This window comes from Streptococcus sp. sy004 (genome assembly GCF_007859205.1).
Taxonomy (GTDB): Bacteria; Bacillota; Bacilli; order Lactobacillales; family Streptococcaceae; genus Streptococcus.
Genome location: NZ_VOHP01000002.1, coordinates 1 through 57671, shown reverse-complemented (window position 1 = coordinate 57671; position 57671 = coordinate 1). Strand labels below are relative to the sequence as shown.

Below are 57671 nucleotides of genomic sequence, written 5' to 3'. Positions count from 1 at the left end.
ACTCAAAATTTGCTTGGTGGTTTTTGGATCCAAGGCACTGGTTGATTCATCTGAAATCAAAATCTTAGGATCATTAGCAAGGGCACGAGCGATGGCGACACGTTGTTTTTGCCCACCAGACAGTTGTGAGGGGTAATTGTCAGCACGATCTGCCAAGCCAACCAGACCCAAGAGTTCTGTCACTTTTTTATCTTTTTCTTCCTTACTCAAGTCAGAATGTTTCAGAGCAAAAGCGACATTTTCTCGAGCAGTTTTTTGTGACATTAGGTTAAAGTGTTGGAAAATCATGCCAATATCACGACGTTTCTCTCGCAACTGAGTCGCCGTCAAAACAGGTTTGTCATTATCAAAAATCACATCACTATCAATGACCACACGACCCTTGGTCGGTTTTTGCAACAGGTTGATGACACGAACCAAGGTTGATTTCCCAGCACCAGAATAACCAACAATACCATAAATATCCCCTTGATTAATTGTGATACTGACATCTTTAACGGCTTCAATCACTCGTTTCTTCTGATGAAAGGTAATATCAATATGTTCTAAGTTAATAATTTCATTTGCCATAACTTCTGATTAACTCCTCTATTAGTTTTACATGACGGTAGTAATCCGCTACCGTTACATTTTCATCTCCAGCATGGTCTCGACTATTGGGATTCCCCATTCCAAAAGCAGCAATCGGCACGCCTAGGGCATCAAAAACCGTGTGCATAGGACCTGTACCTGCTGAAGTTGGCAAGATAGCCACACCCTCTTCATAGTGAGCCTTAGCCAGTTCTATCACTCGGATAATGGCATCATGACTCATATCACTGCGATAGCTCTTTTCGCCCAAAGTATAGGTCAATTCCACTTGAGAAAAGCCATTTTTGACCAATTGTTTTTTGACCTTGTCAAAGACATCCTGCGGACTGAGATTAGGAACTAGACGAATCTCCAATTTTGCATGGGCTTGACCTGGCAAAATTGTCTTGACACCACTTCCTTGATAGCCCGACCATAAGCCTTCAATAGCAATCGACGGTTCAAAATAAAAACGTTTCAAGAATACTTCACGCTCTTCAACCAAAATAGGTAACTCCAAGCCGTAGATAGCCTGTAATTTTTCTGGACTTAGTTGGGCATGTTTCTGAATAAGAGCCATTTCTCGCTCATTTGGTTCAAGTAACTCATCTGTCAAGCCCTCAATTAACAAGGAACCATCTGCTTCTCGTAAACTATTAAGTGCCCGAATCAAGTACCAAATACTTGATTCCACGACACCACCATAGCTAGAATGAATATCCAAATCTGCACTCTTAACATACGCATCAAAGGTCAAAATCCCTTTGTTGCCACCGTAGATTTCAAGCTGTCCTAGATTGTTGCGATTTCCCTGTTCCCAAATCAATAAATCTGCCTTAGACAACTTGGCACTATATTTAGCTAGATACTTATCCAAGTCAACAGAAGCTGATTCTTCAGCCCCTTCCATGATAAAAATGACATTAACTGGCAAGCCTTGGCCTTCTTGTAGAACCTTCATCATAGCTGTCAAGCGAGCTGTGATATGCCCCTTGTCATCATCAACACCCCGTCCGTAGATAATATCATCTCGTATGGTCATGGTAAACGGATCGCTCGTCCAGATTTGGTCAGCGTCAGCTGGAACAGTGTCATAATGGTTGTAGAAAATGACGGTCTTGGCATCTGCTTGCTCACTCTTAAACTCTGCCATCACAAAAGGGGCAGCATAGCTATCATCAAGGGTCACTTGAGCACCTGCTTTACGAAAAGTTTCTGCTAAAAAGTGGGCCACTTCTAAAAGGCCAATACCTTGAGCATAGATTGATTTTTTGGCAATCAAATCGCGTAAAACCATCAAATAATCTTGAACAATTGAATCTGACCAAAAGGCCTGAATATCAGCTTTTTCACTTGTCATATTTATCTTTTCCTTATATTCGTAAAGAAAGGAGCAGGAAAACTAGCAACAACCTAGCTTTTCCTCACTCCTTAATCTCATATCATTCTACCAAACTGGAACATCAACACCATCTGAAGTTTCATCGATAACTTTTTTCACGTCATCTGTATGATAAGCTTCAATGATTTTCTTGATGGCATCAGCCTTAGCTGAAGATTCCCAGTCTTTTTGACCAGCCAAGATGTTAATCCATTGTTTAGAGTTATCGTTTACTTCTTCTTTAAGCAATGATGTTGAGTAGTCAATACCTGCTGGGACAGCGTAGCTATTGTTTACAAAGGCTGCATCAACTGATGTCAATGAACGAGCCGTTTGTGACGCGTCAACTTCCTTGATTTGTAAGTTCTTTTTGTTTTCAGTAATATTAGCTACTGTCGCAAATTCTTTACCTGAAACGTTCAATTTAATCAAACCTGCTGATTCAAGAACGTATAGGACACGACTTTCGTTAGTGGCATCGTTTGGTACAGCAATCGTTGCATTGTCTGGTAGTTGACTAAGTTCAGTGTACTTAGCCTTACCTGAACTGTCAGTTCCTGAGAAGAGATGAATTGGACTGATATAAGTTTCCGCAATCGCAACCAAATCTCCCTTGTTTTCTTCATTCCAATTATCCAAGAAGTTGTAATGTTGGAAAGCATTGATATCAACCTCACCGTTAGCTAAAGCCTTGTTAGGTTGTGAGTAGTCTGTAAATTCCTTATACTCCAAAGTGATACCATCTGCTTTAAGAAGTTCTTGAATTTTACTCCAACGTGCATCATCAGATTCTGTTTTTGTCATCACACCAACGGTTACTGTTTTAGCGTCATCTGAGCTAGTTGATTTTTGACCACAAGCAGCCAAGACAAAACCTGATACAAGTGCCAAACTGGCAATACCTAAAATCTTTTTCAATTTCATCAATAAATACCTCTTTTGTTTTGATGAATTTATTATCCCATAGCCTGTTATAAAAATCAAACTGTTAAAAACTTGTCTAATATATAGTTTTTAACTATATGTTAAACGATAAAAAACGACCTCTAATGAGATCGTTTATTGCTATATGAATTATTTCACATCCGCACTTGCTGGTAGGTAGCTACCTTCTAGGTATTCTTGTGAGATTTTTTCAAGTGTGCCGTTGTCATAAAGTTCTTTAATACGTTTATTGACAAAGGTTTGCAGGTCTGTTTGATCTTGACCAAAAATCATATACACATACGGTTGTTGATCGCTTGGCAATTCAATCACTTCAACATTGTCCAAACCTTGGCTCTTGACAATTGAGTTCACTGCGATTTTATCAAAAATCTTGAAATCAAATTTACCTTCATTCACATTACGAAGAATGGTTGTGATGTTTTCGTTTGTATAACTCAATTCAACTGGCTTGTCTTTGTTTTCTTCGTTGTAGGTTTCTAGCTGAGCAGCCGATGTAGTTCCTTGAACGACTTGGGTTGTACGACCTGCGATATCGTCATAACTTTTAATATCACTACCTTTTTGTACCACTAAAACACTTGGATTTGAGGCAATTGGATTTGAGTACAGGTACTTATTAGCACGCTCGGCAGTGTAGCTGATGTTGTTTGCTCCGATCTGGAACTTATCGCTATCTAAACCTGTAAAGATCGATGACCACTCTGTTTTTTGATAGGTCACTTCATACTTATCGCTGCCTTCAAAAACAGCTTTTGCAACTTCAATATCATAACCTGTCAAATTTCCCTTGTCATCTTCATAAGAGAACGGACGAGTTGTACCAACCGTTGCAAGAGTAATTTTTTCTTTACCTGATGTTTCTGATGCACTATCACTTGTTTTAGAACCACATGCTGCCAAGGTAAGAGCAGAGGCTGCTAAAAGACCTAGTGTTAATAATTTTTTCATGCTTTTATTCTCCTTTTATCTGATAAATTTATTCTATCATGATTCAAATGATTTTCCTAATACTTGGTTTTTATCGTCTTGATAGTTTACTTCTATCAAGTCAAATGAATAGAAAAAACAGAGAAAAACTCTCTGTTTACATGTCTGCCACGTTATGATAAACCTTTTGCACGTCATCATCGCTTTCAAGAGCGTCAATAAGTTTTTCAAAGGTTGCCAGATCATCCCCTTCAAGGGTCACTTCTGATTGTGGAATCATTTCTAGCTCAGTGACTTGAAACTCGTTAATGCCTGCTTGACGAAGAGCTTCTAGGCCTTTATGTAGGTCAGTTGGTGCTGTATAAACAGTAACTGTTCCTTCTTCAGCTTCCACATCATCAACTTCTACATCTGCTTCTAAAAGCAATTCAAAAATCTTGTCTGCGTCGTCACCTGCAAAAACAATAACACCTTTTTTATCAAACATGTAAGAAACAGAACCTGCTGCTCCCATGTTACCACCGTTTTTACCATAGGCTGTACGTACATTAGCTGCTGTACGGTTGACATTACTAGTCAAGGTATCTACGATAATCATTGAACCATTTGGCCCAAAGCCTTCATAGCGACCTTCTACAAAGGTTTCATCAGTATTACCCTTAGCCTTGTCAATCGCTTTATCAATAACATGTTTTGGCACTTGAGCTTGTTTTGCTCGATCCAAGACAAATTTTAGGGCTGAGTTAGTTTCTGGATCTGGATCGCCTTGTTTAGCAGCAACATAAATCTCAACACCAAATTTAGCATAAACTTTTGAGTTAGCACCGTCTTTAGCGGTTTTTTTGGCAACGATATTTGCCCATTTGCGTCCCATAAGTGTTCTCCTTTTTATTTATCAATCTTCTATATTATAGCATTTTGTTAGGAATTGGTAAATCTTATTTTTTTAAACTGCATCAGGATAAGCATGATGCAACTGCTACTGGATAATACTAAACTTGGCCATAGCCACCATGGTTCTTGATAGCTGAGCAAGAGTTGATTCGTTCCTTTTTGAGACAAAACGGTCGGCGTCCCAATTACATTAAGTTGGTAATCTTTAGTAGCAAGTTTTTTGCCATTTAGGGTTAATTGCGTATCTCGATAAACAACCACAGGTAAATTAAGTGACTGTTGGTTATTGGTCTGCCAAGTCACTATCAGATTTTTTCCCTCTACTGCCTTATCAAATCTTAAGTTGTCTAATATGATAAATTTCTCATAAAGATCATAGCGACTTTCCTTAATATAACGAAGACCATCTGGTGTCGTTGGTTTCTTAATTTTGGGTAAATAATCTGGCGTTGAGCGATTAACTAATTCTAATAATTTTTTCAAATTCTCATCATGATAGGCTCTACGAATAGCTTCACTCTCTCCAAATAAGGTGGTATGAACCTTGGTTTGAAGAAAAGTATCGCTGCGATAATTCTTGACGACATTATCCCAACTAGCTTTCCAAGTATAAAATAAACCAATAACTAAACAAGCCAGTAAAAACATCCGATACGTTTTGAAGTACTTTTGAGGACTTTGGCTTAATTGTAAACCAACAACCACTAATAATAAGGGAATGGCATAAAAGAAAAAGCGAGTGGGAAATTGAATCAAATCAACAATGGCAATCTGACGTCCTGCTAATAAAAACCAAGGGAACAAACCTGACGACAGGATGAGAAAACTTAGGTAAATCCACATCAAAGCCTTAGTGATACTTGACCAACGCTTATAATAGCAAATAAAGTGAATCACTTGAGCAACCAACAGAACTAAGAGACTCCATGGAGAGACTAGCACTGCACGATCTAAACCAGTAATGGTCTGTTCTACCATTTTTTTATTGATATAAGGTTGAATAAGCTCATTGGCTAAATTGAGTTGAATAAGCGGTAGCCAAACATTAGTGGTCATCACTAAAAAGAGAAAAATAGATCCGATAACCGTTTTGATAAAATGCCATTTATTCTTAGTCACTAGCAGTATGTAAGTTCCAACCCCCATATAAATCACAGACAAGAAAAGAGTTGATAGCACATGAATCTGTAGCATTAACCCCATAGAAGAGGCAATCAAGACTAGGTTGGCCTTACGATGTTTAAAAAGATCCACAACTCCCAAAAGCCCCAAAGGAAAAAAGGCCGCTCCCCAACTTGAAAAACCTTGTAAAATGGTCCAATATTGGATAGCATAGGTGGTCATGAAAAACAAAGATAAAAGCAGCGCATAGGGTTTAGCAACTTGCAAACGTCTCATCAAGAGATAAAGAGAAGAGCCTGCAATAAAACCTAGTAAGGTTCGTGATAAAATGTGATAACCAAACCATGTTCGACCTAGTAAAACCAAGAACCCCTGAAAATAGGCAAAATAAGGGCCATATAAGGCATTAACAATCCGTCCAGACTGCTGATAACCATACAAGCTAATAAAATAGGAAAAATTATGATTTTTAATCTGCATAGCCGCTTCATAAAAGCGATTATAATGAAAAATTGAATCTGCGCCCATCGTCACTTCTCTAGTTAGGGCTTGAGGCAAACAAAGAAGAAAAGAAAAACTTGCCAAAATCACTACAGTCAGTAATCTTTTTTGCCAGCTAGACCAATCTTTTCTTTCTAACATGACAACATCCATCCTCCTAATGATAATAAATCGGGATTTGTCCCCAGTTTTGTTCAACAATCTCAGCGTGACCAAGTTGGTAAATCTGATCCGCTTGTTGACTCAGTGGATCCCACTTGGTTTGACCAATGCGACTAATAAGTTTGATGTCTTTTTTTAATTGAGATAGATGATCTCGACCAGCCTGAGAAAATCCCAAAAGCCGAAGACCATCTGGCAAGTTCGTTTCTCTCGCATTAACTAAAATATAGGTTAAAATGCGTCGTAAGCGAGCTTTGGTGTAACGTTTTGTAGCCAGGTTTTCCAATAACTCTGTAAAATTATTAGCCTTTCGAACCCCCTTTTTCAACCGACTAGCCAATTCTTCATTGACTTGATAAATCTGGGTTAAATCGTCTTGCGTTAAAATCTGATAACGTAAGAGATTAAAATAATTATCCCAACTAACCTTGGCTGACTGGATAAACAAGGCTGGATCTGGCATGGCTTGATTAACAAAGTCCAAATCAGCTTGATGTTGACGAATGGCTGTCGCGGACGCCATAAAATCAGCCTTATGTTCATCATGAAAACCCGCGCCCAATCGTTTTATGGGACACAATCTTATTTTTTTTCCAGCAACTGCCTTGGTATAAGCCAGAGCCAGAATATGATTTGGACTACTACCAGAAAAATCAATCTGAGCAAACGCTGACCACATGGCTTGTGCCTTTTGAGGATAGGATAAAGACTTGGGAAGTTGGCTGATAAACAAGTCCATCTCTGTCTTTTTTTCTTGATAAAGATTGGCTAAATGATTATAGTCTAACACGTCTTCTGTACCAAACGTCAAATGGTCAATCCCAACTTGCTCCAAAATGTCAATCGCTCCTTTGGCAAAATAATCAGCAGACTGGACAGCCACCAAAAATGGTAACTCAAGAACAATATCAGCGCCATGAGCCAAAGCCATTTGCGTTCTTGTCCATTTATCAATAATGGCAGGCTCGCCACGCTGCATAAAATTACCTGACATGACCACAACTTTTAGACCTTGTGCCTGACTAAGCAGGTAGGCATGACCATGATGAAAGGGATTAAATTCTGCAATGATACCTGTAACTGTCATTTTTTAGCCACAAAAAACCAGCGAGCAGAGCTTTCATTAGGAGATTTATCTTCAAAATCAGCATAAACCTTGACATCTGTAAAACCGGCTTGCTCTAAAAGAATATCATAAGTTAAGATTTCATAGGTTCTCTCTTCATGAATTTCGTCAAATCGTGTGAAACGACCATCTTCATCCTGAACAAAAAAAGTCAACTCATGCACCACTGAATACGGTGCTTCGTCCGCATAAGTATCCCAAACAAATGCAAAATCTTCACGATTTTCATGGTAGGTGTAACCTGGAAAAACTTGCTCCATCTGATAGGTTGAATGTACATCAAAAATAAAGACCCCATCATCTGCTAAACAAGCCGAAACTTGTGCAAAAACATCCCCAACTTCAACTTCATCTGCCATATAGCAAATCGAGTCTGAATAACAAGTGACTAGATCAAACTGCCCAACTTGTGATAAATCTAGCATATTACCTTGAATAAAGGTCACTGACTGTTTGGCTGATTTGGCTCGTTTTTTTGCCAAATCAAGCATGTCTTGACTAAGATCTAATCCTGTCACCTCGTAACCTGCTTGAGCAAAACGTACTGACTGAGTTCCTGTTCCACAGGCCAATTCTAACAATTTCTTTTTCCCTTTTGGAAAATGACGCAAACTAAAATCAGTCCACTTGTCATAGAGGCTATCATCCATAATGGCATCATAGACTGATGCAAAGGTTTCATAAGTTGCCATGATTTCTCCTTTATGAAAACCTTGTTCGATGAACAAGGTCTTTTTCTTATGCTAAAAATTCTTCCACATCAAGCAGGGGTGCTTCATGCCAAAGTTTTTCCAAATTATAGTGCAAGCGCTCATCTTCTGAGAAGACGTGTAAAATCACACTGTTTAAGTCTAGTAAGACCCAACCTGCCTTGCTGTCACCTTCAACATGACTAACAATTTCTTCTTCCTTCATTTTGTCACGCACATTGTCACAAATCGCTTCTAATTGACGGCTATTGGTGCTACTGGCAATCACAAAATAATCTGTCATGGTTGTTAGCTGACGCAAGTCCATAATGACTAGGTCTTCTGCCCGTTTTTCATCACAGGCTTTTACAATCAATTTTAATAAATCTTTTTCTGTCATCATCTTTCTCTTTACAAATAATTTACATAGGCATTATAGGTTGCCAAGGTTTGTGGATAAACGGCTAGGCCTTGTCGAATCAAATGGCTAATGGTTGACGCTGTTTCATAGGCTACGGCTCGATTGAGTGATTGATAAGCGAGTTCTCGTGCCTTTTCCACACCTGGAAAATCACGCCCACATTCGATATAATCCGCCACATAGACCACCTTATCCAAATCAGACATATCTGCACTACCTACGGTGTGAATTTCGATAGCTCTCAAAATAGCTGTATCAGTCAAACCTAAATCTTCTTGAATTTTATAAATACCGACTAGGCCGTGCCAAACATTATTGTTCCACTGTTTAAGTTGGGAATCCAACTGATAGCGTTCAATTAAGTCTAGAAATTCCTGATCAGGTAATTCCTTGGTATAATCATGCAACAGACCTGCCAAACCTGCTTGCTCCTTGTCAACACCATATCGCTCTGCCAATTCAATACTGGCCTTTTCTACACCTAGACAATGGGTGAAACGTTTAGAGCTAAGCTGCTCTGCCATTTTTTCCAAAAGAGCAACACGCCCTCCTGAAATGTAACGCTCATAGATCATTGGTAAAGCCCTTCTTTCTCAATATAAGACAGTACCGATTGTGGCAAGAGGAAATTAGGTTGACGCTGTTTCTTGATAAAATCTCTAACCATACTAGACGAAATATCCATCAAGGGCACATCAACCCAGATTACTGGGTAGCTAGTCCCTGCCTTATACTTGGGACGTTGCACACCGACAAACTGAACCAATTGAAGCAATTCATCAATGCGATGCCATTTAGGCAGATACTCTACCATGTCTGCTCCAATGATAAAATAATAATCCACATCTGGATTTTGTTCAGTCAACAGCTTCATGCTGTCATAAGTATAACTGATGCCTTTACGGTCCAATTCCAAGGTTTCAATGGCTAGGCCTTTTATTCCTTCAATGGCTAAATTAAGCATCTTTAAGCGATGCTTCTCATCAATGGTTTCTTTTTTATCAACATGAGGAGGCAAATATTCTGGCATTAACAAAACTTGATCTAGGCCTAACTGTTGTCTAACCTGATCCGCCACTACCAGATGGGCATTGTGTACAGGATTAAAATTCCCACCTAGAATCCCAATCTGGCGACGATTACGATCTTTTTGCTCAACTTCTAATTCTACCTTGGTAAAAGGAGTTAGTAGTTCAATTGCCATAGTTCCTCCTTGAATTTACTCCTAGATAGCTTTAACCTTAGGAGATAATTTACGATTTTCTTTGCGACTCGATTCTTTATATAAGATTAAGATACGACCAATCTTTAGGACTGTATCCACACCAATTTCTTCTTCTAAAATCTCTGCGACCTCATGAATATCCTCATCAGTGTTCTGTAACAGTGTCACCTTAATCAATTCCCTAGCATCTAGTGCATGACGGACACTCGTTTTAATCTGATCATTTAAACCATTTTTACCAATCTGAATAATTGGTTTTAAGCTATGAGCCTGACTTTTCAAAAAAGCACGTTGTTTACTGGTTAACATTTTCTCTTTCCTTTACTTAAATAATGGCTTTACGCGTCACAACTGCCACACCCTTAGGTGCCCAAGCAACTACCTTGGCTGGATGACCCACTCGAATCCATCCTAGACCTGAAAAAACAAGATCCGTTTTTTCAGTGATAGTAAATTCATGAGGCACAAGGTCTGGAAAACTAGCCAATTCCTCTTGGTTTGGTGGATTGAGCAAGCCACCCTTATGCTTGGCATAAAAGTCATCTGCTCCCTCTAACTTGGTACGGTGAATACTTAAATTATTATCAAAAAATCCTGTAAAGCCTTGTTTATCACCTAACACATAGTCAAAACGTGCCAATCCAGATAAAAAGAGAGTCTGACCACTATTTAGCTGATAGGTCTTGGGTTTGATTTCTTTTTTAGGACTGACATATTTGAGATTTTTAGCTGTCAAGTAGTGGGCCATTTGGTGACGATGGATAATTCCTGGGGTGTCAAAAATATAAGACCCGTCGTCCAAGGGAATCTCAATCTTATCCAAGGTTGTTCCCGGAAAGCGTGATGTGGTAATCAGATCTTTATTGCCTGTAATCTCTTGGATAATCGCATTGATCAAGGTTGATTTGCCAACATTTGTCACGCCAACCACATAGACATCTCGTCCTTTACGATAGTACTCAATTTTATCAATCAAGTCTTTAATGGCTTGTTGATTTTGGGCACTGGTCAAGACAACGTCTAAGGGACGTAAGCCTTCTTCATGAGCGCGTTCCACTAACCATTGATTAATCTTATTGTCTTTAACGGACTTAGGTAGAATGTCCTTTTTATTGCCGACCAATAAAATATCATTGCCTGCCACAAAGCGTGACAAACCTGGAATAACCGATCCATTAAAGTCAAAAATATCAACTACATTGACTACCAAGGCTTGACTGTCACCAACACTATGTAAAAGACTCAAAAAATCGTCATCTGAGATATTGACATCTGTGATTTCATTATAGTGTCGCAAGCGAAAGCAACGTTGACAGTAAATCTGACCTGCCGCCATTCCCTTGTCCAAGGCTGCTTGAGGCGTAAAACCTGCTTTATCCTTATCTTGAGTTTGAATCGCAATACCACAACCAATACAATGTAAACTTTCCACTTAAATATCCTTCTGATAATCTAACTTGCCATATTTGGCTTCAATCTTCGCCAACATGCGACGTTCTCTAGCACGGTTAAATTTAGTATTCCAAGCATCAGAATTGACCAAGGGCTTAACCAAAATCGATCGAATACCTGCTCGATGACTGGCTCTGATGTCAGTCATCAACTGATCACCAACCATGACTACTTCTTCACGATGGAAACCATAACGTTCAATCGCTTGGTCAATGCCTTTGGTAAAGGGCTTCATGGCACGACTAACAAAATCTACCCCAAATTTTTCAACCGCTCGCTTGACTCTGGCATGTTTGTTATTGGATACCACCACTACAGGAATATCAGCAGTGGTCATTTCATCTAACCAAGCACGCAATTCTGGCGTGCCATCAGGATTATTCCAAGCAATCAAGGTATTGTCCAAATCAACCAAGACCGCCTTAATCCCATTACGACGCAAACTCTCAGGGGTCAAATCATAAACAGCCTCAACCGCAAAGGTGGGCCTATAATCTTCGATACTCACATCATTCTCCACATCTACATAGTCTTTTTTATTATAGCACAATTTCAAAAAAATGCATGAAAAATAAGCAAAGTTCCCTAGACAGACTAAGGATAAAAAGAACCCCAAGGCAAGTAACTTGCTTTGGGGAATCAAAATCAATCTAACAACTTCTGCAATTCTTGGGCAAGGAGTTGTTGTGCGACCTGTGGATTGGCTTGTCCTTTGGTCGCTTTCATAAGGAAACCTGTAAAGGCCTTGTCAGCATTACGCTTGCCTGACTTGAAATCAAGAACAGCTGCTTCATGATCTGCAAAGACTTGGTGGATAATTGGAATCAAAACGTTTGGATCAGAAATCTGTACCAGCCCTGCTTTTTCCACATAAGCCTTAGCCGAACCACCATTTTTAGCCAGATGAACAAAGACTTTCTTGGCGATTTTAGATGAAATCGTTCCATCAGCAATCAAACCAATCATCTCAACTAAATTCTCTGGACTAAGGGCAATTTGATCCAAGGTTTTGCTTTCCGTATTGAGATACTGAGCTACCTCACCTTGCAACCAGTTAGACACTTGTTTGGCATCGCCACCTAGTGCAATGGCTGCCTCAAAAAAGTCTGACGTCACCTTACTAGCTGTTAATTGCCCTGCATCATAGTCTGTCAAGCCCATGCTAACATATTTGGCACGACGCTCTTTTGGAAATTCTGGCAATTCACTTTTAACAGCTTGAATCCAAGAGTCGTCAATTTCAAAGATTGGCAAATCTGGCTCTGGGAAGTAACGGTAATCACTAGCCCCTTCTTTGACACGCATCAAAATGGTTTCACCAGTTGCCTCATCATAACGACGAGTTTCTTGTTGAATACGACCACCAGAACGTAGGATGTCTGCTTGGCGTTTTTGTTCATAAGCCAAGCCCTTGCGGACATAATTGAACGAGTTAAGGTTTTTCAATTCTGTCTTAGTACCAAATGCTTCTTGACCATAAGGACGCAAAGAGATATTGGCATCGACACGCATCGAACCTTCTTCCATCTTCACGTCAGAAATACCTGTATATTGGATAATTTCTTTCAAGGCAGTGAGGTAAGCATAGGCCTCTTCTGGGCTACGCATGTCTGCTTCTGACACAATCTCAATCAAAGGCACCCCTTGACGATTCAAATCGACATAAGAGTAACCATCCGTGCCATGAGTATTTTTACCAGCATCTTCTTCTAAGTGAGCGCGTTCAATACGGATGGTCTTGGTCGAACCATCTGGCAGTTCAATCTCAATCGAACCATTATAGCCAATCGGTTCATCAAATTGAGAAATCTGATAAGCCTTGGGATTGTCTGGATAAAAATAGTTCTTGCGATCAAAGTGCATGGTTTTATGAATGTCCATATTCAAGGCTAAGGCTGCCTTAATCCCTGCGTCAATCACACCCTTGTTAATCACTGGCAAGACCCCTGGGAAAGACCAGTCAATGACATTGGTGTTAGCATTGGCTTCTTCACCAAAGTGGGCTGGAGATGGCGAGAAAATTTTAGAATTCGTTTTTAATTCGACATGGACTTCCAAGCCGATAATGGTTTCAAAATTCATTACTTAGCACCTCCAAAAATCACCGGTTGTTGTTTATGATAATCTGTTGTCGCCTCAAAAGCTGCTGCCACTTGATAAATGGTCGCTTCGCTATATTTTGGTCCAATCAATTGTAAACCGACTGGCAAACCTTGAACAAAACCTGATGGGATTGAGATAGCTGGCAAACCTGCCAAATTGACTGGAATTGTCAGCAAATCACTCAAATACATGGCAACAGGGTCATGATGTTTAGAATCAAGGTCATAAGCCACCGTTGTCGTTGTTGGCCCCAAAATCAAATCATACTTGGCAAAGACCTTGGCAAAATCATCAATAATCAAGGTTCTAACCTGACCTGCTTTTTTGAAATAAGCATCATAGTAACCAGACGACAGGCTAAAGGTTCCTAGCATGATACGACGCTTAACTTCTTCACCAAAACCTTCACTGCGTGTATTGACATAAACGTCCTCTAGGTTATTGACATTTTCGGTGCGGTAGCCATAACGAATACCGTCAAAACGTTGCAGGTTAGATGAGGCTTCTGATGAGGCGATGATATAGTACACTGCAACACCATACTTGCTATGAGGCAGGCTCACTTCTTCAACGATTGCTCCCAGACTTTCAAGATGTTTAGCTGCCGCTAAAATATTGTCCTTAATCTCTGGATCGATACCTTCACCCAAGTATTCTTTAGGTAAGGCAATTTTCATCCCCTTAATCTCTTGACCAATCTTACTTGTAAAGTCCAAGGGCTGATTGGCTGATGTTGAATCTTTGGCATCATAACCAGAAATTACGTCTAGTAGTTGGGCATTTTCTTTGACGGTTGGGGCAAATGGCCCAATTTGATCCAAGGAACTACCAAAGGCAATCAAGCCATAACGTGAGACACGACCATAGCTTGGTTTTATGCCCACAATGCCATTGAAGGCTGCTGGCTGACGGATTGATCCACCTGTATCAGAACCAAGTGACAGACGCACTTGACCAGCCGCCACAGCTGAGGCAGAACCACCAGATGACCCACCTGGGACTTTGCTCTGATCCCAAGCATTTTTTGTTTTCTTGAAATAAGACGTTTCTGTAGATCCACCCATGGCAAATTCATCCATGTTGGTCTTACCAATCACAATCATGTCCTTGTCATAAGCCTTGCTGACACTGGTCGCATCAAAAATTGGTGTGTAATTGTGAAGCATTTTTGAGGCAGCAGTTGTTAAAATCCCCTTAGTTGAAATGTTATCCTTAACAGCCAAAGGAATACCGCTCATGACATTTTCTGAATCAATCCCACGTTTATCAAGGGCTTCCGCTTGAGCTAGCGCTTCATTTTCAGCCAAACTAATGAAAGAGCCAACTGCCTCTTCACGCTCTTTAATATCCTCCAAAGTCGCCTTGGTCAATTCAAGAGCAGAAATTTCCTTTTTAACAAGAAGATGATGCAACTCATCAATGGTTTTATGATTAAAAGTCATTAGGCATCTCCTCCATCTTCTAAGATAGCTGGTACTTTGATATAGTTATTTTCATGTTCAGGTACATTTTGGAACAAGAGCTTACGATCTTCTCCTTTTTCAGCCACGTCTTCACGCATGATATTGATAGTATCTGCCATCGTTGTTGTGACGGCAACACCTGTCGTATCCACTTCATTTAAGAGTTCAATCATGTCAACAATCTTGGTCAAACTCTCTGCAAATTGACTGGTTTCTTCTTCTGAAAAAGACAATTTTGAGAGATTGGCGACATGACGCACTTCGGCTTCAGAAATCTTCATCAGTTTCTCCTTAAAATTTATAGTCCCTACTATTTTACCACATTTTACAAGACTTATTAAGAAAAAGAGATGGTCATTTAACCATCTCTTTTGTCTATTGACCTAATAGGCTCACACGTTTGCCGACATGCTGACCACTTTCTAAAATATCCACTAGACCAATCGCATAATCGGCATAGCTAATCTCGCTGACTCCTTTATCATTAAGGGTAAATTCCTCACCGGCTAGGATATAGTGACCAGTTTTTGGCAAATCCACTTCAAACTCTGCAGCTGGACTAATAAAAGTCCATACCAAATTCTTGGTTTGACGTAGGCTATCAAGTGCTTGAGCTTGCGCCTTAGCTAGTGGATAAAATTCTTCTGGAAAATCTGGGGTTTCAAATAATTGTTGTTGATGACTGGCATCAACATACAAACTACCTGCCCCACCAACAACCAATAGACGTGTCTGCGTTCCAGTCAAAAGATTAGCCAAATGTTCGACCACCTTAACATGTAAGTGTAAGGTTTCAGATGAAAATGTCCCAAAAGCATCCACAACTGCTTCAAAATCTCTCAAATCTTCCTTGGTCAAGTCAAACAAATCTTTTTGAATGTAGGTTTGAGCCAGTGATTGATTGTCAAGACCACGAGCAAATCCTGTCACCTCATGACCACGCGCCACCAATTCTGCTACAATATGTTGACCTGCTTGACCGTTAGAACTAATTACTGCAATCTTTGCCATTTCTTTTCTCCTTTTGTTGTAAGTTTTATTATTACATTAAAAGAATACTGCATTTCTGATGTAATGTCAACCATTACATTTTATTTTATAAAAAAATCTTAGCTTTTTGTCAGCTAAGATAAGCACGTCCGTCTGCCAAAATTTGAGCTAGACTGATTTGGGATAATTCCTTTTCCATGGCCGTTTGTACTCGTTGTAACTTATCATCTAAAAGTAAGTGAATATTCCGACCGACAGGACAATCCTGACTAGGTTGTTGGTGAAAATGAAAAAGTTGGTTATTTTTCACGCTCTCCACGGCTTGATAAAGATCAAAGAGCGAGATTTGGTCATAGGGCTTTAAGATTGTCACGCCCCCTTGGCCACGTTTGACTGCAATCAGACCAGCTTTTTTCAACTGGCTAAGGATATTACGAATAATCACTGGATTGACTTGAATACTGGTTGCCAAAACGTCACTGGTGATTTTTTCTTCTTCATGATAAGTGGCAACATATACCAAAATGTGACTGGCAATGGTAAAACGACTAGAAATCTGCATGACTAGCTCCTTCCGATACTTAATCACACTATATCTTATTTCAACTACTCTGTCAATTTAGAAGAAAAAAGAGAACTAATAATCAGTTCTCTAATCTAAAATAGTAGCTCCTAAAACCGTTTGAAAATGCTCTAAGGCCCATTTTTGTCTAGCTTCTGATAAGGTGGCAACAGCGGATTTTGGTATTTCAAGCTGATAACCTAGATGATAAGCATCAATCGCCGTATGCAAGACGCAAATATCTGTCAAAACCCCAGTCAAAATCAAGGAACGAATGCCTCGCTCACGCAGACGAGCATCCAAACTCGTACCTGCAAAGGCAGAGTAATACCGCTTATCCAACCAAAGCACACGCTGATCATCTTTAATATCTTGATAAAGCTGATCTAGTTGCCCATAGAGTTTTCGCCCACTGCTTCCCAAAAGATTATGTGGGGGAAACAAGCGACTTTCTGGATGATAGATATCTTCTTTTTCATGCCCATCAATAGCGAAAACAATCACATGCCCATCATCGTAAGCCTTTTTAGTGAGCTTGGTCAAATCTGACTCAATGGCTTGGGCTGCTGCTCCTGCGGTCAAACGCCCCTCATCTGCCACAAAGTCAACTGTATAGTCAATAGAAATTAAAGCCTTGGTCATCATTATTTACGTTGATCAACCTCGGCAAACAAACCTTCATTTAAGACACGAATGTAGGTTCCCTTCATTCCCAATGAACGACTTTCAATCACACCTGCACTCTCAAGTTTACGAAGGGCATTAACAATGACAGAGCGAGTGATTCCAATCCGATCAGCAACTGATGACGCCGTCAAGCGTCCTTCATTGCCATCTAGTTCATTTAAAATCGCATCTACTGCTTTTAATTCAGAATAAGACAAGGCACTGACAGCCATGGTCACAGCTGTTTGCTGGCGAATGGCTTCTTCTAAATTCTCTGATTGATGATTAAGGAGCTGCAAGCCAACTACTGTCGATGAAATCTCAGCCAGAATCAAATCATCATCGTGGAAGGCTTCTTCATTTTTCCAAATAATAAAGGTTCCAAGACGCATGCCACCACTATAAATCGGAACAATCGTGGTTACACCATTTGGATAAACTTCATGAGATTCATAGGGAAAAATGGTTAAGTCATGACTAATTGGCAAATTAGCTTCTGTATCAAACATACGATTGATACCACTAACATAATCTGCTGGGAACTGATGAGTATTGAACAATTTTTCTGTGCGATCATTATGCGTTTTATGCTTCATCACATAACCTAAGAAGGCACCTTTTTCATCAACAATACAGACATTGCAATCAATGATATCTGCCAGTTGTGCTGCAATCATATTATAAGGTAACTCGTTTTCCAATCGCTCAACCGTCCGTTGTAAAATAGAGGTGATTTTGCGTGTTTTTGTTAATAAGTCAACCATAAGTCCACTCTTTCTATTTTTCTAATTTTGCACGTTCTTTACTATTATACCAAAAATATAAAGCGTTTGCACCTTATTTTTGAAAACTTTTATGAAACAAAGTATTTTTAGCTTAACAACGGTATTGGTGCAAAAAGCGAGTTAATTTTTCTTCAACTTCTGCTAACTCAGAAACCCTTGGCAAATACACGATACGGAAATGATCTGGCTCCTTCCAATTAAAGCCTCGTCCATGAACCAACATGATTTTTTCTTGCTTGAGAAACTCTAAGACAAACTGCTCATCGTCCGTGATATTATACATGGTCTGATCAATCTTAGGAAACACATATAATCCTGCCTTGGGCTTAACCACTGACAAACCTGGAATATTGTCAATCGCCTTAGTGATAAATTCACGTTGTTCATAAATACGACCACCTGGTAGGAGCAATTTATCAACAGACTGATAACCACCTAGCGACGTCTGAACAACTTGTTGAGCGAGAACATTCGAACATAGACGCATATTGGCCAACATATCAAGCCCGGCAATGTAATCTTTAACATGTGCTTTTGGCCCTGACAAGACCATCCAGCCTACTCTAAACCCAGCAATACGATGAGATTTAGACAAGCCATTCATGGTAACAACAAAAACATCTGGTGCAAGGCTTGCAATCGGAATATGGGTCAGACCATCCATCACCAAACGGTCATAAATTTCGTCAGAATAGATAATCAACTCATGCTGGCGAGCAATTTCGACAATCTCCTCCAAAACCTCCTTAGGATAGAGTGCCCCTGTGGGATTATTGGGATTGATGATGACGATAGCCTTTGTTTTTGAGGTGATTTTAGATTTGATGTCGTCTAAGTCTGGGTACCATTCGGCTGCCTCATCACAGATGTAATGTACTGCCTGACCACCTGCCAAACTAACAGCTGCTGTCCATAAAGGATAGTCTGGCATTGGCACTAAAACCTCATCCCCATTATCCAAAAGACCTTGCATGGACATGGTAATCAATTCACTGACTCCATTGCCAATATAAATATCGTCAATACTCACTTCAGGAAAGTCTTTCAGCTGGCAATATTGCATGATCGCCTTTCTGGCACTGAAAATACCCTTACTGTCTGAGTAGCCCTCACTGTTTCTAGCATTGACAATCAGGTCATGAATAACCTCATCAGGTGCTGTAAAGCCAAAAGCTGCTGGATTACCTGTATTTAGTCTAAGAATTTTTTCACCATTTGCTAGCATGCGATTGGCCTCATCCAAGACTGGACCACGAATATCATAAGCCACATGTTCAAGTTTGGCTGATTTATTAAAAACTTTCATTGGTTTAACCTCTCATTTCATAATCCCTATTATAGCCTAAAAGAAAGCTATCTGACAATAGAAAAAAGCATTGCCTAGCAATGCCTTTTAGTTTAGCTTAATTCTGCCACAATTGCTTTGATTTGATCCTTAGTATGCACACCTGCCACTTGTTTCACGACTTGACCGTCTTTTTTGAAAAGTAGGGTTGGAATAGACATGATGCCAAATTGCTTAGCGGTTTCTGGATTTTCATCCACATCCATTTTCACAATTTTCAATTCGTCTTCATCAAATTCTTCAGCCAATTGTTCCAAGATAGGTGCCTGCATCAAGCATGGACCACACCATGTTGCCCAAAAATCAACCAAGACTAAACCGTCTTTTGTTTCTGTTTCAAAGTTTGCATCTGTTAGACTTTGTACCATTTTCTCTCTCCTTTTTCAAATGATGATACTTATTGTACTCCGATTGATTTGATTTGTCTAATAAAAGAATTGGTCAACCTAAATTGGCAATGGTCGCTCCAGAACCACCGGCATTTTGTGGGGCATAGCCAAAGCTCTTAACATGCTTATTACGACGCAGGTACTTAGTCACACCATCACGAATAACCCCTGTTCCAATCCCATGAATAATATCTACCTGAGCCATGTTGTTCAACAAGGCCTGATCAATAAAGGCATCCAACTCCTGCATGGCCTCTTCATAACGTTTACCACGCAAATCCAAACGAGCTCGTGGCCCTGATGATGTCTTAGCTTTTTTAACCACATTCACACGCTTTTGAGCAGGCTTTTGTTCTGGTTCATTTAGGCGTTGCAAACTAAACTCATCTGCTTTTAAGGTCATTTTAATCAAACCGACTTGAGCTTCCCAACGACCATCTTTCAACTGTTTGATCAAGGTGCCACGCTGCCCATAACTGCTTACCAAAATATCATCACCAACCCTAGCTGCTCGTGCTTTTTTCGCCTTTTTCAGCACCTTATTTTTAGACAAATCTACTTGTGGAGCTAATTGTTTCAGTTTCCCTTTAGCTTCAATAATTTCATGAGGTTTCAATTGAGCTTTCTGATGAAGATTTTTTAGAATCACATCACTTTCAGCCAAGGCCAAATCAACAATTTCTTGAGCCTGCGCTTGTGCCTTAACCAATTCTTTATCCTTGGCATGAGAAAATTCATTATACAAGCGTTTCACGGCACGGTTAAATTTGAGATTTTCCGTTTCCACCTCTCGAATATGCTCCAAGCGTTTACGACTTTCCAAGGTTTGACGCTCTAATTGCTCAATCATTTGCGTCACATCACCGTTAGTGTCCGTCATGCTTTCTGCTCGAGCCACTACCTCTTCAATCAAACCTAGTCGTCTAGCAATGTCAAAGGCATTGGAACGCCCTGGTACACCTTGCATAAAACGATAGGTCGGCGACAAACTTTGACTGTCAAAGGCCATACTGGCATTTTCCACACCAGTCGTTTCTAAGCCATAAGCCTTGAGTTCAGGGTAATGGGTGGTCGCCATTGTCTTAATCTTGTGCAGTCGCAAGTAATCCAAAATACTAATGGCCAAGCTCGCTCCCTCTTGTGGATCCGTTCCTGCTCCCAATTCATCAAATAGCAAAAGACTGTCCTGATCTGCCTCTTCTAAAATAGACACAATATGAGTCATGTGGCTAGAAAACGTCGATAGACTCTGCTCAATGGACTGCTCATCACCAATGTCTGCAAAGATTTCTTTGAAAATTGCCATTTGACTACCGGTATCAGCTAAGATAGGAAGCCCAGACTGAGCCATGAGTTGGGTCAAGCCCAAAGTTTTAAGCATAATGGTCTTACCACCTGTATTAGGACCGGTAATCACAATAACGGATAGGTCATCCACAAAATGCAAATCATTGGCAACTGGTTTTTCCAAAAGTGGGTGACGAACTTGCAAGAGCCTTAGACTTTGATTACTTGTCAACTCAGGCACAACCGCTTGACGATCACGCATATACAAGTGCTTGGCACGAACCAAATCCAAGTGACCAATCAGCCAAGTATTATTACGCAAACTAGTCACATGAGGACGAATTAAGGCTGACAAATCATGTAAAATTTTAGCAATTTCATGACGCTCGGCTGCCTGTAATTGCGTGATATCCTCATTGAGCGACACAACTGCTCGTGGTTCGATATAAACCGTTGCCCCAGAGCTTGAAATATCATGAACCACACCTGCAACACGATTACGATGAGTATTTTTGATAGGTAAGACACTCCGACCATTACGATTGGCAATCAAAGGTTCTGATAGGTAGTCTGCCTGTTTTTTCAAAATATCTTGCAAAACCTGTCGCATCTCACGTTCATTGCTAGTGATTTGACGGCGAATTTTTTCCAAGGTAGGACTGGCAAACGGTTCAACAAAACCTGCATCGTTAATGACTTGTAAGGCTCCTTGTAAGTTGGGGAAACTTTCGATATGACCAAAAATGCGGTCAAGTGCCTTTAATGTCACATTTTCTAAATCTTGATAAAAACGATTCAAGGTCGCCGATACTTGTAATAGACGCTTAATTTCCACCAATTCTGCCGTATTCAAATCCGCAGATAACTCTAAACGAGTCAGACTTTCTGATAAATCTGGTAAACTCCCCAGATTAAACTGATGATATTCCTGAAAAATTTCTTGCATATCTCGCAATTCAGCAAAGGCTCGCTCGATTTTCTCTCTTGACGTCATCGGACCTAATTCTAATAATTCACGCTGGCCCAAAGCGGTTTGTATATAGACTTCAAATTGTTTTTTGACCTTGTTAAATTCCAAAGCTTCTAAAATTTTTGTGTTCATGCTTTTATTATAGCACAAACCCTAGTCATGATTGAAATAGAGGGTTGTAAAAAATCTCAGCCCTTTACTAAGAACTGAGATGATTATGTTTATTATGCTTTGGCTTGACGTGAAGCCTTAATCATGCTGATACCTGTGTAGATAACAACAAAGACTACTAGCCATTTAAGTACGGTAATTGGAATATTAGTTAGGAAGAGTACTGCGATGATAACACCGATAACCCCACCGATAACCATACCTGCAAAGCCTGTCCAGTTAACACGATCTGCCTTGATGAAAGGGATGGTTGACGTTGTCATTACCACCGCCGCATTAAGCATCATAACTGGCATGGCAACTGTTGGATTAATACCTAGCATCGAGAAGAAAATCAACTCTGGTGCATAGTTACCTAGACCAATCGTCATCAAGGCACCACATAGGAAGTTAAAGATAATACCAATAATCAACCAAATGCCTGTCAAACCAGTAACATTGTCAGTCAAGCCCTCACCCGGATTAGTCAATAAGCGGTAAACGGTAAAGCAAGAGGCGATAATTAAGAGCGTCCCCAAAACTAATTGCACCGTTGATGTTTTCCAATTTCTCGTGATACGCGTCCCTGCAATTGCCCCAAAAATAGAAGCCACAGCCATTGACAAAAGGGTTGTCATATCAACCTTAACGGCCAAAATAAAGCAAAGTGCTTGAACAAGGGTTGGTATCAGATGCACGGCGTTCATCGTTCCAGGAATCTTGCTATCATCATCCACCAACTTTGTCATCTTAAAGAAAGTTGTGGTTGTTGCAAAAGAACCAATACCAATCGCATCCAAGCAGTCTGTAACCAGACCAATCCAAAAACCTGTGCCAAAACGTTCAAACATATTGATTTTATGACGACGTGTATGTTGGATAATATAGCCTGTTACAAAAATAATAGTGACTACAAGTAAAACTTGAATTGTTCGTAAAATAAGATTATTGTCCATGTCATCTAGTTTACCGTAATTTTCTAATCTTGTAAATAAGTCATATATAAATTCTTGCGAAATGACTGAAATTTATCTAGAATAAGAGAGATAGCTAAAGGAGATAAAGATGACAATATTTGATCAAATCAATTTTCAAGGAGTTGCTCTACGCGTCAAAGATAAAGATGCCAACATCACTTTTTATCAAAAGACGCTTGGACTAACACTTTTGCGTGAGGAAAATGCCCTAGCCCTCTTTGGTTCACTAAAACAGAATCGCCCTCTTTTTACTCTCGAAGAATCCCCAGATTATCGCACAAGGGAGACTAGAGGTCATAAAAAACTAGCCAAGCTCATGATTAAAGTTCTAGACCCTCGAGAGATTGAAAGCCTTTTGGCTCAATCTATTAAAACAGAACAGGTCTTCTTAGGGGAAAAAGGCTACGCTTTTGAAGCGCGTTCACCTCAAGGCGACTTGGTTCTACTGCATTCAGAAGATGACTTAGCCAAGTTGAGTCCCATCAGTCACAGAGATTACCAAAAACAAGCTGACTTTAAGGGGTTAACCGACTATCGTATTGATGGTTTAAGCCTTAATGTGACCAATCTAGAAAACACCCGTGCTTTTTATCAACAACTACCTCTAAGGCTTGATTTGAAACAAAGTCAAGATCAAGATTTGTCAGTCAATCCTAATGAAACATGGGATTTAGAAATCATTCACTTCGAGGTAGCAAAAGATTATGACCTTAAAATGCTAGCCCATTTTTTCACAGATAAAGGCGTTGACATTTTTCCAGATAAGAAGGAAACGATTCTTGTCGTTTCAGATCCAAGCAATATTGAAGTATGGTTTCAAAAATGACAGATAAGATTTTAACGAAAATCCAGTCGCAAATTAAAGAAAACATCTACCATGGTGCCAGTCTTTCACTCTATGACGGCAAATGGACACGTCATTATCTAGGTACTATTGATGGTAAAAATCCTGTCAAGAATGATTTAATCTATGACCTCGCGAGTGTCTCCAAGGTTGTTGGCGTCGGTACCATCATGATTTTTTTATTGCAAACTGGCCAAGTCGAACTGGATAGACCACTCAAAGACTACTATCCCGCCTTTCACAGTAATCAAGTGACAATTAGAGAGCTGTTAACCCACCATTCTGGCATCAATCCTTTTATTGCTAATCGTGATCAGCTAAACGCTAAGGAGTTGATTGAGGCCATCAATCACATTACTATATCAACCGATAAACCTTTCCTTTATACTGACATCAACTTCATTCTTCTTGGTTTCTTAATTGAAGAAATTTATGGTCAGGACTTGGCTACCATTTTCCAAAAGGAAATTTTTAGCCCTTGGCAGATGCCCAATACATCTTTTGGCCCTATTAGTCAGGCAGTGCCTACTGTCAAAAATGTGACAGACGGTTACGTTCATGACCCAAAAGCACGAGTGCTTAAAGAACACGCAGGCAGTGCTGGATTGTTTTCAAATCTTGCTGACCTTGAGCAATTTTTAGAGCATTATTTACAGGATGAGTTTGCCAAACAATTAGATCAAAATTATAGTTTAGGCGAAAAAGAACGCTCTCTTGCTTGGGATTTACAAGGCGACTGGCTTCTCCATACAGGTTACACAGGTACCTTTATTCTCTTTAACCGCAAGCAACACAAGGCTGCTATCTTCCTAACCAATCGTACCTATGAAAAGGATGAGCGTGAACAATGGATTTTAGACCGTAACGACTTAATTGCTGTGATTAAAGACTCCTTATAAACAAAAAAAAGAGGATATCCCTCTTTTTTCTTATCCTAGATAAAGGTATTTGAACAAGGCAACTGCCAAGACACCTGCTAAGATAGGTGCAACCACACCAACCCAAGCGTACCACCATTTTGAATCACCCTTAGCTGAACCAAGAACTGATTTTGGCAAGAAATGGTGGACCAAACGAGGCCCCAAATCACGCGCTGGGTTAAGTCCTGCTCCTGTTGGGCCACCTAGACCAGCAATAAGAGCCATCAACAAGAAACCAATCGCCATGTGAGCAACTGACAAGCTACCAGTTACAAAAGGAGCAACTTGTGTTTCAGCGACTGTTTGTTCATAGCCAGCCGTAACCAATTTACCAACCAATTCTGCACCGAAGAAATTCTTAGTTAAAGCTAGAACCCCAAAGAAAAGAACAAACGAACCAATAAATTCGCTGATAAAACCATTGCGAGTGGCAGCTTTACGACTTTCGACTGTGTTATCATCTAAGTTATTGATAATAGCAAATGACCCTAAAATCGCATTAGCATCGTCGGTTTGTTTGAAAAATGGCGCATACATGCTAACAACGACCAATTGTGCAAACATCGCTCCTAAAAATTGAGCCAAGATATAAGGAGCCACATGAGCCCATGGGAAAAGCCCAGAAACTGCCAAACCGATTGTAATGGCTGGATTCACGTGATTACCTGAAACATTACCAAACATCAAGGCTGGCAACATCAAACCTAAACCATAACCAAGAGCAACCAAGGTCAAGCCTTGACCATTTCCCTTAGTTCCCTTCAAACTAACGTTAGCCACAACACCATTTCCTAGTAAAACAAGAAAAGCAGTGGCGATAAATTCTGTGATATACTTGAGTACCCAAGTCACATCCATCTTAACATCCTCCAATAAGTAAAATTTACAACAGTCTTCATTTTATCAAGTCTGACTAAAAATGTAAAGATTTTCTGAAAATAAATTCAAAGTAATTTTATAAGTCTACTTGACAAAAACCAAAATAAGCAATATCATATCGAGTTATAGGCAGATTTTATATTGATAAATACATTAAAAGGAGATTTTGCCTCATGAAAGGTTGTTTAAAAATTTTTATATTCATACTAATTGGTATTTCTATATTTACCATACCTCCACTATTTCTGCTAATAGGACTTATCAGTCGGTGGTACTTTTCCAAAAAAACTCCAAATCAAAAGAAAAAGAAAATCGCTACTAACATAAGTCTTGTAAGCTTAGTTGGCTGTATTCTCATGTTTTTACTCTTTTTAATAGTAACTCTACCACCTCATCCAATAAAGACTCCAATAATTATGAATTGGCTTCTAGTATTAAGCAATCAAACAATTCAAGCCAAGCTACAGATACAAAGACTTTGTCAGACGATAAAGCTGCCGAAGAAGCTAAAGCTGCCGAAGAAGCTAAAGCTGCTGAAGAAGCTAGAGCCGCTGAAGAAGCTAGAGCCGCTGAAGAAGCTAGAGCTGCTGAAGAAGCTAGAGCTGCTGAAGAAGCTAGAGCTGCTGAAGAAGCTAGAGCTGCTGAAGAAGCTAGAGCCGCTGAAGAAGCTAGAGCTGCTGAAGAAGCTAGAGCTGCTGAAGAAGCTAGAGCTGCTGAAGAAATAGCAACTCAACAACGAACTGTTTATATTGCACGCTGGGGAAATGCTAATGTCTATTGGTATAGCATAGATAGTATGCCTAATAATACCAGATTCGATAGAGTCGTTTCAATGACAGAAGCTGATGCTATTGCAACCGGTAAGCGACCCGCTCTAAAACAATAAATTTTAGACAGATTCAAAGCGATATGTAAAAACCCTTGTCTTGAAAGACAAGGGTTTTTACATAATATTTAATACTTCATCAATATCAGCCTGTGTTGTAGACCAGCTGGTTGCCAGTCGGACAACGGTATGTTCTTCATCATATTTTTTCCAACTACTGAACACCACGTTTTTTGCCAATTCTGACAACCGGTTATTTTCCAAAATGACAAATTGCTGATTGGTTGGACTTTCCAGATAAAAACGGTAGCCCTTATCTGTCAAGATTTGTTTCAGTTGCTCTGCCAAATCAATGGCCTCCTGACCAATTTTCCAATACAAATCATCGGTAAAGAAGCGATCAAATTGAACACCAAATAAACGGCCTTTAGCAACCAAAGCCCCGTGATGTTTCATCACTGTTGTAAAATGTTTGGGACGATTATTTTTCGTAAAAACAACCGCTTCCCCTGCCAAAGCTCCTAACTTTGTTCCACCAATATAGAAAACATCGGTCAATTCAGCAATGGTCGGCAAATCCACATCATTCCCCTTAGCCACTAAACCATAACCTAGGCGAGCACCATCCAAAAACAATGGCAACTGATAGCGATGACAAACCTCAGCCAACTCACCAAGCTCTTGTTTCGTGTACAGAGTACCGTATTCTGTCGGATGAGAAATGTAAACCATGCCAGGAAATACCATGTGAGCATGTGACTCATCTTGATAAAAATCAGCCAGATAACTGGCCACATCCGCTACCTGAAGTTTTCCTTCACTAGCAGGTAAGGTTATCACCTTATGCCCAGTATATTCAATCGCCCCAGCCTCATGAACAGCAATATGACCCGTGTCTGCAGCAATCACTCCTTCATAAGAAGCTAAAAGACTAGCGATTACCACTTGATTGGTTTGAGTGCCACCTGTTAAAAAATCCACTTCTGCATGAGGGCAAGCCGTGGCTTGACGAATTTTTTCACTGGCACGCTGACAATAAAAATCTGCACCATAGCCTGCTAAATTTTCTTCATTGGTAGTTATTAAGGATTTTAAAAGTTCTGGATGAACGCCTTCATTATAATCATTTTCAAAATGTAACATCATCTACTCCTATAAACTGTCAAAAGTCAAACTAGGTTTAGCATTAAGAGTCAAATCAGCAAAATGACCTTTATCGTATTCCACCTGAGCAGCATAAGCAATCATACCGGCATTATCTCCACATAGACGCAAAGGTGGGATAATCACCTTGGTTTCAGTCAGTTCAGCTGCCAAACGTTCACGCAAACCTTGATTGGCTGCCACTCCTCCAGCCACAACCAAACTCTTGACAGGATAGGTTGCTAGGGCTTTTTTTACCTTGGCTAATAAAATGTCTAGAACAGCTTCTTGAAAGGACGCACACAAATCTTCCAAAATCAATTCCTCGCCTTTTTGCTGAACATTATGATGAAGATTGATAAAAGCTGATTTAAGACCAGAAAAGGAAAATTCTAGATGATCTTCCTTAATCATGGCACGAGGAAAATGATAGGTATCCTCTCCTTGATGAGCCAACTCATCAATCAAACGACCAGCAGGATAAGGCAAGCCCATGACACGTCCCACCTTGTCGTAGGCTTCACCCACTGCATCGTCACGCGTTTCCCCAATAATCTTATAGTCACCTTCTGTCGCCACATAGACCAGTTCGGTATGCCCCCCACTAACTAGCAAAGCCATCAATGGATACTGCAATGGCTCTACACTTTGAGCAGCCATCAGATGACCTGCCATGTGATTAACTGGAATTAAAGGCAACTGATTAGCCCAAGCAAAAGCCTTAGCTGCCGACAATCCAACCAACAGAGCACCAACCAAACCAGGACCATAAGTAACCGCTACTGCTGTCAAATCCTTAGCAGTTATCTCAGCCTCAGACAAGGCTTGTTCAATACAAGTCGTAATGACCTCTACATGATGACGACTAGCCACCTCTGGCACTACCCCACCAAATCGCTCATGACTAGCCACTTGACTAGCAATCACATTGCTGACCAGTTGATTATTTTTCAAAATTGCCACGCTCGTTTCATCGCAAGATGACTCAATGGCTAAAAAAATCTTTTCTGTCATGTTTTCTTCCTATCGTTTCATGATTACAGCGTCTTCTCTTGGCTGATGATAATAATTTTTTCTCACACCAAGTTCAACAAACCCAAACTTTTTATAGAGATGTTGGGCGACTGTATTTGACTGACGCACTTCTAAAAAAATCGACCCCATTTCTTTTGGTAAATGCGCCAACAACCGACTACCTATTCCTTGACCACCGTAGGTAGTTTTCACCGCTAAATTAGTCACTTCAATCTCACCAAACAAGTCCTGCCAAGTCAAAAAACCAAGCACTTCACCTTCTTGGACTGCCACTAAATAGGTCACATCTTCTCGACGTAAATCTACTTGAATTTGTGGCAGACTCCAAGGTGATTTAGCATACACATCGGTTAAAATCTCAAAGATGATTTCGGCAAGAATTTCTTGGTCGTACTTAGACCCATTTAATATAGTGATCGTCTGTGTCATCGTGTTCTTTCAACCAGTTTTCTTCAGCTTCAACGCGTTTGAGATAATTAGGAACTAAATCATAGGTGTTAAGGGCAGGCATTTTTTGACCCAATTGGCCTAATAAACTCGCTGATGGCAGACTGGCTTTAATCTTAGCTGTTGGCATAGTTTCTTCTATCTGTTGGCGAAAAGCTTCCACCTCACCAACAAAACAGACCTCACCTTGCCAATCTTGAGCAATGGTCAAAACCGTTTCAAAACTCATATAGGCATCAGCTTGTTGACGGTTTCCGTCAAGATAAAAACCAGCATAAACATGATTGCGTCTAGCGTCAATCAAGGGAATCACTAAACCAGAAAAATCAACAGCGGTTAACGCTAACAGACTAGATAAACCAACAACATCAATCTGTAAGGCATAGGCTAAAGTCTTGGCTGTTGCCACTGCCATTCTCAAGCCAGTATAAGAACCAGGCCCCTGAGCCACCACAATACGCTCTAGATCACTTGGTTGCCAACCCACTAAAGTCATCAAAAAATCGATAGTTGGCATCAAGGTCACACTATGATTTTTTTTCATATCAAGGTTAGTTTGTGCCACTATGTTTTGATTTTCTAATAAAGCAACAGATAAGGCTTGACTAGAACTATCAAACGCTAAAACTTTCATCTTTCTTACTTCCTTACTTGATTCTCCCTTTTATTTTATGATATAATTATTATAATTGCAACGAATCACGGTTAAATCTATTACACAAAAATTGAAGAAAAGAAACCTCAGGTCTAGCTCCATCTAGTGCTTATCTGATAGCTTTTTCACACCATTGATTTAACAGGATGACAAAAGAAAGGATTTTTATGATTTACAAAATTTTTTACCAAGAAACCAAGGATCGCAATCCACGTCGAGAACAAACTAAGGCACTCTACCTTGACATTGATAGTAAAGATGAACTGGCAGGGCGTATTATGGCTCGTGAATTAGTTGAACAACACACTGCCTATAACATCGAACACATTGAACGTTTATCTGAAAAGCACCTTGAATACGAAAAAGAATCTGGTGCCTTTGTCTTAACGGAGTTTTAATATGTCAAGTATCAATCTCAAATCAGAAGAAGTTGGCGTTTTCGCCATCGGCGGTCTGGGAGAAATCGGTAAAAATACCTACGGCATTGAATATCAAGACGAGATTATCATCGTTGACGCTGGGATCAAGTTTCCAGAAGACGATCTTCTCGGTATCGACTACGTTATTCCAGATTACTCTTACATCGTTGACAACATTAAGCGTGTCAAAGCCTTGGTTATCACCCATGGTCACGAAGATCATATCGGTGGGATTCCCTTTCTTCTCAAACAAGCCAATATCCCTATCTATGCCGGGCCATTAGCCTTGTCACTGATTCGTGGCAAATTGGAAGAACATGGTATCTTGCGTGAGGCTAAATTACACGAAATCAACCACAATACCGAACTGACTTTCAAAAATCTAAGTGTTACCTTCTTTCGCACGACCCACTCGATTCCAGAACCATTAGGAATCGTTATCCATACCCCACAAGGCAAAGTCGTCTGCACGGGTGACTTCAAGTTCGACTTCACACCTGTTGGTGAGCCTGCTGATCTTCACCGTATGGCTGCCTTGGGCGAAGATGGCGTCTTACTTCTTTTGTCAGATTCGACCAATGCTGAAGTGCCAACCTTTACCAACTCTGAACAAATGGTTGGGCAATCTATCATGAAGATTATCGAAGGTATTGAAGGACGCATCATCTTTGCCTCTTTTGCCTCAAATATCTTCCGTCTGCAACAGGCTGCCGAAGCTGCCGTTAAGACAGGACGTAAGATTGCCGTTTTTGGTCGTTCCATGGAAAAAGCCATTGTCAACGGTATCGAACTCGGCTATATCAAAGTGCCAAAAGACACATTTATCGAACCTACCGAAATCAAAAACTACCACGCCAGTGAGATTTTAATCATGTGTACGGGAAGTCAGGGCGAATCGATGGCTGCCTTGGCTCGTATCGCCAACGGCACCCATCGTCAAGTAACGCTGCAACCAGGCGATACTGTTATCTTCTCATCTAGTCCAATCCCTGGTAATACCACCAGTGTTAATAAATTGATTAACACCATTCAAGAAGCAGGTGTTTCTGTTATCCACGGTAAAATCAACAATATTCACACATCTGGTCACGGTGGTCAGCAAGAGCAAAAACTCATGCTCCGTCTGATGAAACCTAAATACTTCATGCCTGTTCATGGTGAATACCGTATGCAAAAGGTACATGCTAGCTTGGCAGTTGATACAGGGGTGGAAAAAGATAATATTTTCATCATGGAAAATGGTGACGTCTTGGCCTTGACCAAGGATTCGGCTCGTATTTCTGGTAAATTCAACGCCCAAGACATCTATGTTGATGGTAGTGGGGTCGGTGATATTGGAGCTGCCGTCCTTCGTGATCGTCATGACCTATCAGAAGATGGTGTCGTGCTTGCTGTAGCAACTGTTGACTTCAAATCTAAGATGATTTTGGCAGGACCTGACATTCTTAGTCGCGGCTTCATCTATATGCGAGAATCTGGCGAGTTGATTCGAGAAAGTCAACGCTTGCTCTTTAACGCCATTCGTATCGCTCTGAAAAACAAGGAAGCAACTGTTCAGTCTGTCAATGGAGCGATTGTCAATGCCCTAAGACCATTCCTATATGAAAAGACCGAACGTGAACCCATCATCATCCCTATGGTCTTAACACCAGATAAAAACAATCATAAATAAGAAAAATCCACCAAGTAGGTGGATTTTTCTTATTATACTTAGTCTGAAACCTTGTAGTAAAATTCATTGGGATCTGTTGAAATGGCTTGACCGATACTAATTCTATTTTTAGTTTTATCAGATACATCTGGCATGGAATCATTACTTGGTCCAGTAACTCCTGCTGGAATAATGGCCATACCAACACCAGAATTTTCGTAAGCTAAGCCACCTACTAAATAACCATTAAATTCTTTCCATGGAGAAATACTTTTTGGTGGATAATCGAAAATCATATCAGTAGTCGTAATCTCAATTTTATTACTTTTTCCATTGAGCCATGTCCCTGCAATCGATGAATAATCACCTGCCATAATAGCTTGTAAGTCCATTGAACTACCTGTAGCTGTTTCAGTTTGACTGTCTGATGTCTGAGAATCTTTATTTTGGACTGATTGCCATGTTAAGGTAGTTAAGTCCATGGCTTCTGGCAATTTGCCAAGGTCAGACTCAGACATGCTTTCAGTAACTTTTTCTAAAGCTCCACCATCAGCAGTTAAGCGATAATGAGCATAAACAGCCGACGAGGCAGACCCTGACCCTTTATAGTAGAAAGAACCATCCTGTAAGGGAATCAACCGCATACGATTACCTAGCATAGCAAGATTACTATCATTGGTCAATATAATCGCTTGGTTATCTTTGATAGTAAAAATATCAAGAAGAGCACAGTAGCCATCTTTTGCGATTAAAGAAACCGTCAACTCATCCACGCCATTCTGATCAAAGTCGTATAGACTATACTCAATGTCTGTATAGTAAGAACTCGTATGAACTTGGTTTGCTTCACCAAGAGATGGAACCATTTCTCCATTTACTACTGGAATATAGGCTGAAATCACACTGTCATAGAGTGAATAATCCACTACTACAGTAGAGCTAGGGTTGCTTGATTCCGTTTGACTTGAACTTGATTGACTTGATGTGTTAGCTTTCTTGTCTTCTGACGATGATGACTCACTCTGATTTGATGAACTGCTCTCTTTCGCCACGGTTGATGACGACGCTCCTACTGAAGAAGAACTTGACGCATTCTGACTTGTACTTGACTGACTTGACGAGCCGTTTGCTGTTTCGATAATCGTCGTTGTGCTTTCTTTACTCTCTTTTACCGAACAAGCTGTCAACAACAGGAAAGAAAATAAGGTAAGATACTTTTTCATAAATACTCCGTTTCTTTTTTTATTCACTTAACTAGTTTTCCCCCCTCCCCCTATTTATCAAGTAATTTGCTTATATTATCTACTTTCCTTGACAAAGGCTGAGCTGATAAACAAAAGACTTGGCAGACAGACCAAATCTTTTAGTAAGCGCTAATAACTGTCCAGATAGTTGTCGATTTCCCATTGGGAAACATAAGCGGCATAGCTAGCCCACTCGATTCGCTTGGCTTCTAAGAAATTGGTATAGATGTGCTCTCCCAAAGCCTCTTTGACCACTTCATCTTTTTGCAAGGCTTTAAGGGCATTGTGTAGGGTTGACGGCAAATCAATAATGTCTGCTGCCTGACGTTCCTCTGGTGTCATGACATAGATATTACTCTCCACAGGAGCGGGTGCCACAATTTTATTGCTAATGCCATCCAAACCGGACGCTAAAAGTACCGCCAGAGCCAAATAAGGATTGGCCATGGGATCAACTGAACGCAACTCCAAGCGTGTTCCCATCCCTCGTGAAGCCGGCACTCGAATCAAAGGCGAACGATTTTGCCCAGCCCAAGCCACATAAACAGGAGCTTCATAGCCTGGCACCAAACGTTTATAGGAATTAACAGTTGGATTGGTGATAGCGGTATAGCCATAGGCATGTTTCATCAACCCACCCAAGAAATAGTAGGCAGTTTTTGATAATTGCATCCCCCTTGGGTCATTAACATCGTAAAACACATTACCTGTTTCATCAAACAAGGACATATTGCAGTGCATGCCAGACCCTGCGATACCATACTTTGGCTTGGCCATAAAGGTCGCATACAAACCATGCTTACGAGCAATGGTCTTAACCACCAACTTAAACAGTTGAATATTATCACAGGCTCTCAAAGCGTCCGTGTATTTGAAATCAATCTCATGCTGACCTGCTGCTACCTCGTGGTGACAGGCCTCAACTTCAAAACCCATTTTGGTTAACACCGCAGCAATTTCCCGACGGGTATTATCAGCCAAATCCGTTGGAGCTAAGTCGAAATAGCCCCCCTTATCATTGACTTCTAGAGTTGGATTGCCTGTTTCATCTAATTTAAAGAGAAAGAACTCTGGTTCTGGTCCCAGATTAAAAGATTTGAAACCCATTTCTTCCATATTTGCCAAGGCACGCTTGAGATTGCCACGAGGATCACCTGCAAATGGCTTACCTTCAGCCGTATAAATATCACAAATCAAGCCACCGACTGCACCATGTTCATCTCCCCAAGGAAAAACCGTCCAAGTGTTCAAATCAGGATAAAGATACATGTCCGACTCATTGATGCGAACAAATCCCTCAATGGAAGACCCATCAAACATGGCTTTATTAGATAGAATCTTCTCTAATTGCTCACTGGTAGCTGGAATTTCAACATTTTTCATGATTCCCATAATATCAGTAAACATGAGGCGTAAAAAAGTCACATTTTTATCACGAATATCACGACGAATATCTTCTGCAGTAATTGACATGTTGCTCTCCTTCTTGTCTAAACTATCGTCCTAAACGGTGACCACCCAAGTGCTGAGTGGGCTGATTGAAACGTCCTTGACGCAGCAAATCATCGTGTAAAATCTGCCTAACATCAGCGTCAGATAAGGGTTTCTTGGACTTACTTCTAGTAGAAACGGGCTTTTCTTGGGCATAGTGAGCCTTAATAGCTGCCATATTTAAGCCATCATCTAGAAAATCTTTAATCTCCAATAACCTATCCATATCATTCAGTGAATAAAGACGACGATTACCCTTACTTCGTTTGGGCAGAATCAAACCCTGTTCTTCATAATAGCGAATCTGTCTAGCCGTCAGGTCAGTCAAGGTCATTACCGAACCAATAGGAAAAACTGCCATATGTCGTCGTAATTCCTTTTCTCTCATCACCACTTCTCCTTTATTTCTTACATTATAAAAAGAAAAACAAGCACTGTCAAGACCAAATGTTAGATTTTATCACATGGATTTCTTTTTTAAGCGGTTCTTAAGCCAATCCACATCAGCATTAACCATAATGGCAATAAAAACACCAACAAAGGTTTCAAAAATTCGCACGAAAACATATAAAATAGTATCCCCATCTGGGATAGACAGGGTAATGATTAGCAAGGCAGCAACACCACCAATCACACCCGCCTTATTATTCATGGCAACATTGGTCATAATGGTCAGCATGGTCAAAATCGGTAAGGTAAAAAGCGTCAGCCAGTAAGATCCTCCCAACAAATTAGTCAAGGAAAAGAAAATAACTGCAAAAAAACCACCGATACTATTGGCTAAAATCCGAGAAATCCCAAATTGCAAACTCGTCCCAAAATCTTCTCTCAGGCTAAAAACGGCTGTCAAGGCAGCGATTTGCGTTCCTTCCCAACCAAATAACTTAAATAATAACAAAACCAAAAAAACTGACAAGCCTGTCTTAAAAGTCCTCAACCCCAAACGAAACTGCTTCTTATCAAATTTAAATTGTCTAAAATCCATCTTATATCTTTCTCAATCTCAAAGAAAAGGATACCGCCAACTGCGATACCCTTTCCCATCAATCATTCAGTCTTATTTTTCTGTTAGGGCAGCAAGACCTGGAAGAACTTTTCCTTCAAGCAATTCCATACTTGCTCCACCACCAGTTGAAATCCATGAGAATTTATCAGCACGACCAAGATTGATAGCTGCGGCTGCTGAGTCACCACCACCGATGATTGATTTCACATCAGGTTGTTTAACGATAGCGTCCATCACACTGATTGTACCAGCTTGGAAATCAGGATTTTCAAAGACACCCATTGGACCATTCCAAACAACTGTCTTAGCACCTGTTAGCTCAGCATCAAATTTCTCAATTGATTTTGGTCCGATATCAAGACCTAGGAAACCTTCAGAAACTGCTTCACCATCAGTATCACGAACAACATCATAACCTGCAAAAGCATTCGCCTCTTTTGAATCAACTGGCAAAATCAATTTACCATTTGATTTTTCAAGAAGAGCCTTAGCTACATCAAGTTTATCTTCTTCAACCAATGAATTACCAATCTCAATACCTTGTGCTTTGTAGAAAGTATAAGTCATACCACCACCGATAAGTACCTTATCAGCTTTTTCTAAAAGGTTCTCGATAACACCAATCTTATCAGATACTTTTGAACCACCAAGAATAGCAACAAATGGACGTTCTGGTGTTTCAACTGCTTCTTGGATATAAGCAATTTCATTTTCCAAAAGGAAACCTGCCACTGCTTGCTCAACGTTTGCTGAAATACCAACGTTTGACGCATGAGCACGGTGAGCTGTACCAAAAGCATCATTAACGAAGATACCGTCACCTAGACTTGCCCAGTATTGACCAAGTTCAGCATCGTTTTTAGATTCTTTCTTACCGTCAACATCTTCAAAACGAGTGTTTTCAACCAAAAGTACTTGACCATCTTCAAGAGCATTGATTGCAGCCTCTAGTTCTGCACCACGAGTAGCTCCCGCAATAAAGACAACTTCTTGACCAAGTTTAGCTGACAAATCAGCCGCTACTGGTGCCAATGATTTCCCTTCTTTATCTGCTTCTTCTTTAACACGTCCTAAATGTGAGAACAGAATCGCACGTCCACCTTGCTCAATAATATGCTTGATTGTTGGAAGTGCAGCTGTGATACGGTTATCATTTGTAATCACACCATCTTTCAAAGGCACATTAAAATCCACACGAACAAGGACTTTTTTACCTTTTACATTCACATCTTTTACAGTTAATTTAGCCATTTTTAAGACTCCTTCTTTTTTGTACTCTCTTATTATATCATAATTTTTGAAAATGTTAAGGATTTAACAAAATATCAGATCCTTATTTGACAAAAAAGGAAGGTCAAACGACCTCCCTAATCACCTAATTATTTTGCCAATTTTGCAAAGTACTCAAGTGTACGAACAAGTTGTGCAGTGTAAGACATTTCGTTGTCATACCATGAAACAACTTTAACCAATTGCTCACCGTCAACGTCAAGAACTTTAGTTTGAGTTGCGTCAAACAATGAACCGTAAGCCATACCAACGATATCTGATGATACGATTGCATCTTCAGTATAACCGTAAGACTCGTTTGCAACTGATTTCATCATTGCGTTGATTTCGTCAGCAGTTACTTTCTTATCAAGTGTTACAACCAATTCAGTTACAGAACCTGTTGGAACTGGAACACGTTGTGCAGCACCGTCAAGTTTACCGTTCAATTCTGGGATAACAAGACCGATAGCTTTAGCAGCACCTGTTGAGTTAGGTACGATGTTTGCTGCTGCTGCACGAGCACGACGAAGGTCACCACCACGGTGTGGACCATCAAGAACCATTTGGTCACCAGTGTAACCATGGATTGTCGTCATCAAACCTTTTTGAACACCGTATGCGTCATGAAGAGCTTTAGCCATTGGTGCCAAGCAGTTTGTAGTACATGAAGCACCTGAGATAACTGTTTCGCTACCGTCAAGGATGTCATGGTTAGTGTTAAATACAACTGTTTTAACATCATTTCCACCAGGAGCTGTGATAACAACTTTTTTCGCACCATTTTCATGGATATGTTGCTCAGCTGCTGATTTAGAAGCAAAGAAACCAGTCGCTTCAAGAACGATTTCTACACCATCTGTAGCCCAGTCAATGTTACCTGGCTCACGCTCTGCAGAAACTTTGATGAATTTACCGTTAACTTCGAATCCACCTTCTTTAACTTCCACAGTACCGTCGAAACGACCTTGAGTTGTGTCGTATTTCAACAAGTGTGCAAGCATGTTAGGATCTGTAAGGTCGTTGATACGAGTCACTTCAACACCTTCTACGTTTTGGATACGACGGAAAGCAAGACGACCGATACGTCCGAAACCGTTAATACCAACTTTAACTACCATTTGTGATTTCCTCCTTATGAAAATCAATACTTAATATTTTTAAGGGAAGTCCCTTTTGTGAAAAGATTAACTTGATTAGTTACAAGAATCCTTCAACATGTCTATTATATAACTATTTAATTTGAATTGCAAATACTTTTCGCAGCTTTGAAGTATTTTTAACAAAAAAGACAGAGCTCATCACTCTGTCTATTGAAAATAATTAGTCTTCACCTTTATTTTTTTTGATAATTTCTTCTTGAACTGACTTAGGAACATCTTCATAGTGGTCAAATACCATCATGAACGTACCACGTCCTTGAGTTGCAGAACGAAGAACTGTTGCATAACCGAACATTTCAGCCAATGGTACAAAGGCACGAACCACTTGTGTATTACCACGAGCTTCCATACCATCTACACGACCACGACGAGCCGTCACATGTCCCATAACATCTCCAAGGTTATCTTCTGGAGCAGTAATGGTTACAAGCATCATTGGCTCAAGGATAGCTGGTTGAGCTGATTTAGCAGCTTCTTTAAGGGCAAGAGAAGCCGCAATCTTGAAGGCAGTTTCAGATGAGTCAACATCATGGTATGAACCATCGTAAAGTTTAGCTTTTACGTCAACCATTGGGTAGCCGGCAAGGACACCGTTAGCCATAGACTCAACCAAACCTTTTTCAACCGCTGGGATAAATTCACGAGGAACCACACCACCGACGATAGCATTTTCAAACTCGAAACCTTTACCTTCTTCGTTTGGTGTAAATTCAATCCAAACGTCACCGAATTGACCTTTACCACCAGATTGGCGTTTGAAGAATCCACGAGCTTGAGTTGAAGCACGGAATGTTTCACGGTAAGATACTTGAGGAGCACCTACGTTAGCTTCAACCTTGAACTCACGACGCATACGGTCAACAAGGACATCCAAGTGAAGCTCACCCATACCAGAGATAACTGTTTCACCAGTTTCAACGTTAGTTTCAACACGGAATGTTGGATCTTCTTCAGCAAGTTTTTGAAGGGCAATACCCATCTTGTCTTGGTCAGCTTTAGATTTTGGCTCAACCATCAATTGGATAACTGGTTCTGGAACGTTGATTGACTCAAGGATTACTTTAGCTTTCTCATCAGTCAATGAGTCACCAGTTGTTGTATCTTTCAAACCAACAGCGGCAGCGATATCTCCAGAGTAAACTGTTTGGATTTCTTCACGGCTGTTTGCGTGCATTTGAAGGATACGTCCGATACGCTCACGTTTACCTTTTGATGTATTCAAAACGTATGAACCTGAGTTAAGAACACCTGAGTACACACGGAAGAATGTCAAACGACCTACGAATGGGTCTGTCATGATCTTGAAGGCAAGGGCTGCAAATGGCTCTTCATCAGATGCTGGACGAGTTTCTTCTTCGTCAGTATCTGGGTTGATACCTTTGATTGCTGGGATATCAAGTGGGCTTGGTAGGTAATCGATAACTGCATCAAGCATCAATTGAACACCCTTGTTTTTGAAGGCAGAACCACAAAGTACAGGGAAGAACTCAACGTTGATTGTTGCTTGACGGATTGCTTCTTTCAATTCGTCGTTAGTGATTTCTTCACCTTCAAGGTATTTCATCATCAAGTCTTCGTTTGTTTCAGCTACTGCTTCAACCAATTTTTCACGGTACTCTTCAGCTTGCTCAAGGTATTCAGCAGGAATATCTTCTTCCAAGATGTCAGTACCAAGGTCGTTAGTGTAGATCTCAGCTTTCATCTTGATCAAGTCAATGATACCACGGAAGTCATCTTCTGCACCGATTGGCAATTGAATTGGGTGAGCATTTGCTTGCAAACGATCATGAAGTGTGCTTACTGAGTAAAGGAAGTCAGCACCGATTTTATCCATTTTGTTGGCAAATACGATACGAGGAACGCCGTACTCAGTTGCTTGACGCCATACAGTTTCTGTTTGTGGCTCAACACCTGATTGTGAGTCAAGAACGGTAACTGCACCATCAAGAACACGAAGAGAACGTTGTACTTCAATTGTGAAATCTACGTGTCCTGGTGTGTCGATGATATTTACACGATGGTCGTTCCATTGAGCTGTTGTTGCTGCAGATGTGATTGTGATACCACGTTCTTGCTCTTGCTCCATCCAGTCCATTTGTGATGCACCTTCATGCGTTTCACCAATTTTATGGATTTTACCAGTGTAGTAAAGAATACGCTCAGTTGTTGTTGTCTTACCAGCATCAACGTGAGCCATGATTCCGATATTACGAGTTTTTTCAAGTGAAAATTCGCGTGCCATTAGTTTCTCCTAATAAATTTTTATTTACTTTTTTATTATAGCATAAATTTGTCAAAAACGGATAGGCAGGACCTACCCGTTCTTGCTATTTCTTAAATCTTAACCAGATGCTTCAACTCAAATGCTATTTAATTTGAGAACAAACCTCCAGCTTGAGTAAAGACTGACAATTTGAAAAGATTGGTTATTATCAACTTTTTGAAATTGTCTTTTAATCGTCTTAAACCTCTTATTCTTACCAGCGGAAGTGTGCGAATGCACGGTTTGCTTCTGCCATTTTGTGAGTGTCTTCACGTTTTTTAACAGACGCACCAGTGTTGTTAGCAGCATCCATGATTTCTTTAGCCAAACGGTCTTTCATCGTGTGTTCACCACGCAAACGTGATGCATTGACCAACCAACGAAGACCTAATGTTGTACGACGCTCTGGACGAACTTCAACTGGAACTTGGTAGTTAGAACCACCAACACGGCGTGCACGAACTTCAAGAACAGGCATGATGTTTTCCATAGCTGTTTCAAAAACTTCAAGTGCGTTTTCACCAGTTGCTTCAGCGATTTGTTCAAAGGCACCGTAAACGATGCTTGCTGCTACTCCACGTTTTCCATCAAGCATAACACGGTTGATAAGACGTGTTACAAGTTGTGAATTGTACAATGGATCTGCCAATACTTCGCGCTTAGGCGCTCTATTTTTACGACTCATATTTTCTTATCTCCCTTCTATTATCCTTTAGGACGTTTTGCACCGTATTTAGAACGGCCTTGCTTACGGTCAGCAACACCTGCTGTATCAAGTGCACCACGAACGATATGGTAACGTACCCCTGGAAGGTCTTTTACACGTCCACCACGGATAAGTACCACGCTATGCTCTTGCAAGTTGTGGCCGATACCTGGGATGTAAGCAGTTACTTCGATAAGGTTGCTCAAACGTACACGGGCAAATTTACGAAGGGCAGAGTTAGGTTTTTTAGGTGTCATTGTTCCAACACGAGTTGCAACTCCACGTTTTTGTGGTGATGACACGTTAGTTTGAACTTTTTTATGGCTGTTGTAACCAACGTTCAAAGCTGGTGATTTAGATTTTTCTACTTTAGATTTACGTGGTTTACGTACCAACTGGTTAATTGTAGGCATCTACATTCTCCTGTAAGATTTTATTTTTGGTTGTTCTAGCACTTGGTGACAGTCTAGAACAGTGTGTACTTTGCAACTATTTGTCAGCACGTCTCTGTACACTTTGGAGAGACCAAAAGTAAAAAGTACTCCCATTATCTTAGCACGACGGCTCTAACTTGTCAAGGATATTTACCTAAAAATGAGTGGGATTTTTAAGAAATAGTGATGACATCCTGACTATCTCTTTTCTGAACGATAGTGGTCATAGGCGATATAAATAATCAGCAATAAAATCGGCATTGACAAGTAATCTGACAAAGTCATTAAATTTTGAGAACTCTTTAATGTTACGACTCCAAAATTTTTCAAGGTTTCAAGTAAGGACAAAACTACTCTTAATGCCAATAAACCAAACCAAATAAGAGTATCACTTTCTTGTTTTTTAACATAAGACATCTCCTAGACTTTATTTCTTACAACTTTAGTATAGCAAAGAAAATAAAAAATAACAGGACATCCGTGTCCTGTTACTTAACCTTTAATTGATTTCAGCAATCTGATATAGGCCTAGTTCAGCTTGGGTTTCTGAACCAAACATGCTAATCATGATTTTCACTTTGTTATTTTCAATCTCGATAACTCGACCTTCTTGTCCCATAAAGGCACCATCAATGATTTGTACGGTATCTCCTACCTTGATATTGGTATCAATCACATCAATCGTTTGACCCATTGACAAGAGAATCGAACGAATCTCTTCTTCCAATAATGGTGTTGGTTTTGAACGGTTACCATGTGACCCCACAAAACCTGTGACATTTGGTGTGTTACGCACCACAAACCATGCCTCGTCTGTCATGACCATCTCAACCAAAACATAACCTGGAAAGCGATTTTCTTCCACTTCCTTGGTTTGACCATTTTTTTCAACATTCACTGTCTGAGTTGGAATCTCAACACGCAAGATGTTTTCCAACATATTATAAGTTTGAGCTCGCTGAATTAGGTTTTCTTTTACCTTATTTTCATAACCTGAATAGGTCTGTAAAACAAACCAGCCCTTATCAAAACTATCTAACATTTTTTATCCTTTCATCAGAAAAAGTCAGACTAACTTTTTACTGTCCCTTTGATTAAAATCGTTTAATTAAATCAAGAATACCCAATGATAATAACTTATCAAAGATAAAAATAATCAAAGCAAAAAACGCTGTGTATTCAATGACTGACAAGAAATCCTTCCAACGTTGTTTGCGATCTGGCCAGCTGGTATCTTTCAAAACCTTAAAAATACTGAATTTCACACCATTCTCCTTTTATCTTGTTTCCTTGTGTAAGGTGTACTTTTTACAATGTTTACAAAATTTATTAACTTCTAACCGTGTCATCTTAGGATTGCTACTTAAACCAATCGAATAGTTTCGACTACCGCAATCAACACAGGCTAAACTCGCTTTTTTTTGTGCCATAACGCCTCCGTAACCTACATTTTACCATGACTTATCCTTTTTAGCAAGTCAGATTATACGTCAAAAAAGGACACTTCCTTTGGAAGTGCCTCTAAAACTAGCTAATTTTTGCTAGCATTTGTTCTAGGTGTTGGATTGATTTCTCTTGACCCAACAAATAGATCGTATTTGGTAGGTCTGGACCATGCATTTCACCTGAAACTGCAATACGAATTGGCATGAAGAGATTTTTCCCTTTGATTCCTGTTTCTTTTTGAACTGCCTTGATTTGTGGGGCAATATTGTCTGCCAAAAATTCTTCTGATGACAACTGACTTAGTTTTTCCTTAAAGTTAGTTAGAACTGTTGGAACTGTTTCAGCCGCCATAACTTCTTTGGCTTGTTCAGATAAAGTTGGGAACTCTGTAAAGAAAAGATCCGTCAAGCCTACAATTTCATCAACAGAATTTAATTGTGGTTGATAAAGAGCCACCATATCAGCTGCTTTATCTGTGAAACGACCTGCCTCTTCAAGATAAGGCTTAGCCATATCAAAAATCTTAGCTGAATCAGCTTTTTTGATGTAGTCATTGCTCATCCAATCCATTTTTTTCTGATCAAAAGCTGCTGGTGACTTGCTCAAACGATTTTCATCAAATAGCTCAATCAACTCTTGACGAGAGAAGATTTCTTCTTCACCACCTGGGTTCCAACCCAATAGTGAGATAAAGTTAAAGACTGCTTCAGGCAGGTAGCCTTTCTTACGATAATCTTCAATAAATTGCAAAGTGTTTGTGTCACGTTTTGACAATTTTTTACCGGTTTCAGAATTGATAATCAAGGTCATGTGCCCAAATTCTGGAGCTTCCCAACCAAGGGCCTCATAAATCATCAACTGCTTAGGTGTATTAGCGATATGGTCATCTCCTCGGATAACATGAGAAATTTCCATCAGATGATCATCAACAACCACGGCAAAATTATAAGTTGGGTAGCCATCTTTTTTCTGAATCACCCAATCACCACCAATGTTGCCACCTTCAAACTCAATTTCACCCTTGACCATATCTGTCCATTTATAAATACCAGATTCATTGACAGCCAAACGAACGGTTGGGATAACCCCCTTAGCTTCACGTTCAGCAATGTAGGCTGCTTTTTCCGTTTCCGTCATGCCTAAAAACTCATTGACGTAACGTGGGGTTTCTCCAGCGGCCTCTTGACGCTCACGCTCAGCAGCCAGTTCTTCTTCAGTCACATAAGATTTGTAAGCCAATCCCTTTTCTAAAAGTTCATCTACATATTGCTGATAGATTGCTAGGCGTTCTGATTGACGGTATTGTTCATGAGTTTCTGGGCTTTCATCCCAATCAATCCCCAACCAGCGTAGATTTTCTAGTTGCGAGCGCTCACCATCTTCAACATGACGTTTACGATCTGTGTCTTCAATACGAATGATAAATTGACCACCATGATGACGGGCATAGAGATAATTAAACAAAGCAGTACGGGCATTACCAATATGAAGCAAACCCGTTGGACTTGGTGCGTAACGCACACGAATTGGTTTTGACATTTTACTCTCCTGTTATTGAGGGTCTAAGACCTCTAATAGTTCAATCCATTTCATTATATCATAAATGGCGAAAAACAAACCTTTCTAATCTCTCTTTAATTGAGACTTTTTCATTTTTTCTATGAAAACGTTAACTTTATAAAAATGTGAAGTTTTTTACTAAATCATCTTTTTCTCCTTAGCAAATATGTTATAATAGCTATGCTTTATCAAAATAAAATAGGAGAATAGAGATGAAAAACAACTACACTGGTTATAACAGTGAATTGATTAACAACCTTGCTAAGAGTATCGAAAAAAAAGACGACCTGTCACGTCATAATTACCTCAAATATGCTGTGAGGTCTATGCTAGCAACCATGTTTTTAACCTTGGGAACAGCTGTTGCCTTTTATATCGCCTCATATAGCGATAATCTCGTGCCACATTCTGGTAAATTCCTTTTTGCCTTTATGTTTAGCTGGTCGCTGGTGATAATTGTCTATATGAATGCTGAATTGGGTACTTCTAACATGATGTATATGACCAGTGCTGTTTACAATAAAAAATTGCGTCTTTTAACAGCAGGGAAAATCCTTGTGACCTGTATCTTCTTTAACTTAGTCGGGGCTCTTTTGTTTTCTTGGCTCATGTCAAAAACAACACCGTTTAACCACCTTGCTCCTGACAACTATCTCTTTGAAGCTGTTAGTGCTAAACTAGCTAAATCTCCGATGACCCAATTGATTGAAGGAATTTTTGCCAATATCGTTGTTAATACTGCTGTTTTTGTTGCCCTACGAATGAAAGATGATATTGGCAAGGTCTTTTCAATGATTTTTATCATTTACATCTTTGCCTTTCTTGGTTTTGAACACGTTATCGCCAACTTCGTTTCTTTCCCACTAGCCTTCTTTGCCAACGGTGGACCTGTTGAGGGCATGACCGTTGCTAGTGTCCTTTCCAATCTTTTCTTTGCTGGACTAGGTAACTATATCGGTGGTGGTCTCATTATTGGCTTACTTTATAGCTGGCTTAATAACTCATCAGAAATCTATGTGGATTAACAAAAAAATCTGTTGGAAAATACCAACAGATTTTTTTAATTAAACACTTGGGTCAAAACGTCCTTGACTCTTGCCACACCAATCACTTGAATCCCTTTTGGAATCTCAATACCTGTTAATGAATTTTTCGGAGCATAAATCTTTGTAAAGCCTAGTTTAGCTGCTTCATTGATACGTTGTTCGATACGTGTCACTCGACGAATCTCACCTGTCAGACCAATTTCTCCAATAAAAGCTTCTTGAGGATTGGTTGGTTGCTCTTTATAGCTGGACGCAATCGCTACTGCAACAGCTAAGTCAATGGCTGGTTCATCTAGTTTGACACCACCTGCTGACTTCAGATAGGCATCTTGATTTTGTAGTAACAAGCCACAACGTTTTTCCAAAACTGCCATAATTAAACTCACACGATTGAAATCCAAACCAGTAGTGGTTCGCTTGGCATTGCCAAAAACAGTCGGCGTCACTAAGGCCTGCACCTCTGCCAAAATAGGACGAGTGCCCTCCATGGTCACAACAATAGCTGAACCAGTTGCTCCGTCCAAACGCTCTTCCAAAAACACTTGACTTGGATTTAACACCTCAACCAAGCCACTTGATTGCATTTCAAAAATTCCAATCTCATTTGTCGAACCAAAACGATTTTTAACTGCTCGTAAAATTCTAAAAGTATGATGGCGCTCTCCTTCAAAATAAAGCACCGTATCCACCATGTGTTCCAGCATCCGAGGGCCTGCCAAAGTGCCTTCTTTAGTGACATGGCCAACAATAAAAATGGCAAGATTATTTGTTTTCGCTAGCTGCATCAGCTCTGCCGTCACTTCTCGAACTTGACTAACAGAACCCTGAACTCCTGAAATTTCTGGGCTCATAATGGTCTGAATGGAATCAATAACCAAGAAATCTGGCTTCAATTTTTCAATTTCTGCTCGCACACTCTGCATATTGGTTTCAGCGTAAAGGTAAAAATCATTGTCAATCTTACCCAAACGTTCGCTACGGAGTTTGATTTGCTGGGCAGACTCTTCCCCAGAAACATACAATACTATGCCTTGATCAGCTAGTTGAGCAGACACTTGTAGGAGTAGGGTAGATTTACCAATACCTGGATCTCCCCCAATTAAAACCAAACTACCTGGAACAACGCCACCACCAAGCACACGGTTAAATTCATCCATTTCAGTTTTCGTCCGTTTGACCCGAATGGAATCTACTTCATTTAACTTCATAGGCTTAGTTTTTTCGCCAGTTAAAGACACACGCGCATTCTTAACTTCAGCTACTTCAACTTCTTCAACAAAAGACGACCATTCCGAACAATTAGGACAACGACCTAAGTACTTGGGCGAATGGTAGCCACATTCTTGACAAATAAATGTCATTTTTTTCTTAGCCATAGCCTATCTCCCCTTAATCAATTAAGACCCCGTACTGCCAAAGCCACCTGTTCGAACACCAGTCGCCACATCACTATCAGCCAATAAAAACGGAGCAAACACAGCCTGCACCAAGCGTTCACCCTCTATCAACTCGACTGGTTGATCGCTTATATTTTTCATTTGGGCAAAAATATGACCCTCATTAGCAGGATTATTATAGTAATCGCCGTCAATGACTCCTACTGAATTGATTAACACCAAGCCTTTTTTACGAGGATTGGAAGAGCGGTCATAGAGATAGAGTACTTCGTTTGACTGCATATAAGCTTTCACCCCTGTTGGAACTAGCTGAATTTCTCCAGGAAGAATCACCATCTCCTTAGCAACTTTCAAATCATAGCCTGCGGCTTGCGCCGTTTCTCTTTTAGGCAATAACTCTATATTTGTGAAAGACGATACCAACTCAAAACCACGAATTTTTGTCATATTAACCTCTTTTCTAGTCTTTTTATTATACACAAGAATGACTTGAATTTCAAAACTTATCAAAGCATCATTCAATAGTAAATTCGCTTACTTTATGATATAATTAAAAAGACAATATGTTCTCAAAGGAGAAACTATGACTAAGCAACGTATCGCTGTTCTAGGGCCAGGCTCATGGGGAACAGCTCTTGCCCAAGTCTTAAATGACAATGGGCACGACGTCAGAATTTGGGGAAACATTCCTGAGCAAATTGACGAAATCAATCAAAACCACACCAATACTCGTTATTTTAAGGATGTGGTTCTAGATGATAACATCAAAGCCTATAAGGATTTGAAAGAGGCTTTAGATCAAGTAACAGCAGTTCTTTTTGTTGTACCAACCAAGGTTACCCGTTTGGTTGCCAAACAAGTGGCTCAAGTTCTTGATCATCAAGTGACAATCATGCATGCTTCCAAGGGGTTAGAACCAGATACCCACAAACGCCTGTCTGAGATTTTAGAAGAAGAAATCCCTAAACATCTCCGTCATGATGTTGTTGTCGTATCTGGTCCTAGTCATGCTGAGGAAACCATTGTACGTGATATCACCTTAATCACATCAGCCTCTAAAGATTTAACACAGGCCAAATATGTGCAAAAACTTTTCAGTAATCACTACTTCCGTCTTTACACCAATACCGATGTCATTGGCGTAGAGACGGCAGGTGCCTTAAAAAATATTATTGCCGTTGGTGCTGGTATTTTACATGGCTTAGGCTATGGTGATAATGCTAAGGCTGCTATCATTACTAGGGGACTAGCTGAAATCACACGATTAGGTGTTAAGCTAGGAGCTGATCCTCTAACCTATAGTGGCCTATCTGGTGTTGGAGATTTAATCGTCACAGGTACCTCTGTTCACTCGCGTAACTGGCGAGCAGGACATGCACTTGGTAAAGGTCAAGACCTAGCTAGTATCGAGCAAGACATGGGGATGGTGATTGAAGGTCTTTCAACCACTAAGGTCGCCTATGAACTGGCTCAAGAACTGGGTGTCTATATGCCAATCACTACAGCCATCTATCGTGTTATCTATGAAAATGCTGACATCAAAACGTCTATTCTCAATATGATGTCTAATGAATTCCGCCCTGAAAACGAGTGGTAAACTAAATTAAAGGAGTTAATCATGAAAAAAGTAAGAAAAGCCGTTATCCCTGCTGCTGGTTTAGGAACACGTTTCCTTCCAGCAACCAAAGCCTTAGCCAAAGAAATGCTTCCTATCGTTGATAAACCAACCATTCAGTTTATCGTTGAAGAAGCCCTAAAATCAGGAATTGAAGACATTCTTGTTGTAACTGGTAAGGCTAAGCGTTCAATCGAAGACCACTTTGATTCAAACTTTGAGTTGGAGTATAACCTTAAAGAAAAAGGGAAAAATGACCTGCTCAAATTAGTTGATGAAACAACTGGGATTCGCTTGCACTTTATCCGCCAAAGTCATCCTCGTGGTCTTGGAGATGCCGTTTTACAAGCCAAAGCCTTTGTTGGTAACGAACCATTCGTTGTTATGCTTGGCGATGATTTGATGGACATTACAGACGAAAAAGCTGTGCCATTAACCAAACAATTGATGGATGACTATGAAACAACACACGCTTCAACCATTGCAGTTATGCCTGTACCACACGAAGAAGTTTCTGCCTACGGTGTGATTGCCCCCCATGGCGAAGCAACTAACGGTCTTTATAGTGTTGATACCTTTGTCGAAAAACCAGCACCAGAAGATGCTCCAAGTGATTTAGCGATCATTGGTCGTTACTTATTAACTCCAGAAATTTTTGATATCCTAGAAAACCAAGCACCTGGAGCTGGAAATGAAATTCAATTGACTGATGCTATCGATACCCTTAACAAAACGCAACGTGTTTTTGCACGCGTCTTTACGGGTAACCGCTATGATGTTGGTGATAAGTTCGGCTTCATGACAACTTCTATTGATTATGCCCTTAAACACCCACAAGTCAAAGATAACCTAAAACAATACATCATTGATCTTGGTAAAAAATTAGAAAAATCTGATAAGAAAAGCAAATAATTAAAACACCTGAGTTAGCCTCAGGTGTTTTTTTAACAACAGTGCTACGGTTATTTTGTTACTGAAACATAAAACAACACTAATAACAATAATGTTAAACTTAGATAGCTCAACCCTGCTAACCAACGACTTCTTAAGCTAAAAACAGGTTGAGGGAGCGAGATAAATATACCTGCTAAGGCACCACCAATTAAACCACCAAGATGACCAACCAAGCTAACGTCTGGCATGAAAAGATTAAATAAAAGATTCAAGACCAATAAACTTTGGTAGGAGCGTCCTAATTGTTTTAGATAAGGATTTTTACTAGCATAACCAACGACAACCACAGCTGCAAAAAGACCAAACAAAGACGTTGAGGCTCCAGCAGCTAATACACTTGGAGTGACAAACATGGTTAGTAAATTACCAAAGCCACCAGCTAACAAATACAAGATTAAGAAAGATTTTGACCCCCATAACTTTTCTACTAAATGACCTAAAAAGTAAAGGGTAACGCTATTCATTATAAAATGTTGCCAGCCAATATGCACAAAAATCGGCATAATGAGCCTCCAAAGTTGGCTAGGTCTGATCTTCACCCAATCACCGTACATCCCACCAAAATCAAATACAGCTTGACCAGAACTAGCCTGCCCCAAATAACGCAACTGCATCAATAAAAAGACTAGTACAGTTACTGCTAATAAAAAACTTGTTGCTGGATAGGTTCGCCATTCAGCCTTCATCAATCACTACCTCTTTCACTCTTACATCATGTTTTTCTGGTAAAAATTCTTGTAACTGGCAAGTATAAGCTGTCACCAAAGTATCGCCAGAAAAATCAGCTAAATAACGGTCATAATAACCTCCACCAAAACCAATACGATAGCCCTGATGATTGATGGCTAGGGTTGGTACATGAATTAAATCAACCTTAACTTCTGCCACTGATTTATCCATTCTCGGCTCTAACAAGCCAAAACTTGTTCGCACTAAATTATCTTTATCATAAGGCAAAAATATCATTTTACCATCAGCAAACGTCTTTGGCACAAGCACTTGCTTTCCTGCCGCCTGAGCTGATTTAATCAAATCACTCGTATCATATTCAAAATCAAAAGATAGGTACGTTGCTAAACAATCAACCTTTTGATAAACAGGATGAGCTAAGAAAGCATCTAGTAATCTTCGATTGGCTTGCCTCTTTTGTTCAACAGGCATTTGTTTCAAACCTTTAATCATGCTCTGTCGCAAGAATTGTTTTGTTACGTTAATCACCATACTTATTGACGATTTTGGTCAAAATTACGAACCAATTCCTTAACCACTTCGGTTTCTAACATCTTTCTAATCTGCCTAATAGTATGATAAATCGCCTTACTATCACTAGAACCATGAGCCTTAATAACAGGTGCCTTTACTCCAAAAAGAACCGCACCACCAGCACTCGAGTAATCTAAACTGTCTTTCATGCCACGCAGACTATCTTTAATCATTAAGGCACCTAGTTTTGTTTTAACACCACCTGTTGTCAAGGCTGATTTTAGTTGTCCCATAATAGCCATGGCTGTTCCTTCCATGGTTTTCAGCACTGCATTACCAGTAAAACCATCTGCCACGACCACATCCGCTACACCAGTCATTAAGTCACGAGCCTCAACATTACCAACAAAAGTCAACTGATCATCATTGGCCAAAAGCTCATAGGTTTCCTTACGCAAAGGATCCCCTTTACTAGCCTCTGTTCCGTTATTCAACAAGCCCACACGAGGTTTGTCAATATTGCGCACAAACTTAGCATAAAAACTCCCCAAAACCGCATATTGATGTAAGTGCTTAGCGGTATTTTCAGCATTTGCTCCCAAATCCAACATATCAAATCCCTTGCCATCTACGGTTGGTAGAGTAGATAATAGACCTGGACGATCAATGCCTTTAATTCGACCAACCACAAAAAGACCTGCCGCCAAAAGAGCCCCTGTATTACCTGCAGATAGGACAGCATCAGCTTGATTTTCCTTAACTGCCTTAGCGGCTAAGACCATACTCGCTTCCTTTTTTTGTCGAATCGCCTTAGCTGGCTCATCATCTGAAGCAATTTTTTCAGTGGTATGAATGATACTAACACGTTCTGTCACTGTCAAATGAGGTCGAATAGCTGCTTCATCACCATATAGTTGAATTTCAACATCCTGAAACTCAGCTAAAGCTTGATTAACACCTTCAACTAAAGCTTGTGGGGCATAATCTCCACCCATAGCATCTACTGCAATACGTTTCATTTTTTCTCCTTTTTAATAGATAGCAATACTGCTATTATAACATGATTCCACCAGTTTTTCAGTTCCTCACCCATCGTCTGATTCTCGCATGATTTGGCCCCAATCCTCTAATTGATCCAGAAATTTCTTACTTTTTAGTTGAATCCCGACATATTCTTCATAAAGCTGATCGATAAACAAACGCAATTTCGACTTAATCTCTTTCTTAAGAGAAATACTCTGTAACTCAGAAAAATTAACTGCCTGAAACTTATTTAATAAAAAAGGGACATTGGGATCTAAATGGCTACGACGCTGATCTTCATGATAATGTTTGGGACACAATACACCTGCATATTTAAAAGAAAAATCAAATGCTTGCTCTTTCCTTCGACAAATCACACATTCACTAAAATTTAAGTCAATACCAAAACGAGATAGGATTTGTATCTCAAAAATATTGGTTAATATTTCATAATCAATCCCGTCATCCATCAGCTCCAAGGTCTTCGTCAAAAAGGCAAAAAGATGAGGATCATGAGTGCCATCACTAATGGCAGCATCAGATAAAGCTACAATATAACTAGCATAAGACAGACCAAAAATATCACTATTGATTTGCGAAAAAACTTTAATTTCATGATAATCTCTAATATAAGACAAACCTTGTGTATTGATATTAAGAATAAATTCAGCCAAAGTCAAGGGTTGAATAACAGGAGCTAGTTTAGAACGACTGGCATGCTTCACAAAAAACATACGTTTGCCTGCTTGCTCAGTAAAAATCTTAACCAGCTTATCATCTTCACGAAAATTTTGATTATAAAGAATTAATCCTCTTGTTTCTTGAAGTACCATAAAAATATTATACCAAAATCAAAAATCGTTAGTCTAAGCTAACGATTATTTTATTTTCTTTTATCTAATTCAAATAAGGGAGAAAGTGGTCGTTTTTCATGAATACGGATAATCGCATCTGCTATTAACTGACTAATCGAAATTTGTTCAATCTTATCAATTAAACGCTCTTCTGGTAGATAAATCGTATCCAGAACCACCAATTTTTTAATGGCTGAATTTTGGATATTATCAAGGGCTGGACCAGATAAGACTGGATGAGTACATGAAGCATAAACACAAGTTGCTCCTGCTTCTGCCAAGGCATCAGCTGCATGGGCAATCGTACCTGCCGTATCGATCATGTCATCAATCAAAATACAGGTCTTACCAGAAACATTTCCGATGATATTCATCACTTCACTGGTGTTCATCTTATCGACACTACGACGTTTATCAATAATCGCAATTGGCGTTTTCAAAAATTGAGCTAATTTACGAGCACGCGTCACGCCCCCATGGTCAGGACTCACCACGACGTAATCGTCACCAGTCATCTCACGACGAACAAAATAATCCGCAATCAAAGGAGCTCCCATTAAGTGATCCACAGGGATATCAAAGAAACCTTGAATTTGTGCGGCATGCAAATCAACCGTCAACAAACGATCAACACCAGCCACCTGTAACATATTAGCCACTAATTTTGATGTAATCGGCTCACGAGAACGTGCTTTACGATCCTGACGAGCATAACCATAATAAGGCATAACCACGCTAACAGACTCTGCACTCGCTCGCTTCAGCGCATCAACCATTATCAAAATTTCCATCAAATTATCATTAACTGGTGAGCTAGTCGATTGTAAAATAAAGACATGATGACCACGAATTGATTCTTCAATATTAACCTGCAATTCACCATCTGAAAACTGACGTACACTTGATTTACCCAAAGAAATCCCAATAGTATCTGCTACTCTTTTGGCTAATTCCTGATTAGACGACAAAGCGAATAATTTTAGGTTTGAAAACGACATGACTTCCTCCAAAGTTTTAATCCACTACTATTTTAGCTTTTTTTCCTTAGTTTTTCAATCAAAACCATAAGACTAAATAAAAGAAAAGTCTTTAGAATAAAATCTAAAGACTGTCATTCATTTATTTTAAGGATAAATATACATTACTGTACCACCCCAATAACTTTCATAAGGGTTGAATGTACCACGGTAGTTACCGATTGTTTGATTACCATTATAGTTCGATTCCATTACTTGAATACTTGTTGGACTATTAACAGCTGTTACCAAGGCAACGTGTCCATAACCACCACCATCGTAAGGCCATACTGCAATAGAACCCACTGTTGGTGTTGTTCCAACTGAATAACCTGCTGCTTGAGCACTAGCAATCCACTGATTACCATTACCCCAATAGTTACCAACCCAAGGAGCCAAAGCCTTAACTCCCCATGTACATTGACCAACAGGATAAGTATTAGTTGCATCATAAGTTTCCTTAACTGTCGTTGATGTTGCAACAACTTCTTCTACCACTGGAGTTGACTCAACTACTGGTGCTGAAACTTCTTCTACCACTGGAGTTGACTCAACTACTGGTGCTGAAACTTCTTCTACCACTGGAGTTGACTCAACTACTGGTGCTGAAACTTCTTCTACCACTGGCGTTGATTCCACTACTGGTGCTGAAATTTCTTCTACCACTGGAGTTGATTCCACTATTGGCGCTGAAACTTCTTCTACCACTGGCGTTGATTCCACTACTGGCGCTGAAACTTCTTCTACCACTGGAGTTGACTCAACTACTGGTGCTGAAACTTCTTCTACCACTGGAGTTGATTCCACTACTGGTGCTGAAACTTCTTCTACCACTGGAGTTGACTCAACTACTGGTGCTGAAACTTCTTCTACCACTGGAGTTGATTCCACTACTGGTGCTGAAACTTCTTCTACCACTGGAGTTGATTCCACTACTGGTGCTGAAACTTCTTCTATCACTGGGGTTGATTCTACTACAGCTTGTTGAGCCAATGCTTGAGCCTCTAATTCAGCTTGAAGTTGAGCTGCTACAGCCGCTTCTTGTGCTTGTTTTTCAGCAACAATAGCTACTTTTTGACCTTCAGCATTAGCAATTTCCGTTGCAAGAGTTGCTTGAACAGCTTCCAATTCTGCTTGTTGATTAGACAAAGCAACCGTGTTTTCAGCAATAATTGCTTGGTTAGCTGCCACTTGATGTTGAGCTTCTTGGTTTTTAGCTTGTTTAGCTTCCAACGTTACTTTGTCAGCTTTTTGTTGTGACAACATATTGTCACTCGCTACTACGATTTCACGAATAGCTACAATACGGTTAATTGCTTCTGAAACAGATTTTGAATTAAGAATTGTATTGATGTAGTTTGTTGCAGTATTATTCTTTTGTGCACTACGAGCTTGTTTTTTCAAAGATTCATTACGAGCTACAATTTTATTTGATAAAGATTGGATTTGCTCAGTCAATGCTTGAGATTCTGTTTGTAAGCGATCATTTTCAGCAACTAGATTTGCTTGCTCTACTTGAAGAGAACTAACTTGAGCTTGAATACTAGCTACTTGACCTTGTGTTAAAACTTGTTGTTCTGTTAAATTACTAATCACATTATCTTGTGCAGCAATTTGTGATTCATAATCTTCTGCACTTACTGTTGCTGTTGTCGTCAAGGTAACCCCACTGACTAAAACTGCTGATAAAATACGTTTTTTCATAATAGTATTACTCTCCTTATCAATTCGACACTTATTATTATAGCAAATAATGAGAGTTGCTATGTTACGCTATTATTACACTTTGATGTTAAAATTACTTACCAGTTATTACGCTTTGATAAACCAAGCAGTAATAGTAAACTAATCAAGCTATTATAAAGCAAACTTGGTGCCAGACTGAAGGCAATAAAGTCAACGATAGGATAGGTTATTAATTGGTATAGATGAGCTAACAGGTATAGACTTGTTTCAAAAAAGAAATTCACTAAAAGAATCACTAAAAACAACTGAAATAAATTGATTTCGTAAAATTTTGGAAATCGTCTTAAAACATAGAGAATGACAGGAAATAAGAGAACAGTTAATCCAATTGTACCAAAATAATAGATATCCCCTAGAAAACCAACTAAGGCATACAAGCAATAAAGCAAGGCAGACTTGTCATATCTGACTTGACAGACAAAAATAAACAGCAGAATTCGAGAAACTATTCTAAACTCATCATGAAATAATCGACTCAAACTATTTGATAAATGAACATCTACAAGTAAAATAAAAAGCAAGAAAAACAGATTTAACCACTTATTTTTTAACAACAGCTTATCTCCCCACCAATACAATAATAGATAAATTAGAAAAATCTGCCCATGGCTTTACTTTCGCTGTTCGAGCCTTGTTATCAACAGCCAACACTTGACCAACTGGAATATCTGCTACTGTTTCACCATCTAATCCACTTGTTAAAACATCGCCTTCTGCTTTCAATTCTTCCTGACTATTGATGTCAGAAATCAAAAGCAGACCTCCTTTTTGATCATAACCAGATAACAAGCCATAAATCACTTTATCTGAAACTATCCATTTCACTGGAATAGCAAGTTCCACATCTTGCCTTGTCAACAAGCTAAGTTTACTACTACTTTGATTGACACCAGCAATTTTACCAATCAAGCCTTTATCAGATACAGCCAACATTTGAGTACTTACTTGCTGATTTTGACCCACGTTTAATGTTAACTCATCCCACCAAAGTAAGGGTGAACGTGTCACAACTTCTGCAGAGATTTTCTTCGGAGCTGTCAACTTCTCCTGCATCCCTAAAGTCTTTCTTAATTGCTCATTTTCATTTTTTACCGCAAATAATTCTTCCTTTTGATCCGATAAAGTAGCTAAAGAGGCTTTCAACTTTTCATTTTCTTCATAAGTTGTTAATAGATTATTAAGTGAGTCCGACAAATTTTTCCCCCAACGAAAAGGTAAAGATAAAACGTTATCTATTCTCGACATTACACTCGCTACCGGAGATAACCCTTGATTGATTGCTTCTCTATTTGTTATTACAAAAAAAAGAAAGGTTATAGCCATAATTCCTACCACAATCACCTTTAACATAACCTTAGACCACTTATTCTGCATCACATCAACCCAATTTCTACTATTTTTATGTAAAAAGAAAACGAGCTATCCACTGATAACATCGTTCTAAAACGGAGAATAAGGGATTCGAACCCTTGCGCCAGTTACCCGACCTAACGATTTAGCAAACCGTCCTCTTCAGCCTCTTGAGTAATTCTCCAACATATAATTATGGGCACGAGTGGACTCGAACCACCGACCTCACGCTTATCAGGCGTGCGCTCTAACCACCTGAGCTACGCGCCCAAATATATCTATAAAAGATAAAAGCGGGTGACGAGAATCGAACTCGCGACAACAGCTTGGAAGGCTGTAGTTTTACCACTAAACTACACCCGCATATGAATAATGGCGCGAGACGGAATCGAACCGCCGACACATGGAGCTTCAATCCATTGCTCTACCAACTGAGCTACCGAGCCATAATTGCGGGAGCAGGATTTGAACCTACGACCTTCGGGTTATGAGCCCGACGAGCTACCTAGCTGCTCCATCCCGCGATATTCTATAAAATTAAAGGAGGATGTGGGATTCGAACCCACGCACGCTTTTACACGCCTGACGGTTTTCAAGACCGTTCCCTTCAGCCAGACTTGGGTAATCCTCCAAAATATAACAACATGGACCTTGTAGGACTCGAACCTACGACCGCTCGGTTATGAGCCGAGTGCTCTAACCAGTTGAGCTAAAGGTCCTCAAGTCATCCAAAATCATATATTAAAAACATAGCGGCGAAGGGGATCGAACCCCCGACCTCCCGGGTATGAACCGGACGCTCTAGCCAGCTGAGCTACACCGCCATCATTTTATATCGGGAAGACAGGATTCGAACCTGCGACCCCTTGGTCCCAAACCAAGTACTCTACCAAGCTGAGCTACTTCCCGATAACTATGCACCCTAGAGGAGTCGAACCTCTAACCGCCTGATTCGTAGTCA

The 57671-nt window shown here is 39.9% G+C and carries 62 protein-coding genes and 9 tRNA genes (1 of these 71 running past the window's edge); 8 read left to right on the top strand and 63 right to left on the bottom strand.

Annotated features, from left to right (window positions below):
* From FRX54_RS03005 to FRX54_RS02885, 25 genes are all read right to left on the bottom strand, one after another.
* On the bottom strand, window positions 1–570 hold the 5' portion of the coding sequence (locus FRX54_RS03005; RefSeq protein WP_146460910.1) for a methionine ABC transporter ATP-binding protein. Its footprint begins 495 nt before the window's first position; the window shows 570 of its 1065 coding nt (coding positions 1–570); it begins with the start codon at window positions 568–570; its stop codon lies beyond the left edge, outside the window.
* Window positions 560–1930 carry a M20/M25/M40 family metallo-hydrolase gene (locus FRX54_RS03000; protein ID WP_398586704.1) on the bottom strand — a complete coding sequence of 457 codons (1371 nt, stop codon included), beginning with the start codon at window positions 1928–1930 and terminating at the stop codon, window positions 560–562. Before FRX54_RS03000 ends, FRX54_RS03005 begins: the two co-directional genes overlap by 11 nt.
* Before the next feature lie 87 nt (window positions 1931–2017).
* A complete protein-coding gene (locus FRX54_RS02995; protein ID WP_146460904.1) occupies window positions 2018–2875 on the bottom strand; it encodes a MetQ/NlpA family ABC transporter substrate-binding protein in 858 nt (285 codons plus the stop codon).
* A 150-nt stretch (window positions 2876–3025) separates the two neighbouring features.
* A complete protein-coding gene (locus FRX54_RS02990; RefSeq protein ID WP_146460901.1) occupies window positions 3026–3847 on the bottom strand; it encodes an amino acid ABC transporter substrate-binding protein in 822 nt (273 codons plus the stop codon).
* A gap of 136 nt (window positions 3848–3983) precedes the next feature.
* Window positions 3984–4700 (bottom strand): YebC/PmpR family DNA-binding transcriptional regulator, encoded by a 717-nt coding sequence (locus FRX54_RS02985; RefSeq protein ID WP_146460898.1) that lies wholly within the window; start codon window positions 4698–4700, stop codon window positions 3984–3986.
* A 47-nt stretch (window positions 4701–4747) separates the two neighbouring features.
* Entirely contained in the window at window positions 4748–6484 is a 1737-nt protein-coding gene (locus FRX54_RS02980) for a hypothetical protein (RefSeq protein WP_146460897.1), read from the bottom strand.
* Between the two features lie 16 nt (window positions 6485–6500).
* Window positions 6501–7592 carry a nucleotidyltransferase gene (locus FRX54_RS02975; RefSeq protein WP_146460895.1) on the bottom strand — a complete coding sequence of 364 codons (1092 nt, stop codon included), beginning with the start codon at window positions 7590–7592 and terminating at the stop codon, window positions 6501–6503.
* Window positions 7589–8323, bottom strand: coding sequence for a class I SAM-dependent methyltransferase (locus FRX54_RS02970; protein WP_146460893.1), 735 nt, complete (start codon window positions 8321–8323; stop codon window positions 7589–7591). The genes FRX54_RS02975 and FRX54_RS02970 overlap by 4 nt, the downstream gene beginning before the upstream one ends.
* Before the next feature lie 46 nt (window positions 8324–8369).
* Window positions 8370–8720: a ribosome silencing factor gene (gene rsfS, locus FRX54_RS02965; protein ID WP_146460891.1), complete on the bottom strand. Its 351-nt coding sequence runs from the start codon at window positions 8718–8720 to the stop codon at window positions 8370–8372.
* Between the two features lie 11 nt (window positions 8721–8731).
* Window positions 8732–9316: a bis(5'-nucleosyl)-tetraphosphatase (symmetrical) YqeK gene (gene yqeK / locus FRX54_RS02960; protein ID WP_146460888.1), complete on the bottom strand. Its 585-nt coding sequence runs from the start codon at window positions 9314–9316 to the stop codon at window positions 8732–8734.
* On the bottom strand, window positions 9313–9945 hold the full coding sequence (locus FRX54_RS02955; protein ID WP_146460886.1) for a nicotinate-nucleotide adenylyltransferase: 633 nt from the start codon (window positions 9943–9945) through the stop codon (window positions 9313–9315). Before FRX54_RS02955 ends, yqeK begins: the two co-directional genes overlap by 4 nt.
* Window positions 9946–9966: 21 nt before the next feature.
* Window positions 9967–10275 (bottom strand): ribosome assembly RNA-binding protein YhbY, encoded by a 309-nt coding sequence (gene yhbY, locus FRX54_RS02950; RefSeq protein ID WP_146460885.1) that lies wholly within the window; start codon window positions 10273–10275, stop codon window positions 9967–9969.
* A gap of 16 nt (window positions 10276–10291) precedes the next feature.
* Complete coding sequence (yqeH, locus tag FRX54_RS02945) at window positions 10292–11398, bottom strand: ribosome biogenesis GTPase YqeH (protein ID WP_146460883.1); 1107 nt, start codon at window positions 11396–11398, stop codon at window positions 10292–10294.
* A complete protein-coding gene (locus FRX54_RS02940; protein ID WP_146460880.1) occupies window positions 11399–11926 on the bottom strand; it encodes a YqeG family HAD IIIA-type phosphatase in 528 nt (175 codons plus the stop codon).
* Window positions 11927–12063: 137 nt separating this feature from the next.
* A complete protein-coding gene (gatB, locus tag FRX54_RS02935; RefSeq protein WP_146460878.1) occupies window positions 12064–13500 on the bottom strand; it encodes an Asp-tRNA(Asn)/Glu-tRNA(Gln) amidotransferase subunit GatB in 1437 nt (478 codons plus the stop codon).
* Window positions 13500–14963 carry an Asp-tRNA(Asn)/Glu-tRNA(Gln) amidotransferase subunit GatA gene (gene gatA, locus FRX54_RS02930; protein ID WP_146460876.1) on the bottom strand — a complete coding sequence of 488 codons (1464 nt, stop codon included), beginning with the start codon at window positions 14961–14963 and terminating at the stop codon, window positions 13500–13502. Before gatA ends, gatB begins: the two co-directional genes overlap by 1 nt.
* Window positions 14963–15265, bottom strand: a complete 303-nt coding sequence (gene gatC / locus FRX54_RS02925; RefSeq protein ID WP_146460874.1) for an Asp-tRNA(Asn)/Glu-tRNA(Gln) amidotransferase subunit GatC — start codon at window positions 15263–15265, stop codon at window positions 14963–14965. The genes gatA and gatC overlap by 1 nt, the downstream gene beginning before the upstream one ends.
* Window positions 15266–15359: 94 nt before the next feature.
* Window positions 15360–15995 carry an NAD(P)-dependent oxidoreductase gene (locus tag FRX54_RS02920; RefSeq protein ID WP_146460872.1) on the bottom strand — a complete coding sequence of 212 codons (636 nt, stop codon included), beginning with the start codon at window positions 15993–15995 and terminating at the stop codon, window positions 15360–15362.
* Window positions 15996–16104: 109 nt separating this feature from the next.
* Window positions 16105–16536 (bottom strand): Rrf2 family transcriptional regulator, encoded by a 432-nt coding sequence (locus tag FRX54_RS02915; protein WP_146461161.1) that lies wholly within the window; start codon window positions 16534–16536, stop codon window positions 16105–16107.
* Between the two features lie 90 nt (window positions 16537–16626).
* Entirely contained in the window at window positions 16627–17178 is a 552-nt protein-coding gene (locus tag FRX54_RS02910) for a cysteine hydrolase family protein (RefSeq protein WP_146461160.1), read from the bottom strand.
* Between the two features lie 2 nt (window positions 17179–17180).
* Window positions 17181–17966, bottom strand: a complete 786-nt coding sequence (gene codY / locus FRX54_RS02905) for a GTP-sensing pleiotropic transcriptional regulator CodY (RefSeq protein WP_146460870.1) — start codon at window positions 17964–17966, stop codon at window positions 17181–17183.
* A 112-nt stretch (window positions 17967–18078) separates the two neighbouring features.
* On the bottom strand, window positions 18079–19293 hold the full coding sequence (locus FRX54_RS02900; protein ID WP_146460868.1) for a pyridoxal phosphate-dependent aminotransferase: 1215 nt from the start codon (window positions 19291–19293) through the stop codon (window positions 18079–18081).
* Window positions 19294–19385: 92 nt separating this feature from the next.
* Complete coding sequence (trxA, locus tag FRX54_RS02895) at window positions 19386–19700, bottom strand: thioredoxin (RefSeq protein ID WP_146460866.1); 315 nt, start codon at window positions 19698–19700, stop codon at window positions 19386–19388.
* Between the two features lie 73 nt (window positions 19701–19773).
* The gene (locus FRX54_RS02890) at window positions 19774–22110 is read right to left on the bottom strand and encodes an endonuclease MutS2 (RefSeq protein WP_146460864.1); all 2337 of its coding nucleotides are present in this window, start codon (window positions 22108–22110) and stop codon (window positions 19774–19776) included.
* Between the two features lie 92 nt (window positions 22111–22202).
* Entirely contained in the window at window positions 22203–23084 is an 882-nt protein-coding gene (locus FRX54_RS02885) for a sulfite exporter TauE/SafE family protein (RefSeq protein WP_146460862.1), read from the bottom strand.
* 109 nt (window positions 23085–23193) lie between these two features.
* On the opposite strand from FRX54_RS02885, the gene FRX54_RS02880 reads away from it, so the two are divergent.
* Both FRX54_RS02880 and FRX54_RS02875 read left to right on the top strand, forming a co-directional pair.
* On the top strand, window positions 23194–23931 hold the full coding sequence (locus tag FRX54_RS02880) for a CppA N-terminal domain-containing protein (protein WP_146460860.1): 738 nt from the start codon (window positions 23194–23196) through the stop codon (window positions 23929–23931).
* Entirely contained in the window at window positions 23928–24848 is a 921-nt protein-coding gene (locus tag FRX54_RS02875; RefSeq protein WP_146460857.1) for a serine hydrolase domain-containing protein, read from the top strand. Before FRX54_RS02880 ends, FRX54_RS02875 begins: the two co-directional genes overlap by 4 nt.
* A 30-nt stretch (window positions 24849–24878) precedes the next feature.
* Here the strand turns inward: FRX54_RS02875 and gla are convergent, their stop codons facing one another.
* A complete protein-coding gene (gene gla / locus FRX54_RS02870) occupies window positions 24879–25727 on the bottom strand; it encodes an aquaglyceroporin Gla (RefSeq protein ID WP_146460855.1) in 849 nt (282 codons plus the stop codon).
* Between the two features lie 499 nt (window positions 25728–26226).
* Between gla and FRX54_RS06330 the strand changes: the two genes are divergently transcribed.
* Entirely contained in the window at window positions 26227–26634 is a 408-nt protein-coding gene (locus FRX54_RS06330; protein ID WP_186652448.1) for a streptodornase, read from the top strand.
* Window positions 26635–26691: 57 nt separating this feature from the next.
* Here FRX54_RS06330 and FRX54_RS02860 read toward each other — a convergent pair whose 3' ends face one another.
* The 4 genes from FRX54_RS02860 to tsaB are packed head-to-tail and all read right to left on the bottom strand — an operon-like array spanning window position 26692 to window position 29833.
* Window positions 26692–27717, bottom strand: a complete 1026-nt coding sequence (locus FRX54_RS02860) for a low specificity L-threonine aldolase (protein WP_146460853.1) — start codon at window positions 27715–27717, stop codon at window positions 26692–26694.
* A 9-nt stretch (window positions 27718–27726) separates the two neighbouring features.
* The gene (gene tsaD / locus FRX54_RS02855; RefSeq protein ID WP_146460851.1) at window positions 27727–28731 is read right to left on the bottom strand and encodes a tRNA (adenosine(37)-N6)-threonylcarbamoyltransferase complex transferase subunit TsaD; all 1005 of its coding nucleotides are present in this window, start codon (window positions 28729–28731) and stop codon (window positions 27727–27729) included.
* A 9-nt stretch (window positions 28732–28740) separates the two neighbouring features.
* Window positions 28741–29181 (bottom strand): ribosomal protein S18-alanine N-acetyltransferase, encoded by a 441-nt coding sequence (rimI, locus tag FRX54_RS02850; RefSeq protein ID WP_146460849.1) that lies wholly within the window; start codon window positions 29179–29181, stop codon window positions 28741–28743.
* Window positions 29147–29833, bottom strand: coding sequence for a tRNA (adenosine(37)-N6)-threonylcarbamoyltransferase complex dimerization subunit type 1 TsaB (gene tsaB, locus FRX54_RS02845; RefSeq protein ID WP_146460847.1), 687 nt, complete (start codon window positions 29831–29833; stop codon window positions 29147–29149). Before tsaB ends, rimI begins: the two co-directional genes overlap by 35 nt.
* Before the next feature lie 188 nt (window positions 29834–30021).
* Here tsaB and FRX54_RS02840 point away from each other — a divergent pair, with 188 nt between their 5' ends.
* Window positions 30022–30252 (top strand): DNA-directed RNA polymerase subunit epsilon, encoded by a 231-nt coding sequence (locus FRX54_RS02840; RefSeq protein ID WP_146460845.1) that lies wholly within the window; start codon window positions 30022–30024, stop codon window positions 30250–30252.
* A gap of 1 nt (window position 30253) precedes the next feature.
* The gene (rnjA, locus tag FRX54_RS02835) at window positions 30254–31945 is read left to right on the top strand and encodes a ribonuclease J1 (RefSeq protein ID WP_146460843.1); all 1692 of its coding nucleotides are present in this window, start codon (window positions 30254–30256) and stop codon (window positions 31943–31945) included.
* A 38-nt stretch (window positions 31946–31983) separates the two neighbouring features.
* On the opposite strand, the gene FRX54_RS02830 is transcribed toward rnjA, so the two are convergent.
* From FRX54_RS02830 to gltX, 14 genes are all read right to left on the bottom strand, one after another.
* Window positions 31984–33147: a DUF6287 domain-containing protein gene (locus FRX54_RS02830; protein ID WP_146460841.1), complete on the bottom strand. Its 1164-nt coding sequence runs from the start codon at window positions 33145–33147 to the stop codon at window positions 31984–31986.
* A gap of 150 nt (window positions 33148–33297) precedes the next feature.
* Window positions 33298–34641, bottom strand: coding sequence for a type I glutamate--ammonia ligase (gene glnA, locus FRX54_RS02825; protein ID WP_146460839.1), 1344 nt, complete (start codon window positions 34639–34641; stop codon window positions 33298–33300).
* A 22-nt stretch (window positions 34642–34663) separates the two neighbouring features.
* The gene (locus tag FRX54_RS02820) at window positions 34664–35047 is read right to left on the bottom strand and encodes a MerR family transcriptional regulator (RefSeq protein WP_146460837.1); all 384 of its coding nucleotides are present in this window, start codon (window positions 35045–35047) and stop codon (window positions 34664–34666) included.
* Between the two features lie 72 nt (window positions 35048–35119).
* Entirely contained in the window at window positions 35120–35644 is a 525-nt protein-coding gene (locus FRX54_RS02815) for an aromatic acid exporter family protein (RefSeq protein WP_146460832.1), read from the bottom strand.
* Window positions 35645–35716: 72 nt separating this feature from the next.
* Complete coding sequence (locus FRX54_RS02810) at window positions 35717–36916, bottom strand: phosphoglycerate kinase (RefSeq protein ID WP_146460830.1); 1200 nt, start codon at window positions 36914–36916, stop codon at window positions 35717–35719.
* Between the two features lie 128 nt (window positions 36917–37044).
* Window positions 37045–38055: a type I glyceraldehyde-3-phosphate dehydrogenase gene (gap, locus tag FRX54_RS02805; protein ID WP_146460828.1), complete on the bottom strand. Its 1011-nt coding sequence runs from the start codon at window positions 38053–38055 to the stop codon at window positions 37045–37047.
* 202 nt (window positions 38056–38257) lie between these two features.
* Window positions 38258–40339: an elongation factor G gene (gene fusA, locus FRX54_RS02800; RefSeq protein ID WP_146460826.1), complete on the bottom strand. Its 2082-nt coding sequence runs from the start codon at window positions 40337–40339 to the stop codon at window positions 38258–38260.
* Window positions 40340–40574: 235 nt separating this feature from the next.
* On the bottom strand, window positions 40575–41045 hold the full coding sequence (gene rpsG / locus FRX54_RS02795; protein WP_146460823.1) for a 30S ribosomal protein S7: 471 nt from the start codon (window positions 41043–41045) through the stop codon (window positions 40575–40577).
* Between the two features lie 20 nt (window positions 41046–41065).
* Complete coding sequence (gene rpsL, locus FRX54_RS02790; protein WP_009854984.1) at window positions 41066–41479, bottom strand: 30S ribosomal protein S12; 414 nt, start codon at window positions 41477–41479, stop codon at window positions 41066–41068.
* Window positions 41480–41698: 219 nt separating this feature from the next.
* Window positions 41699–41917, bottom strand: a complete 219-nt coding sequence (locus FRX54_RS02785) for a hypothetical protein (protein ID WP_146460821.1) — start codon at window positions 41915–41917, stop codon at window positions 41699–41701.
* A gap of 82 nt (window positions 41918–41999) precedes the next feature.
* Complete coding sequence (gene nusG, locus FRX54_RS02780; protein ID WP_146460819.1) at window positions 42000–42542, bottom strand: transcription termination/antitermination protein NusG; 543 nt, start codon at window positions 42540–42542, stop codon at window positions 42000–42002.
* A 52-nt stretch (window positions 42543–42594) separates the two neighbouring features.
* Window positions 42595–42765: a preprotein translocase subunit SecE gene (gene secE / locus FRX54_RS02775; protein WP_146460817.1), complete on the bottom strand. Its 171-nt coding sequence runs from the start codon at window positions 42763–42765 to the stop codon at window positions 42595–42597.
* 12 nt (window positions 42766–42777) lie between these two features.
* Entirely contained in the window at window positions 42778–42930 is a 153-nt protein-coding gene (gene rpmG, locus FRX54_RS02770) for a 50S ribosomal protein L33 (protein WP_146460815.1), read from the bottom strand.
* 97 nt (window positions 42931–43027) lie between these two features.
* Window positions 43028–44485 (bottom strand): glutamate--tRNA ligase, encoded by a 1458-nt coding sequence (gene gltX / locus FRX54_RS02765; protein WP_146460813.1) that lies wholly within the window; start codon window positions 44483–44485, stop codon window positions 43028–43030.
* 233 nt (window positions 44486–44718) lie between these two features.
* On the opposite strand from gltX, the gene FRX54_RS02760 reads away from it, so the two are divergent.
* Window positions 44719–45531, top strand: coding sequence for a formate/nitrite transporter family protein (locus tag FRX54_RS02760; protein WP_146460811.1), 813 nt, complete (start codon window positions 44719–44721; stop codon window positions 45529–45531).
* Between the two features lie 35 nt (window positions 45532–45566).
* On the opposite strand, the gene radA is transcribed toward FRX54_RS02760, so the two are convergent.
* A complete protein-coding gene (gene radA / locus FRX54_RS02755) occupies window positions 45567–46928 on the bottom strand; it encodes a DNA repair protein RadA (protein WP_146460809.1) in 1362 nt (453 codons plus the stop codon).
* Between the two features lie 21 nt (window positions 46929–46949).
* Window positions 46950–47396 (bottom strand): dUTP diphosphatase, encoded by a 447-nt coding sequence (locus FRX54_RS02750; RefSeq protein WP_146460807.1) that lies wholly within the window; start codon window positions 47394–47396, stop codon window positions 46950–46952.
* Window positions 47397–47532: 136 nt separating this feature from the next.
* Between FRX54_RS02750 and FRX54_RS02745 the strand changes: the two genes are divergently transcribed.
* Together FRX54_RS02745 and galU are read left to right on the top strand one after the other, a co-directional pair.
* Complete coding sequence (locus tag FRX54_RS02745; RefSeq protein WP_146460805.1) at window positions 47533–48546, top strand: NAD(P)H-dependent glycerol-3-phosphate dehydrogenase; 1014 nt, start codon at window positions 47533–47535, stop codon at window positions 48544–48546.
* Between the two features lie 21 nt (window positions 48547–48567).
* Window positions 48568–49476 carry a UTP--glucose-1-phosphate uridylyltransferase GalU gene (gene galU, locus FRX54_RS02740; RefSeq protein WP_146460803.1) on the top strand — a complete coding sequence of 303 codons (909 nt, stop codon included), beginning with the start codon at window positions 48568–48570 and terminating at the stop codon, window positions 49474–49476.
* A 50-nt stretch (window positions 49477–49526) separates the two neighbouring features.
* Here the strand turns inward: galU and FRX54_RS02735 are convergent, their stop codons facing one another.
* The 17 genes from FRX54_RS02735 to FRX54_RS02655 all read right to left on the bottom strand — a co-directional run bounded on the left by FRX54_RS02735 (window position 49527) and on the right by FRX54_RS02655 (window position 57619).
* Window positions 49527–50204, bottom strand: coding sequence for a rhomboid family intramembrane serine protease (locus FRX54_RS02735; protein WP_146460801.1), 678 nt, complete (start codon window positions 50202–50204; stop codon window positions 49527–49529).
* A complete protein-coding gene (locus FRX54_RS02730; protein ID WP_146460799.1) occupies window positions 50194–50739 on the bottom strand; it encodes a 5-formyltetrahydrofolate cyclo-ligase in 546 nt (181 codons plus the stop codon). Before FRX54_RS02730 ends, FRX54_RS02735 begins: the two co-directional genes overlap by 11 nt.
* 2 nt (window positions 50740–50741) lie before the next feature.
* Complete coding sequence (gene plsX, locus FRX54_RS02725) at window positions 50742–51740, bottom strand: phosphate acyltransferase PlsX (RefSeq protein WP_146460797.1); 999 nt, start codon at window positions 51738–51740, stop codon at window positions 50742–50744.
* A 66-nt stretch (window positions 51741–51806) separates the two neighbouring features.
* Entirely contained in the window at window positions 51807–52577 is a 771-nt protein-coding gene (gene recO / locus FRX54_RS02720; RefSeq protein ID WP_146460795.1) for a DNA repair protein RecO, read from the bottom strand.
* 50 nt (window positions 52578–52627) lie between these two features.
* A complete protein-coding gene (locus FRX54_RS02715) occupies window positions 52628–53596 on the bottom strand; it encodes a ribose-phosphate diphosphokinase (RefSeq protein WP_146460793.1) in 969 nt (322 codons plus the stop codon).
* A gap of 126 nt (window positions 53597–53722) precedes the next feature.
* Window positions 53723–55318, bottom strand: coding sequence for a CHAP domain-containing protein (locus FRX54_RS02710; RefSeq protein WP_146460791.1), 1596 nt, complete (start codon window positions 55316–55318; stop codon window positions 53723–53725).
* Between the two features lie 98 nt (window positions 55319–55416).
* Window positions 55417–55914, bottom strand: a complete 498-nt coding sequence (gene mreD, locus FRX54_RS02705; RefSeq protein ID WP_186652445.1) for a rod shape-determining protein MreD — start codon at window positions 55912–55914, stop codon at window positions 55417–55419.
* 4 nt (window positions 55915–55918) lie between these two features.
* A complete protein-coding gene (mreC, locus tag FRX54_RS02700; protein ID WP_146460786.1) occupies window positions 55919–56734 on the bottom strand; it encodes a rod shape-determining protein MreC in 816 nt (271 codons plus the stop codon).
* Window positions 56735–56806: 72 nt separating this feature from the next.
* Window positions 56807–56894: transfer RNA gene (locus tag FRX54_RS02695), tRNA-Ser, on the bottom strand.
* 12 nt (window positions 56895–56906) lie between these two features.
* Window positions 56907–56980, bottom strand: a tRNA-Ile gene (locus FRX54_RS02690).
* 22 nt (window positions 56981–57002) lie between these two features.
* A tRNA-Gly gene (locus FRX54_RS02685) sits at window positions 57003–57073 on the bottom strand.
* Window positions 57074–57083: 10 nt separating this feature from the next.
* Window positions 57084–57156, bottom strand: a tRNA-Phe gene (locus tag FRX54_RS02680).
* A gap of 4 nt (window positions 57157–57160) precedes the next feature.
* Window positions 57161–57234: transfer RNA gene (locus FRX54_RS02675), tRNA-Met, on the bottom strand.
* Between the two features lie 17 nt (window positions 57235–57251).
* Window positions 57252–57341, bottom strand: a tRNA-Ser gene (locus FRX54_RS02670).
* Between the two features lie 14 nt (window positions 57342–57355).
* Window positions 57356–57429: transfer RNA gene (locus FRX54_RS02665), tRNA-Ile, on the bottom strand.
* Between the two features lie 31 nt (window positions 57430–57460).
* A tRNA-Met gene (locus tag FRX54_RS02660) sits at window positions 57461–57534 on the bottom strand.
* Between the two features lie 11 nt (window positions 57535–57545).
* Window positions 57546–57619, bottom strand: a tRNA-Pro gene (locus tag FRX54_RS02655).
* Between the last annotated feature and the right edge of the window lie 52 nt (window positions 57620–57671).

Bases quoted from the DNA above. Each gene is read 5' to 3' on its own strand.
- FRX54_RS03000 (WP_398586704.1), bottom strand. From the start codon at position 1,930: ATGACAAGTGAAAAAGCTGATATTCAGGCCTTTTGGTCAGATTCAATT.
- FRX54_RS02995 (WP_146460904.1), bottom strand. From the start codon at position 2,875: ATGAAATTGAAAAAGATTTTAGGTATTGCCAGTTTGGCACTTGTATCA.
- FRX54_RS02990 (WP_146460901.1), bottom strand. From the start codon at position 3,847: ATGAAAAAATTATTAACACTAGGTCTTTTAGCAGCCTCTGCTCTTACC.
- FRX54_RS02985 (WP_146460898.1), bottom strand. From the start codon at position 4,700: ATGGGACGCAAATGGGCAAATATCGTTGCCAAAAAAACCGCTAAAGAC.
- FRX54_RS02980 (WP_146460897.1), bottom strand. From the start codon at position 6,484: ATGTTAGAAAGAAAAGATTGGTCTAGCTGGCAAAAAAGATTACTGACT.
- FRX54_RS02975 (WP_146460895.1), bottom strand. From the start codon at position 7,592: ATGACAGTTACAGGTATCATTGCAGAATTTAATCCCTTTCATCATGGT.
- FRX54_RS02970 (WP_146460893.1), bottom strand. From the start codon at position 8,323: ATGGCAACTTATGAAACCTTTGCATCAGTCTATGATGCCATTATGGAT.
- rsfS (WP_146460891.1), bottom strand. From the start codon at position 8,720: ATGACAGAAAAAGATTTATTAAAATTGATTGTAAAAGCCTGTGATGAA.
- yqeK (WP_146460888.1), bottom strand. From the start codon at position 9,316: ATGATCTATGAGCGTTACATTTCAGGAGGGCGTGTTGCTCTTTTGGAA.
- FRX54_RS02955 (WP_146460886.1), bottom strand. From the start codon at position 9,945: ATGGCAATTGAACTACTAACTCCTTTTACCAAGGTAGAATTAGAAGTT.
- yhbY (WP_146460885.1), bottom strand. From the start codon at position 10,275: ATGTTAACCAGTAAACAACGTGCTTTTTTGAAAAGTCAGGCTCATAGC.
- gatB (WP_146460878.1), bottom strand. From the start codon at position 13,500: ATGAATTTTGAAACCATTATCGGCTTGGAAGTCCATGTCGAATTAAAA.
- gatA (WP_146460876.1), bottom strand. From the start codon at position 14,963: ATGACTTTTAATCATAAAACCATTGATGAGTTGCATCATCTTCTTGTT.
- gatC (WP_146460874.1), bottom strand. From the start codon at position 15,265: ATGAAGATTTCTGAAGCCGAAGTGCGTCATGTCGCCAATCTCTCAAAA.
- FRX54_RS02920 (WP_146460872.1), bottom strand. From the start codon at position 15,995: ATGGCAAAGATTGCAGTAATTAGTTCTAACGGTCAAGCAGGTCAACAT.
- FRX54_RS02915 (WP_146461161.1), bottom strand. From the start codon at position 16,536: ATGCAGATTTCTAGTCGTTTTACCATTGCCAGTCACATTTTGGTATAT.
- FRX54_RS02910 (WP_146461160.1), bottom strand. From the start codon at position 17,178: ATGACCAAGGCTTTAATTTCTATTGACTATACAGTTGACTTTGTGGCA.
- codY (WP_146460870.1), bottom strand. From the start codon at position 17,966: ATGGTTGACTTATTAACAAAAACACGCAAAATCACCTCTATTTTACAA.
- FRX54_RS02900 (WP_146460868.1), bottom strand. From the start codon at position 19,293: ATGAAAGTTTTTAATAAATCAGCCAAACTTGAACATGTGGCTTATGAT.
- trxA (WP_146460866.1), bottom strand. From the start codon at position 19,700: ATGGTACAAAGTCTAACAGATGCAAACTTTGAAACAGAAACAAAAGAC.
- FRX54_RS02890 (WP_146460864.1), bottom strand. From the start codon at position 22,110: ATGAACACAAAAATTTTAGAAGCTTTGGAATTTAACAAGGTCAAAAAA.
- FRX54_RS02885 (WP_146460862.1), bottom strand. From the start codon at position 23,084: ATGGACAATAATCTTATTTTACGAACAATTCAAGTTTTACTTGTAGTC.
- FRX54_RS02880 (WP_146460860.1), top strand. From the start codon at position 23,194: ATGACAATATTTGATCAAATCAATTTTCAAGGAGTTGCTCTACGCGTC.
- FRX54_RS02875 (WP_146460857.1), top strand. From the start codon at position 23,928: ATGACAGATAAGATTTTAACGAAAATCCAGTCGCAAATTAAAGAAAAC.
- gla (WP_146460855.1), bottom strand. From the start codon at position 25,727: ATGGATGTGACTTGGGTACTCAAGTATATCACAGAATTTATCGCCACT.
- FRX54_RS02860 (WP_146460853.1), bottom strand. From the start codon at position 27,717: ATGTTACATTTTGAAAATGATTATAATGAAGGCGTTCATCCAGAACTT.
- tsaD (WP_146460851.1), bottom strand. From the start codon at position 28,731: ATGACAGAAAAGATTTTTTTAGCCATTGAGTCATCTTGCGATGAAACG.
- rimI (WP_146460849.1), bottom strand. From the start codon at position 29,181: ATGACACAGACGATCACTATATTAAATGGGTCTAAGTACGACCAAGAA.
- tsaB (WP_146460847.1), bottom strand. From the start codon at position 29,833: ATGAAAGTTTTAGCGTTTGATAGTTCTAGTCAAGCCTTATCTGTTGCT.
- FRX54_RS02840 (WP_146460845.1), top strand. From the start codon at position 30,022: ATGATTTACAAAATTTTTTACCAAGAAACCAAGGATCGCAATCCACGT.
- rnjA (WP_146460843.1), top strand. From the start codon at position 30,254: ATGTCAAGTATCAATCTCAAATCAGAAGAAGTTGGCGTTTTCGCCATC.
- FRX54_RS02830 (WP_146460841.1), bottom strand. From the start codon at position 33,147: ATGAAAAAGTATCTTACCTTATTTTCTTTCCTGTTGTTGACAGCTTGT.
- glnA (WP_146460839.1), bottom strand. From the start codon at position 34,641: ATGTCAATTACTGCAGAAGATATTCGTCGTGATATTCGTGATAAAAAT.
- FRX54_RS02820 (WP_146460837.1), bottom strand. From the start codon at position 35,047: ATGAGAGAAAAGGAATTACGACGACATATGGCAGTTTTTCCTATTGGT.
- FRX54_RS02815 (WP_146460832.1), bottom strand. From the start codon at position 35,644: ATGGATTTTAGACAATTTAAATTTGATAAGAAGCAGTTTCGTTTGGGG.
- FRX54_RS02810 (WP_146460830.1), bottom strand. From the start codon at position 36,916: ATGGCTAAATTAACTGTAAAAGATGTGAATGTAAAAGGTAAAAAAGTC.
- gap (WP_146460828.1), bottom strand. From the start codon at position 38,055: ATGGTAGTTAAAGTTGGTATTAACGGTTTCGGACGTATCGGTCGTCTT.
- fusA (WP_146460826.1), bottom strand. From the start codon at position 40,339: ATGGCACGCGAATTTTCACTTGAAAAAACTCGTAATATCGGAATCATG.
- rpsG (WP_146460823.1), bottom strand. From the start codon at position 41,045: ATGAGTCGTAAAAATAGAGCGCCTAAGCGCGAAGTATTGGCAGATCCA.
- rpsL (WP_009854984.1), bottom strand. From the start codon at position 41,479: ATGCCTACAATTAACCAGTTGGTACGTAAACCACGTAAATCTAAAGTA.
- FRX54_RS02785 (WP_146460821.1), bottom strand. From the start codon at position 41,917: ATGTCTTATGTTAAAAAACAAGAAAGTGATACTCTTATTTGGTTTGGT.
- nusG (WP_146460819.1), bottom strand. From the start codon at position 42,542: ATGTTAGATAGTTTTGATAAGGGCTGGTTTGTTTTACAGACCTATTCA.
- rpmG (WP_146460815.1), bottom strand. From the start codon at position 42,930: ATGGCACAAAAAAAAGCGAGTTTAGCCTGTGTTGATTGCGGTAGTCGA.
- gltX (WP_146460813.1), bottom strand. From the start codon at position 44,485: ATGTCAAAACCAATTCGTGTGCGTTACGCACCAAGTCCAACGGGTTTG.
- FRX54_RS02760 (WP_146460811.1), top strand. From the start codon at position 44,719: ATGAAAAACAACTACACTGGTTATAACAGTGAATTGATTAACAACCTT.
- radA (WP_146460809.1), bottom strand. From the start codon at position 46,928: ATGGCTAAGAAAAAAATGACATTTATTTGTCAAGAATGTGGCTACCAT.
- FRX54_RS02750 (WP_146460807.1), bottom strand. From the start codon at position 47,396: ATGACAAAAATTCGTGGTTTTGAGTTGGTATCGTCTTTCACAAATATA.
- FRX54_RS02745 (WP_146460805.1), top strand. From the start codon at position 47,533: ATGACTAAGCAACGTATCGCTGTTCTAGGGCCAGGCTCATGGGGAACA.
- galU (WP_146460803.1), top strand. From the start codon at position 48,568: ATGAAAAAAGTAAGAAAAGCCGTTATCCCTGCTGCTGGTTTAGGAACA.
- FRX54_RS02735 (WP_146460801.1), bottom strand. From the start codon at position 50,204: ATGAAGGCTGAATGGCGAACCTATCCAGCAACAAGTTTTTTATTAGCA.
- FRX54_RS02730 (WP_146460799.1), bottom strand. From the start codon at position 50,739: ATGGTGATTAACGTAACAAAACAATTCTTGCGACAGAGCATGATTAAA.
- plsX (WP_146460797.1), bottom strand. From the start codon at position 51,740: ATGAAACGTATTGCAGTAGATGCTATGGGTGGAGATTATGCCCCACAA.
- recO (WP_146460795.1), bottom strand. From the start codon at position 52,577: ATGGTACTTCAAGAAACAAGAGGATTAATTCTTTATAATCAAAATTTT.
- FRX54_RS02715 (WP_146460793.1), bottom strand. From the start codon at position 53,596: ATGTCGTTTTCAAACCTAAAATTATTCGCTTTGTCGTCTAATCAGGAA.
- FRX54_RS02710 (WP_146460791.1), bottom strand. From the start codon at position 55,318: ATGAAAAAACGTATTTTATCAGCAGTTTTAGTCAGTGGGGTTACCTTG.
- mreC (WP_146460786.1), bottom strand. From the start codon at position 56,734: ATGCAGAATAAGTGGTCTAAGGTTATGTTAAAGGTGATTGTGGTAGGA.